The organism is Bacillus sp. NEAU-Y102 (assembly GCF_054788175.1).
Genome location: NZ_JBTWFK010000017.1, coordinates 1 through 57,671 on the forward strand (window position 1 = coordinate 1; position 57,671 = coordinate 57,671).

Annotated in this window: 60 protein-coding genes and 3 pseudogenes (1 of these 63 running past the window's edge); 13 read left to right on the top strand and 50 right to left on the bottom strand. The window is 33.6% G+C overall.

Features of this window, described 5'->3' with window-relative positions:
- The 5 genes and pseudogenes from ACYFX0_RS28745 to ACYFX0_RS28765 form a co-directional block, all read right to left on the bottom strand.
- A pseudogene (locus ACYFX0_RS28745) lies at positions 1 to 706 on the bottom strand (transposase); the annotation flags it as partial.
- A 52-nt stretch (positions 707 to 758) separates the two neighbouring features.
- On the bottom strand, positions 759 to 914 hold the full coding sequence (locus ACYFX0_RS28750; protein WP_000503008.1) for a hypothetical protein: 156 nt from the start codon (positions 912 to 914) through the stop codon (positions 759 to 761).
- Positions 915 to 1,130: 216 nt separating this feature from the next.
- Positions 1,131 to 1,961 carry a GH25 family lysozyme gene (locus ACYFX0_RS28755; protein ID WP_000540542.1) on the bottom strand — a complete coding sequence of 277 codons (831 nt, stop codon included), beginning with the start codon at positions 1,959 to 1,961 and terminating at the stop codon, positions 1,131 to 1,133.
- Between the two features lie 428 nt (positions 1,962 to 2,389).
- The gene (locus tag ACYFX0_RS28760; RefSeq protein WP_106081992.1) at positions 2,390 to 3,124 is read right to left on the bottom strand and encodes an N-acetylmuramoyl-L-alanine amidase; all 735 of its coding nucleotides are present in this window, start codon (positions 3,122 to 3,124) and stop codon (positions 2,390 to 2,392) included.
- A gap of 289 nt (positions 3,125 to 3,413) precedes the next feature.
- Complete coding sequence (locus ACYFX0_RS28765; RefSeq protein ID WP_000824872.1) at positions 3,414 to 3,863, bottom strand: DUF6884 domain-containing protein; 450 nt, start codon at positions 3,861 to 3,863, stop codon at positions 3,414 to 3,416.
- Between the two features lie 241 nt (positions 3,864 to 4,104).
- Between ACYFX0_RS28765 and ACYFX0_RS28770 the strand changes: the two genes are divergently transcribed.
- Positions 4,105 to 4,293 carry a DUF4017 family protein gene (locus tag ACYFX0_RS28770; RefSeq protein ID WP_000789486.1) on the top strand — a complete coding sequence of 63 codons (189 nt, stop codon included), beginning with the start codon at positions 4,105 to 4,107 and terminating at the stop codon, positions 4,291 to 4,293.
- Positions 4,294 to 4,611: 318 nt separating this feature from the next.
- On the opposite strand, the gene ppaC is transcribed toward ACYFX0_RS28770, so the two are convergent.
- The 3 genes from ppaC to ACYFX0_RS28785 all read right to left on the bottom strand — a co-directional run bounded on the left by ppaC (position 4,612) and on the right by ACYFX0_RS28785 (position 7,117).
- Positions 4,612 to 5,541, bottom strand: coding sequence for a manganese-dependent inorganic pyrophosphatase (gene ppaC / locus ACYFX0_RS28775; protein ID WP_000416865.1), 930 nt, complete (start codon positions 5,539 to 5,541; stop codon positions 4,612 to 4,614).
- A gap of 160 nt (positions 5,542 to 5,701) precedes the next feature.
- A complete protein-coding gene (locus ACYFX0_RS28780; RefSeq protein ID WP_000742279.1) occupies positions 5,702 to 6,367 on the bottom strand; it encodes a lytic polysaccharide monooxygenase in 666 nt (221 codons plus the stop codon).
- A 246-nt stretch (positions 6,368 to 6,613) separates the two neighbouring features.
- Entirely contained in the window at positions 6,614 to 7,117 is a 504-nt protein-coding gene (locus ACYFX0_RS28785; RefSeq protein WP_460272031.1) for a GNAT family N-acetyltransferase, read from the bottom strand.
- 105 nt (positions 7,118 to 7,222) lie between these two features.
- On the opposite strand from ACYFX0_RS28785, the gene ACYFX0_RS28790 reads away from it, so the two are divergent.
- Positions 7,223 to 7,864, top strand: coding sequence for an HD domain-containing protein (locus ACYFX0_RS28790; protein ID WP_106081991.1), 642 nt, complete (start codon positions 7,223 to 7,225; stop codon positions 7,862 to 7,864).
- Between the two features lie 66 nt (positions 7,865 to 7,930).
- Here the strand turns inward: ACYFX0_RS28790 and ACYFX0_RS28795 are convergent, their stop codons facing one another.
- From ACYFX0_RS28795 to ACYFX0_RS28825, 7 genes are all read right to left on the bottom strand, one after another.
- On the bottom strand, positions 7,931 to 8,323 hold the full coding sequence (locus ACYFX0_RS28795; RefSeq protein ID WP_001999958.1) for a carboxymuconolactone decarboxylase family protein: 393 nt from the start codon (positions 8,321 to 8,323) through the stop codon (positions 7,931 to 7,933).
- Positions 8,324 to 8,395: 72 nt separating this feature from the next.
- Positions 8,396 to 9,886 (bottom strand): alanine/glycine:cation symporter family protein, encoded by a 1,491-nt coding sequence (locus ACYFX0_RS28800; protein WP_000429519.1) that lies wholly within the window; start codon positions 9,884 to 9,886, stop codon positions 8,396 to 8,398.
- A 130-nt stretch (positions 9,887 to 10,016) separates the two neighbouring features.
- A complete protein-coding gene (locus tag ACYFX0_RS28805) occupies positions 10,017 to 11,501 on the bottom strand; it encodes an aldehyde dehydrogenase family protein (RefSeq protein WP_242314621.1) in 1,485 nt (494 codons plus the stop codon).
- 17 nt (positions 11,502 to 11,518) lie between these two features.
- Positions 11,519 to 12,415, bottom strand: a complete 897-nt coding sequence (gene dapA, locus ACYFX0_RS28810; protein WP_460272032.1) for a 4-hydroxy-tetrahydrodipicolinate synthase — start codon at positions 12,413 to 12,415, stop codon at positions 11,519 to 11,521.
- A 22-nt stretch (positions 12,416 to 12,437) separates the two neighbouring features.
- The gene (locus ACYFX0_RS28815; RefSeq protein WP_016098628.1) at positions 12,438 to 13,379 is read right to left on the bottom strand and encodes a proline racemase family protein; all 942 of its coding nucleotides are present in this window, start codon (positions 13,377 to 13,379) and stop codon (positions 12,438 to 12,440) included.
- On the bottom strand, positions 13,376 to 14,413 hold the full coding sequence (locus tag ACYFX0_RS28820) for a proline racemase family protein (RefSeq protein ID WP_001257539.1): 1,038 nt from the start codon (positions 14,411 to 14,413) through the stop codon (positions 13,376 to 13,378). The genes ACYFX0_RS28815 and ACYFX0_RS28820 overlap by 4 nt, the downstream gene beginning before the upstream one ends.
- Complete coding sequence (locus ACYFX0_RS28825; RefSeq protein ID WP_001215272.1) at positions 14,410 to 15,585, bottom strand: NAD(P)/FAD-dependent oxidoreductase; 1,176 nt, start codon at positions 15,583 to 15,585, stop codon at positions 14,410 to 14,412. The genes ACYFX0_RS28820 and ACYFX0_RS28825 overlap by 4 nt, the downstream gene beginning before the upstream one ends.
- A 180-nt stretch (positions 15,586 to 15,765) precedes the next feature.
- Between ACYFX0_RS28825 and ACYFX0_RS28830 the strand changes: the two genes are divergently transcribed.
- The 4 genes from ACYFX0_RS28830 (at position 15,766) to ACYFX0_RS28845 (ending at position 19,381) form a co-directional block, all read left to right on the top strand.
- Positions 15,766 to 17,427 (top strand): sigma-54 interaction domain-containing protein, encoded by a 1,662-nt coding sequence (locus tag ACYFX0_RS28830; protein ID WP_106103512.1) that lies wholly within the window; start codon positions 15,766 to 15,768, stop codon positions 17,425 to 17,427.
- A 111-nt stretch (positions 17,428 to 17,538) separates the two neighbouring features.
- Entirely contained in the window at positions 17,539 to 17,811 is a 273-nt protein-coding gene (locus tag ACYFX0_RS28835; protein WP_106081988.1) for a (2Fe-2S)-binding protein, read from the top strand.
- The gene (locus tag ACYFX0_RS28840; protein ID WP_098390923.1) at positions 17,808 to 18,140 is read left to right on the top strand and encodes a (2Fe-2S)-binding protein; all 333 of its coding nucleotides are present in this window, start codon (positions 17,808 to 17,810) and stop codon (positions 18,138 to 18,140) included. The genes ACYFX0_RS28835 and ACYFX0_RS28840 overlap by 4 nt, the downstream gene beginning before the upstream one ends.
- Positions 18,137 to 19,381 (top strand): NAD(P)/FAD-dependent oxidoreductase, encoded by a 1,245-nt coding sequence (locus ACYFX0_RS28845; protein ID WP_106103513.1) that lies wholly within the window; start codon positions 18,137 to 18,139, stop codon positions 19,379 to 19,381. The genes ACYFX0_RS28840 and ACYFX0_RS28845 overlap by 4 nt, the downstream gene beginning before the upstream one ends.
- 57 nt (positions 19,382 to 19,438) lie before the next feature.
- Here ACYFX0_RS28845 and ACYFX0_RS28850 read toward each other — a convergent pair whose 3' ends face one another.
- The 3 genes from ACYFX0_RS28850 to ACYFX0_RS28860 all read right to left on the bottom strand — a co-directional run bounded on the left by ACYFX0_RS28850 (position 19,439) and on the right by ACYFX0_RS28860 (position 21,064).
- Positions 19,439 to 20,161 carry a hypothetical protein gene (locus ACYFX0_RS28850; RefSeq protein ID WP_000727978.1) on the bottom strand — a complete coding sequence of 241 codons (723 nt, stop codon included), beginning with the start codon at positions 20,159 to 20,161 and terminating at the stop codon, positions 19,439 to 19,441.
- 157 nt (positions 20,162 to 20,318) lie between these two features.
- A complete protein-coding gene (locus ACYFX0_RS28855) occupies positions 20,319 to 20,627 on the bottom strand; it encodes a YxcD family protein (RefSeq protein WP_000447761.1) in 309 nt (102 codons plus the stop codon).
- Positions 20,615 to 21,064 carry a hypothetical protein gene (locus ACYFX0_RS28860; protein ID WP_000914478.1) on the bottom strand — a complete coding sequence of 150 codons (450 nt, stop codon included), beginning with the start codon at positions 21,062 to 21,064 and terminating at the stop codon, positions 20,615 to 20,617. Before ACYFX0_RS28860 ends, ACYFX0_RS28855 begins: the two co-directional genes overlap by 13 nt.
- A 258-nt stretch (positions 21,065 to 21,322) precedes the next feature.
- Here ACYFX0_RS28860 and ACYFX0_RS28865 point away from each other — a divergent pair, with 258 nt between their 5' ends.
- The 3 genes from ACYFX0_RS28865 to ACYFX0_RS28875 all read left to right on the top strand — a co-directional run bounded on the left by ACYFX0_RS28865 (position 21,323) and on the right by ACYFX0_RS28875 (position 23,319).
- On the top strand, positions 21,323 to 22,087 hold the full coding sequence (locus tag ACYFX0_RS28865; protein ID WP_000447231.1) for a DUF1836 domain-containing protein: 765 nt from the start codon (positions 21,323 to 21,325) through the stop codon (positions 22,085 to 22,087).
- Between the two features lie 233 nt (positions 22,088 to 22,320).
- Positions 22,321 to 22,926: an undecaprenyl phosphate transporter UptA gene (gene uptA / locus ACYFX0_RS28870; RefSeq protein WP_000952913.1), complete on the top strand. Its 606-nt coding sequence runs from the start codon at positions 22,321 to 22,323 to the stop codon at positions 22,924 to 22,926.
- A gap of 168 nt (positions 22,927 to 23,094) precedes the next feature.
- Positions 23,095 to 23,319 (top strand): hypothetical protein, encoded by a 225-nt coding sequence (locus ACYFX0_RS28875; RefSeq protein ID WP_000558692.1) that lies wholly within the window; start codon positions 23,095 to 23,097, stop codon positions 23,317 to 23,319.
- A 40-nt stretch (positions 23,320 to 23,359) separates the two neighbouring features.
- Here the strand turns inward: ACYFX0_RS28875 and dltD are convergent, their stop codons facing one another.
- The 6 genes from dltD to ACYFX0_RS28905 all read right to left on the bottom strand — a co-directional run bounded on the left by dltD (position 23,360) and on the right by ACYFX0_RS28905 (position 29,752).
- Positions 23,360 to 24,541 carry a D-alanyl-lipoteichoic acid biosynthesis protein DltD gene (gene dltD, locus ACYFX0_RS28880; RefSeq protein ID WP_000782293.1) on the bottom strand — a complete coding sequence of 394 codons (1,182 nt, stop codon included), beginning with the start codon at positions 24,539 to 24,541 and terminating at the stop codon, positions 23,360 to 23,362.
- A gap of 336 nt (positions 24,542 to 24,877) precedes the next feature.
- Complete coding sequence (locus tag ACYFX0_RS28885; protein WP_000758265.1) at positions 24,878 to 26,500, bottom strand: peptide ABC transporter substrate-binding protein; 1,623 nt, start codon at positions 26,498 to 26,500, stop codon at positions 24,878 to 24,880.
- A gap of 19 nt (positions 26,501 to 26,519) precedes the next feature.
- A complete protein-coding gene (locus tag ACYFX0_RS28890; RefSeq protein WP_106081986.1) occupies positions 26,520 to 27,521 on the bottom strand; it encodes a C40 family peptidase in 1,002 nt (333 codons plus the stop codon).
- 40 nt (positions 27,522 to 27,561) lie between these two features.
- Entirely contained in the window at positions 27,562 to 28,623 is a 1,062-nt protein-coding gene (locus ACYFX0_RS28895; protein WP_001038454.1) for a dipeptide epimerase, read from the bottom strand.
- Between the two features lie 186 nt (positions 28,624 to 28,809).
- Positions 28,810 to 29,136 (bottom strand): DUF3870 domain-containing protein, encoded by a 327-nt coding sequence (locus tag ACYFX0_RS28900; protein WP_000271314.1) that lies wholly within the window; start codon positions 29,134 to 29,136, stop codon positions 28,810 to 28,812.
- Between the two features lie 259 nt (positions 29,137 to 29,395).
- Complete coding sequence (locus ACYFX0_RS28905; RefSeq protein WP_001228728.1) at positions 29,396 to 29,752, bottom strand: FtsB family cell division protein; 357 nt, start codon at positions 29,750 to 29,752, stop codon at positions 29,396 to 29,398.
- Positions 29,753 to 30,036: 284 nt separating this feature from the next.
- Between ACYFX0_RS28905 and ACYFX0_RS28910 the strand changes: the two genes are divergently transcribed.
- Positions 30,037 to 30,963: an aldo/keto reductase gene (locus tag ACYFX0_RS28910; RefSeq protein WP_000559370.1), complete on the top strand. Its 927-nt coding sequence runs from the start codon at positions 30,037 to 30,039 to the stop codon at positions 30,961 to 30,963.
- Between the two features lie 19 nt (positions 30,964 to 30,982).
- Here the strand turns inward: ACYFX0_RS28910 and ACYFX0_RS28915 are convergent, their stop codons facing one another.
- The 10 genes and pseudogenes from ACYFX0_RS28915 to ACYFX0_RS28960 form a co-directional block, all read right to left on the bottom strand.
- Positions 30,983 to 31,579, bottom strand: coding sequence for a DJ-1/PfpI family protein (locus ACYFX0_RS28915; protein ID WP_106081985.1), 597 nt, complete (start codon positions 31,577 to 31,579; stop codon positions 30,983 to 30,985).
- Positions 31,576 to 32,067: an ankyrin repeat domain-containing protein gene (locus ACYFX0_RS28920; protein WP_106081984.1), complete on the bottom strand. Its 492-nt coding sequence runs from the start codon at positions 32,065 to 32,067 to the stop codon at positions 31,576 to 31,578. The genes ACYFX0_RS28915 and ACYFX0_RS28920 overlap by 4 nt, the downstream gene beginning before the upstream one ends.
- 532 nt (positions 32,068 to 32,599) lie before the next feature.
- Positions 32,600 to 32,830: a hypothetical protein gene (locus tag ACYFX0_RS28925; protein ID WP_000789031.1), complete on the bottom strand. Its 231-nt coding sequence runs from the start codon at positions 32,828 to 32,830 to the stop codon at positions 32,600 to 32,602.
- Between the two features lie 269 nt (positions 32,831 to 33,099).
- The gene (locus ACYFX0_RS28930; protein WP_000432422.1) at positions 33,100 to 33,363 is read right to left on the bottom strand and encodes a hypothetical protein; all 264 of its coding nucleotides are present in this window, start codon (positions 33,361 to 33,363) and stop codon (positions 33,100 to 33,102) included.
- 125 nt (positions 33,364 to 33,488) lie between these two features.
- Complete coding sequence (locus ACYFX0_RS28935; RefSeq protein WP_098829565.1) at positions 33,489 to 34,049, bottom strand: AAA family ATPase; 561 nt, start codon at positions 34,047 to 34,049, stop codon at positions 33,489 to 33,491.
- Positions 34,050 to 34,151: 102 nt separating this feature from the next.
- The gene (locus ACYFX0_RS28940; RefSeq protein WP_000490920.1) at positions 34,152 to 34,913 is read right to left on the bottom strand and encodes a class I SAM-dependent methyltransferase; all 762 of its coding nucleotides are present in this window, start codon (positions 34,911 to 34,913) and stop codon (positions 34,152 to 34,154) included.
- 227 nt (positions 34,914 to 35,140) lie between these two features.
- Positions 35,141 to 36,879, bottom strand: a pseudogene (locus ACYFX0_RS28945) (Xaa-Pro dipeptidyl-peptidase).
- Between the two features lie 330 nt (positions 36,880 to 37,209).
- A complete protein-coding gene (locus ACYFX0_RS28950; RefSeq protein WP_016098636.1) occupies positions 37,210 to 38,052 on the bottom strand; it encodes a peptidylprolyl isomerase PrsA in 843 nt (280 codons plus the stop codon).
- Between the two features lie 189 nt (positions 38,053 to 38,241).
- The gene (locus tag ACYFX0_RS28955) at positions 38,242 to 39,618 is read right to left on the bottom strand and encodes a sensor histidine kinase (protein ID WP_106081983.1); all 1,377 of its coding nucleotides are present in this window, start codon (positions 39,616 to 39,618) and stop codon (positions 38,242 to 38,244) included.
- Positions 39,611 to 40,258: a response regulator transcription factor gene (locus tag ACYFX0_RS28960; RefSeq protein WP_000865984.1), complete on the bottom strand. Its 648-nt coding sequence runs from the start codon at positions 40,256 to 40,258 to the stop codon at positions 39,611 to 39,613. The genes ACYFX0_RS28955 and ACYFX0_RS28960 overlap by 8 nt, the downstream gene beginning before the upstream one ends.
- Before the next feature lie 121 nt (positions 40,259 to 40,379).
- On the opposite strand from ACYFX0_RS28960, the gene ACYFX0_RS28965 reads away from it, so the two are divergent.
- Positions 40,380 to 40,796, top strand: a complete 417-nt coding sequence (locus tag ACYFX0_RS28965) for a hypothetical protein (protein WP_000591759.1) — start codon at positions 40,380 to 40,382, stop codon at positions 40,794 to 40,796.
- A gap of 198 nt (positions 40,797 to 40,994) precedes the next feature.
- Here ACYFX0_RS28965 and ACYFX0_RS28970 read toward each other — a convergent pair.
- The 9 genes and pseudogenes from ACYFX0_RS28970 to ACYFX0_RS29010 form a co-directional block, all read right to left on the bottom strand.
- Positions 40,995 to 41,489, bottom strand: a pseudogene (locus ACYFX0_RS28970) (GNAT family N-acetyltransferase).
- A 288-nt stretch (positions 41,490 to 41,777) separates the two neighbouring features.
- A complete protein-coding gene (locus ACYFX0_RS28975; RefSeq protein WP_000594617.1) occupies positions 41,778 to 42,482 on the bottom strand; it encodes an alpha/beta hydrolase in 705 nt (234 codons plus the stop codon).
- Between the two features lie 55 nt (positions 42,483 to 42,537).
- Positions 42,538 to 43,914: a 5'-methylthioadenosine/adenosylhomocysteine nucleosidase gene (locus ACYFX0_RS28980; protein WP_086390593.1), complete on the bottom strand. Its 1,377-nt coding sequence runs from the start codon at positions 43,912 to 43,914 to the stop codon at positions 42,538 to 42,540.
- A 17-nt stretch (positions 43,915 to 43,931) separates the two neighbouring features.
- On the bottom strand, positions 43,932 to 44,681 hold the full coding sequence (locus ACYFX0_RS28985) for a WecB/TagA/CpsF family glycosyltransferase (RefSeq protein ID WP_000372659.1): 750 nt from the start codon (positions 44,679 to 44,681) through the stop codon (positions 43,932 to 43,934).
- Between the two features lie 12 nt (positions 44,682 to 44,693).
- Positions 44,694 to 46,283, bottom strand: coding sequence for a M3 family metallopeptidase (locus ACYFX0_RS28990; RefSeq protein ID WP_063675457.1), 1,590 nt, complete (start codon positions 46,281 to 46,283; stop codon positions 44,694 to 44,696).
- A gap of 289 nt (positions 46,284 to 46,572) precedes the next feature.
- Entirely contained in the window at positions 46,573 to 47,433 is an 861-nt protein-coding gene (locus ACYFX0_RS28995) for a DegV family protein (protein ID WP_000538299.1), read from the bottom strand.
- A 460-nt stretch (positions 47,434 to 47,893) separates the two neighbouring features.
- A complete protein-coding gene (locus ACYFX0_RS29000) occupies positions 47,894 to 48,346 on the bottom strand; it encodes a spore coat protein (protein ID WP_000361676.1) in 453 nt (150 codons plus the stop codon).
- A gap of 14 nt (positions 48,347 to 48,360) precedes the next feature.
- A complete protein-coding gene (locus tag ACYFX0_RS29005; protein ID WP_000342253.1) occupies positions 48,361 to 48,561 on the bottom strand; it encodes a spore coat protein W in 201 nt (66 codons plus the stop codon).
- Between the two features lie 366 nt (positions 48,562 to 48,927).
- Positions 48,928 to 49,476 carry a spore coat protein gene (locus tag ACYFX0_RS29010; protein WP_000332789.1) on the bottom strand — a complete coding sequence of 183 codons (549 nt, stop codon included), beginning with the start codon at positions 49,474 to 49,476 and terminating at the stop codon, positions 48,928 to 48,930.
- Between the two features lie 654 nt (positions 49,477 to 50,130).
- Between ACYFX0_RS29010 and ACYFX0_RS29015 the strand changes: the two genes are divergently transcribed.
- Positions 50,131 to 50,562 (top strand): GNAT family N-acetyltransferase, encoded by a 432-nt coding sequence (locus ACYFX0_RS29015; protein WP_000027167.1) that lies wholly within the window; start codon positions 50,131 to 50,133, stop codon positions 50,560 to 50,562.
- Positions 50,563 to 50,914: 352 nt separating this feature from the next.
- On the opposite strand, the gene ACYFX0_RS29020 is transcribed toward ACYFX0_RS29015, so the two are convergent.
- Complete coding sequence (locus ACYFX0_RS29020; protein ID WP_000581062.1) at positions 50,915 to 51,685, bottom strand: GNAT family N-acetyltransferase; 771 nt, start codon at positions 51,683 to 51,685, stop codon at positions 50,915 to 50,917.
- A gap of 256 nt (positions 51,686 to 51,941) precedes the next feature.
- The gene (locus ACYFX0_RS29025) at positions 51,942 to 52,721 is read right to left on the bottom strand and encodes a BC_2878 family exosporium-associated protein (RefSeq protein ID WP_000340383.1); all 780 of its coding nucleotides are present in this window, start codon (positions 52,719 to 52,721) and stop codon (positions 51,942 to 51,944) included.
- Positions 52,722 to 52,973: 252 nt separating this feature from the next.
- Here ACYFX0_RS29025 and ACYFX0_RS29030 point away from each other — a divergent pair, with 252 nt between their 5' ends.
- Positions 52,974 to 53,294, top strand: a complete 321-nt coding sequence (locus tag ACYFX0_RS29030) for a hypothetical protein (RefSeq protein WP_001062742.1) — start codon at positions 52,974 to 52,976, stop codon at positions 53,292 to 53,294.
- 54 nt (positions 53,295 to 53,348) lie between these two features.
- Here the strand turns inward: ACYFX0_RS29030 and ACYFX0_RS29035 are convergent, their stop codons facing one another.
- The 5 genes from ACYFX0_RS29035 to ACYFX0_RS29055 all read right to left on the bottom strand — a co-directional run.
- Positions 53,349 to 54,884 carry an MDR family MFS transporter gene (locus ACYFX0_RS29035; protein WP_063675459.1) on the bottom strand — a complete coding sequence of 512 codons (1,536 nt, stop codon included), beginning with the start codon at positions 54,882 to 54,884 and terminating at the stop codon, positions 53,349 to 53,351.
- 23 nt (positions 54,885 to 54,907) lie between these two features.
- Positions 54,908 to 55,615 (bottom strand): polymer-forming cytoskeletal protein, encoded by a 708-nt coding sequence (locus ACYFX0_RS29040; RefSeq protein WP_106081981.1) that lies wholly within the window; start codon positions 55,613 to 55,615, stop codon positions 54,908 to 54,910.
- Positions 55,616 to 55,633: 18 nt separating this feature from the next.
- Positions 55,634 to 56,344: a bactofilin family protein gene (locus ACYFX0_RS29045; RefSeq protein WP_001258382.1), complete on the bottom strand. Its 711-nt coding sequence runs from the start codon at positions 56,342 to 56,344 to the stop codon at positions 55,634 to 55,636.
- Between the two features lie 13 nt (positions 56,345 to 56,357).
- Positions 56,358 to 56,981, bottom strand: a complete 624-nt coding sequence (locus tag ACYFX0_RS29050; protein WP_000102242.1) for a YhbD family protein — start codon at positions 56,979 to 56,981, stop codon at positions 56,358 to 56,360.
- A gap of 160 nt (positions 56,982 to 57,141) precedes the next feature.
- A protein-coding gene (locus tag ACYFX0_RS29055; RefSeq protein WP_000470189.1) for an ABC transporter substrate-binding protein crosses the window boundary here: on the bottom strand, positions 57,142 to 57,671 show its final stretch. The gene runs 1,207 nt beyond the window's last position; the window shows 530 of its 1,737 coding nt (coding positions 1,208–1,737); the start codon falls outside the window, past its right edge; its stop codon occupies positions 57,142 to 57,144.

Below are 57,671 nucleotides of genomic sequence, written 5' to 3' on the forward strand. Positions count from 1 at the left end.
TCATCACGAATGCGACGGTAACCATAACGACCTTCATTTTCCTCATAAATCGCTTTAATCTCAGCTTTCAAATCGGCATCTACATCTGGACGATTCATTTTCTTTACTAAATCATAATACGTGCTTCGAGGAATAGTAGCTAGCTCCACGAGTGCCTTCACCGAATATTTATGCCTTAATTCATAGACTACTTGCGCTTTGTCTTGTTTTGTGATTTTTCCTTGTTTTGAACTAAGGCATTTAACTTTTTTAAGTACTCATTTTCCATCTCAAGCTGTTTAATGCGTGCTTCAAGTGCTTCGACTGACCCTTCAGCTAAATGTTGTTTTAATTGTTTATTTGAATCTTTTTTCATGGATGGACGCCCCTTTTTCTTAGATTGAAGGGCATCAATTCCTTGTGTTTCGAGCTGTTTTTTCCAAACAGAAATCGTTGAAGGGGCAGGAATATTAAAGATAGCTGCCGTCTCAAATAAGGACATACCGTTTTCAATCATAAAGTTTAGTACGTCTAGTTTAAATTGTTGTGTGTAATTTGTACATCGTTTTAGAAAAGCTTCCAGACCATTCTGTTTATATTGGTTTACCCAATTCAAAATGATTGTGTCACTTATACCGAGCGATCTACCCATTTCTCGATAACTTTCATTTCCGTTCAAATAACGTAGAACGATTTGTATTTTTTCATCAGCTGTAAATTTAGCCATAGAAAAACTGCACCTCCAATTGTTAGACTGTGTCTAACAATTGGGGTGCAGTTCAATCGTACTCTTTTTTATTATTAATACCCTTCCTCTTCATGCCTACAATGGCATTTCGCTTTTGTTTTACAATGACATTTTTCACACTCACACTTCGGTTTCTCTTTGCAACAACACTCGTGAAAATCATTGCGCTTACATCTACATCTCCCAAACATTAAATCATCCCAAAATTTATTACAATCTTGAAAATGTCCACAATGACAAGTATTTCTCATAAATATGCTTCCTCCTTAATAGAATTCATCATATTCTATGTTTGAAAGTATACAAAGGCTTATTTATTAGTCTATTTTCTCCATATTATAAGTAGAGTTAAAAGATTAAATAAAAATAAAAACCGTCACATGACGGCTCTTTATTTAGCACACTACTCTTTTGTATAAAAATATTTAATTCCTTTCGTATCTAACCAAACAGTTGCTTTGTCCAGTTCGTTCCCTTGACGATAATCTGTTTCGAAATACACAAGCCCTTGGTTATCTCCACGAGATATTATTTTAGAAGTATATCCAAGCTTATCCATCATTTGAATCATGTCAGAAATTAAATTTACACCAAATTCATAAGTAACTACTTTGTTATATTTATTCACTATAATTCCAACCCCTTCTTGTTTTTTTATCGGCTCAACAATTTGATTTGTAAACCAAGCTAACGGCTTATTTCCAATCAGCTTATTTAAATCACATTTGCCGATACCAGCCACATTGCCTGTCTCTGTGTATTGCCAAATATCACATGGATACGCCGGTTTGTTACCACCATAACGAGGAATCCATACAAAATCACAATTGACATTTGCCATTCCAAATGGAGCATACATATGATGAGCAATATATAAACCGACTTTCTTAGCTCCTAATCTGCGTAATTCATCAATAAAAGCTTGTGCACCCGCTCTCATATCTTTCATTGTTCTTACTTCTACGTCAGCTACCCAAACTGTTGCATTTTTATCACCACGGTTCCAAAAGTCTCTCGCTTCTATCCGTGCATCCTCTACTGAAACGAAACGACAGAACGCATAATTACCAAACGGAATATTCCTTGCTTTCATTGCTTGTACATAATTTTTATATAAAGGATCTACATAGTTTGAACCATCTTGCACACGTGCAATTACGAAATCTAATTGTGGTGCTGCGATATCCCAGTTAATGTCGCCATTCCATTTAGAAATATCTATAATATAACCCATTATTTAACATATCCTTTTTCATTATTATATTCAAAGCTTGTTTTTTTGTTATTATCAACTAATAAATAGTATGAGAGGTATTATATTATTGGGTAATAATTTAAAATTCGGCTTATGTATTGAGAAAACAAAATATTATTACGGGTTTAATAAGTAAAGATTTACAAAACTCTAAACTATATAAAGTGAAACGATAATTAGTAGGAGACTACGAGCAGTGTAATTCCCACCTAATTTCTTAGCTTCATCCGAATTTTGAGGTGAGAATTTTACTTCCCGCAAATAGCTTGATAAATAAAACCACCTTTCTGACAGGTGGTTTTGTGTACTAATTTACATATAAATTGTCCATATTTTTATAGTTACTTAATATACTTGTTAACTAAAAATAAGACAATTTTTAGTTTTTAATCAAACCAATTTTCGTTTTATCTCACGTACTCATAGTACCATTTACGTGCATCTAACCAAGCTGTAAATTTATCGATATTTCCGGACGGATAGCCATTCGTTATAGCATAACCAATGCCATCTTTTTGAACGACAATTTGTCCATCCATACCCGCATCAACCATAGCTTGAGCCAAATCTTGTAAATTACTAAATGCTACACCACCAGTTTTTACTTTGAGCAAATCCGTTGCACCTCCTCCAGTTTGTCCTGTAAGAGCAAATACAATAGAATTAGCGATTTTATCAACATTCCATTTTGCCATGTCGGATTCATTATCAATAAACCCTAATTCAATAAGAATAGCCGGTGCCTTCGTTCCATTTAATACTGCTAAATCTGTACGTTGTTTCGCACCTCGATCACGCCATCCAATATCTTTTGCTAGTTGAGCTGAGATTTTAGCCGCCAAATCTTTCTGATCATAATATAAAACCTCAACACCCTGTCCATTTCCATCACTTGCATTAAGATGAAAAGAAATAACTAAATCCACAGCATGGGAATTGCTATTCCGAATGATATTATTTAAATTTTGTGATTGAGTTGCCCCTACCTCGTCCGTATCGTCATAAACCGTGTGTCCTAGGGCTCTTAACTTAGCCGCCACGGCATCTTTAACTTGCCTATCTAGAACGTGTTCTTTCCGATTCCCGAAATTAGCACCTTGAACAATACTATTGTGTCCTCCGTGCAAACTATATCTAGCCATTATTCATCAACATCTCCTTTCTTAATATCTTATTCAAAACTTGTCTTATTGCTATTCCCACTTACAATCTTAACTGTGCCCATACGTCCTATATTTTCTAAAAGTGACGCAATTTGTTTTCGATATAAAAAAGCTATCGCTTCATAAATCGAATGATTTATTCTCTAAATTACTTTTACATGAATGACGACACGAACAAAAAAGCATCACCCTTTCGGCGATGCCTAAAAACTCTATTTTACTTTTCAGCTCCCTAAATAAATAGAGTTTAAAATCACTGAAACTACACCTATATTTCCTCCCCTTCCTTCACAGCTTCTTTCAACCTCTGCAACATATACCCAATTCCTTTACACCCCTCTAGCGGATATGTAATCATTTCTTCTGGATATAACTTTGTCACTACTTTTTTATGCTTCTTCCCTGCTAATAAGACGATTTCGTCAAACTGTAGTAAACTTTTATCTACCATCTGTTTTTGTAATTGCTCTATACTTATTACCTCATCGCTTTTTGAATCAAATGCAAGATCATAGTTTTCTAATACAATATCACTTGGTCTTAAAAATCCATGTTTCGCTGATAATATAACCCAGTTTTCGAAAAACATAGTTGCGTACGCCTGACATGCTTTTCCGAACGGACTAATATATACATCTTTTGCTTCCATCGGTCCGTAGTCTGAATGTTTATCCCAAATTTTCTTTTTTCCGCATGGAATTATACATAGCCTTTTCATATATATTTCTACTCCCTTTACTTTGGTAAATAAAATTCGTTATTTTGTACATTTTTTTCTCGAAATACTATATAATAATTCTGAAAGTTAAAATTACACATTTTACCATATGCGTACTATAGATTACTCTCATTGCAAATATTATAATACCATAAAAAATTTTTCATTTTTTCTTCAAAATAATGAAACTAAATTATAATACAAGTATGTATTAATAAAACAATAAAGGAGGTTCATAAAAATGAAAAATATTATCCCTGCACTATTAGTCTATTTTATCGTTTGCGTTATTTCCGTTATCATCCCAGCATCTGAAGGCTATAATTATGTCGGCTGGAAGTTATTTGTTGGGCAAGTGTATGCGATACCTATTTTCTTCATTACTACGATAATCACATTTTATATAAACAAGAAAAAATCTTACGAATAAACGATTATAAGGATAGCTAACGCTATCCTTATTTTAATTCGTTAATCAAAACTTTATATCCTTTCTTCTAAAAAGTTAAACGCAACATCTGTATTTCAGCGTTTAAACGCAGTTCCTCCGAAATCCAGCTCTCTAATTTTGAAACAGATGCAATATTTTTTCAAAAAGCCCCTGTAATTTACTTTTCAATACTTCCATATCATTAAGCATACACAATGCGACTGTTTAAAAGTTAAAAATTTCTGCTTATTATAAATAAAAAAGGACAAGTAGCCAATCTGACTACTTGTCCTTACTGTTCATCTGTACGCAATACGATTAAGCTTGGAATGCTTCTGTTAATACTGGTACGATTTGTTTTTTACGAGATACAACACCTTTTAAAGTAGCTGTATTGTTTTCTAGTGATACGTTGTATGCTTTCTCAACAACGTTTGCTGCTTTACCGATCGCAAGACCGACAGAATCGTTAGTTAAGATATCAGTTACAACGAATAAGAATAGATCTAAACCTTTTTCTTCTACTACTGCAGAAATTACTTTTTCAAGTTCCGCTTGGTGTACAAGAACGTCGTTTGTATCAACAGCGTTTACTTGTGCGATTTCAACTTTCGCATTACCCATTTGGAATTCTTTAGCATCAAGAGAGATTAATTGCTCCATTGTTTTTCCGCTTAAGTCAGCACCAGCTTTTAACATTTCTAAGCCGTAGTTATCTGCATCTACACCAGCGATTTCCGCTAATTCACGAGCAGCTGCTACATCTTGTTCTGTGCAAGTTGGAGATTTGAATAGTAAAGAATCTGAAATAATTGCAGATAACATTAAACCTGCAACTTCTTTACGAATTGTTACGCCATTTTCTTTGTACATTTTGTTTAAGATTGTAGCTGTACAGCCAACTGGCTCACAACGATAGTATATAGGATCGCTTGTTTCAAAGTTAGCAATACGGTGATGGTCAATAACTTCTAACACACGAACTGATTCGATATCGTTAGCACTTTGTTGACGCTCGTTATGGTCAACTAAAATAACGTTGTCCACTTCGCTTGCTACTGTCTCAACAAAACGCGGTCCTTCTACTTTAAAATAGTCTAACGCAAATTGAGTTTCACCGCTGATTTCGCCTAAACGTACAGGCTCAGCATTCATTCCTAATTCTTTTTTCAATTCTGCATAAGCAATTGCAGAACAAATTGCATCTGTATCTGGGTTTTTATGCCCGAAAACTAGTACTTTTTCCATGTTTTCCACCTCTTCATGAAAAGGATATCTTAAAGAAGCAAATATGACAATATTTAAAGCATATTTTTTTATAAATAATTGCACTTTCTTCTATATTTTTCATCATTTTCATAAAAAAAATCATCTAAAATGAATTAGATGATCGAAATGTATGTTTCAATTAAAATAGTGTAGGAGCTTGCACTACATTGTTAAAAGCGAAATTTGAGGATAAGCCATTATTCAAAAGGTTTACATCTATAACTTGATAAAACGCATTTCCAGTGTCTGCAATTTCCCAAACAGCTAAAATAAGATGGTATCCACTACGGTCAGTTGGTACATTCGCTTCGTGCGTTACTGTTGTCCCTGGTCTAGCTCCACCGTCATTTTTCACATAGAATGGCACTAAATCTAAATCTGATCGCGTCAAAGGTTTATTGGGATTCCAACCTTTTTTCGTAATATAGTATTTCCACTCTTTCGTACTATGAGGAGCCGTTAGTTTCCACTTGAATGTATTCGTCCCGCCATTTAACGTAACTTTCTTCCACCTATCTACAGTTTGAACATCTAAAGCGGGAAAATGACCAGCCCCTGCAATTTGTCCATCAGAAGGTCCGAGTTGCGGAAATCCACCTATTCCTTCTACGCTTTGAGGTTCATATTGAATCGGTCCACAATTTACATTTACCCCTTGCTTACATAAATAAGATCGGCTCGCTGGTGATTCTACATATCCATGAGCTGAAGCCTTTTCTGAAAATCCAAATGTTAATAATCCCGTAAGTAATACGCCACCACTTAAAATAACTTTCTTCATCTTTTGTAAACTATTCTTTTTCATTCTTTCATCCCCTTCCCATAATAAAGCGAAAATAACTATAGTTGGCTAGTCATCTTCTCTACATTTATTATAAGACGAGAATCATTACTAAAAGAACCCTCTAAAAACTTTCTCAAATTCATTTAGTGCGTTAATTAGATTATAATTAACTATTTTAACACCGCCAGAAAAATATAGACGGTGTTAAAAATAGTCGCTTATTATTCACTTACTAATAATTAAGCACTCTCCCCGTTTGATTATAACTTAAATGTTTTTATAATAAATAACCGTAGCATCTAACTTTCCATTCGGAGAAATTGCATACCCTGGTATTGTTCCAACTTCTTGGTAGTCTAGTGATTTGTACAATTTATTGGATGGATCTCCTTCTCTAGTATCTAATACTAAAAGAGACCTGTTTTCTTGCTTCGCTCGTTCCTCTGCTTTTTGCATAAGCAATCGTCCAATACCGTTACGTCTAAAGTTTGGATGAGTCATTAATTTGCAAATCTCGGCTCTATGAATTCCGTTAGGCTTTGTAACTAATTGTAATTGAATACTCCCTGCTACTTCGTTGTTTATTTTAGCTACATACAATATCACTTCTGGCGCTATGACTGTTTGCCAATACTTTGTTGCGTCTTTTTGTTCCCGTGGAGGCAAAAAACCAATTGACGCTCCATCATTTACAACCGTTTTCAAAAGTTTCGAAAGTTCTTCCATATCATTTTCTAGTTGCTTAATTTCTTCAATTACTAAATTTCGCATTACTTTTCCCCCTTTTGTTTCATTGTAACAATTTTTAAAGAAGGAATAATGAAATAATAAGATGAATTTATATTAAGATATGATTTTTTGTGAAAGGATAACGATATGAAATATATATTAGATAGAACGTACGCAAAAGAACTACTCGAATGGGCATATGAACAAAACCCGGGCCCTTGGTTTGAACATTCACTACATGTTGCTCATGCAACTGAAAACATAATTATAGAACTTATAAAAAAAGGGTATGACCTAGATGCTGACATAGCATATAACGCTGCCCTTTTGCATGATATCGGAAGATACAAAGGTTTTACCAAATCGGTCATTCATTCCTATGATGGTTATATGTATATGAATGATTTAGGATATACAGGAAACGCCATTATTTGTGTGACACACTCATTTCCCTGTAAAAATGAACATATAGATATCGCAGCGGAATGGCATCTCGTTCCTGACCATATGAAAAACCGGTTGGTTGCAATATTGAATGAACATAGTAACTACGACTTATACAATAAAGTAATTACTCTTTGTGACGCTCTTGCTGACGCGGATGGCTTTACTACGCTGGAAAGAAGATTAATTTCCGTTGGTTTGCGTCATGGTACAACATCTCATACATCTTTACATTGGAAAGGGTTTTATGCAATTAAGAAAGAATTAGAAGCTTTAATCGGTAAGAGTATATACACAGTTCTTCCTGATGTAGAGAATTCGATTTATGAAGATATAGAATACTAAAGTGAATACAAATTTAATTTCACATAAAAAAACGTTTTAAACATAAAGTTTAAAACGTTTTTTTATTCAATGCTTTTGATTTTTCAGTTCTGTTAAACACTCTTGCACTAAAGTTACCGCTTGACTCATCGCAGCTCCGCCAGCAAATGCTGCTGAAACACCACATGCTTCCAGAATCTCTTTATCCGAACAACCTTGATCAAGACAACCTTTGGTATGATAAATTGTACAATACTCATCTTGCGTTGCTAAACTAATTCCTAATGCAATAAGTTGTTTTTCTCTTTTTGTTAAAGCACCCTCTTGAAAACAAGCTTGCGTAAACGCATTATATGTCTCAGCGATTTCAGGAATTTGATTTGTAAAACTACCTATACCTTCTTTATAATGATGTAGAATATCATTTATCGAACTATGTTGCTCATGTTCCATCTTATTCCCTCCAGTCATATTATCCATACCTATTGTAGTATGCGATGAAATGGAGGCAATATACCTTCTTTTAAATTAAGAATTTTCAGTTAATTTACGTTATAATTTTAAATTATCATCTACAATAACTTTTTCTCTAGAACTTTTTCTTTCAACCTCTTTACTTCTTTCTTCCCAAAATGTTAATCCTTCAATCCCCACATTTTTAGGATTAAATACTGGATCTTTCCCTTCTTTTTTCTGCGTTTCATAGTCTTTTAACACTTTTAATGCGATTTTACTTAATAATAGAATCGCGATTAAGTTTAACCATGCCATACTACCGATTCCTAAATCTCCGAGATTCCATAAAAGCGACGCTGATTCAACACTACCGATGTAAACCATAATTAAAAATCCAAATTTTAAAACTGGTTTTAACCAGCCATACTTCAATTGACGATCTAAATAAGTAAGCGTCGTTTCAGCGATATAGTAATAAGCGAGTAACGTTGTAAATGCAAAAAAGAAAATTGCAATTGAAATAAATATTGGACCAAACCCTGTCATCACAGTTTCAACTGCTTGTTGCGTATAAATTGGACCTGCTTCCACATTTCCTATGTTTTTTACAATAGCGCGTTTCCCTTCAGGTATAACATTATACATACCTGTAATTAATATCATAAGAGCTGTCGCTGTACATACGACAATTGTATCGATATATACGGAAAACGCTTGAACTAATCCTTGTTTTGCAGGATGCGATACTTCAGCAGCAGCCGAACTATACGTCGCTTCTCCGACACCAGCAACGTTTGAAAATACAGCGCGTTTTACGCCCCATGCAATAGCTGCACCAACAATTCCACCAAACATTTCATTTACACCAAATGCGCTAGAGAAAATTAAAGCAAACATACTTGGAATCTCCGTTACATTCGCAATTAATATGATACATGTAACAATTACATAACCAATTGCCATAAATGGAACAAGCATTTGAGAAACGCCAGCAATTCTCTTTACACCACCAAAAATAATTGCTGCTAGTAACACGACTAAAAATATACCAGTTATATATTTGTTAATACCATTAGAGTTTTCAAATCCAACTGCGATACTACTAGATTGAATACCTGGTAATAACACGCCATATGAAAGTGTTACAACTACCGCTACAATGACTGCAAACCATTTCATTTTTAAACCTTTCTCAATGAAATATGGAGTACCGCCGCGATATTCATTCCCTACTTTACTTTTGTATACTTGAGATAATGTTGATTCAACAAACGCGCTCGCTGCCCCTAACAAAGCCATTACCCACATCCAAAATACAGCTCCAGGCCCGCCGAAAGCGATTGCTGTCGCTACCCCTGCGATATTACCAATTCCAACTCTTCCTGATAAGGCTAAACAAAATGCCTGAAAAGATGATATTCCCGTCTCTGAACTCTTTCCTTCAAATAATAGTTTAATCATCTCTTTAAAATAACGAATTTGCAAAAAGCGTGTTGCAATCGTGAAATATACGCCTGCCCCTAATGCAAAAACAACTAAACCGATACTCCACACTTGCCCTACTAACCATTCTACTAAATTCTCCATCCAAATCCCCCTTATCATTCTTTTGAAAAACAATTTTGTATATAAGAAAACGGACAACTATTATCAAACTTTCTAGTTGTCCGCATCTTTCATTATTTCATCCCTCAATTTTTGTCAGTAAAACGCCCTATTACTTTATATTTACCCAAACACTTTTCACTTCTGTATAATTATCAAGCGCATATGAACCTAATTCGCGGCCAATACCAGATTGTTTGTATCCACCAAATGGTGCAGCTGCATTTTCTAAGTTATAATCATTAATCCACACTGTTCCTGCTTTTAATTTATTTGCCACTTGATGACCCGTTTTGATATTTTGCGTCCATACACCCGCAGCAAGGCCATAAGATGAGTTGTTCGCTCGTTCAATTACTTCTTCTGTCGAATCAAATGGAAGTACAACAACAACTGGTCCAAATATTTCTTCCTTAACGATTGTCATATCGTCTGTAACGTCTGTGAATACCGTTGGCTTAACGAAATAACCTTTTTCAAGCGCACGTTCACCACCAGCCGCAACTGTAGCACCTTCTTTCTTCCCTTGCTCAATGTAATTTAACACACGCTCTTGTTGTTTCTTAGATACGAGTGGACCCATCTCCGTTCCTTTCTCCATACCTGCTCCAAGTTTTACGTTGTTCGCCATTTTCACAAGTGCATCTACTACAGTTTCATAATGTTTACGATGAACAAATACACGTGATCCTGCGCTACAATTTTGACCGTGATTATACATAATACCTTGGAATGCACCATTAATTGCTTCTTCCAAGTCCGCATCTTCTAAAATGATATTTGGTGATTTGCCGCCAAGCTCTAACGTTACATGCTTAATCATTTCTGCAGACTGACGCATAATATACTTTCCTGTAACAGTAGATCCTGTAAAAGCAACTTTATCAATGTCATGATGATTTACAATTGCTGCTCCTGCTTCAGGACCAAAGCCTGGTACAAAGTTTACAACACCGTTTGGAAATCCAGCCTCTTTAAAGAGTTTTGCTGTATATAGTAAGGATAAAGGTGTTTGCTCTGCTGGTTTTAATACGATCGTACAACCTGTCGCCAGTGCAGCTCCCATTTTCCAAGAAGACATAACGAGCGGAAAGTTCCACGGAATAATCTGACCTACAACACCTACAGGTTCATGTCTCGTATAGTTTAAGTAATCTTTTGAAATCGGGATTGTTTGCCCAATAATTTTTGTAGCCCATCCTGCGTAATAACGATAATTTTCTACAGTCGCTGAAATATCATCCTCAAGTGCTACTTGATACGGCTTCCCATTATCTAAAGCTTCTAATTGCGCTAACTCTTCTCTATGTTCTTCAATTAAATCTGCTAATTTATAAATAAGATGCGCTCTTTCAGCAGTAGTCATTTCTGCCCACGGACCAGATTTAAATGCAGATCTTGCTGCTTTTACTGCAGCATCAATATCCTCTTCTTGCGCTTCACATACGACTGCTAGAACATCTTCTGTTGCTGGATTGTACGTTTCAAACGTCTTTCCGCCAATAGCAGAAACAAATTCGCCATTAATAAACATTTTAATTTCTTCATTTAAAAACGCTTCCACTTTTGGTTTCAGCTCAATATTTGTCTTTAACATTATGTTCTCCTCCTTATTTAAACAGCTGCATGAGCTGCAATATTTGATAAAATCGTTTGAAGCTTTTGATCTTCGTCAGCAGTTAACCCTAGTCTTGGATAGCGAGAAGGTCCTCCCGCTTGCCCATATAATTCCATGGAACGTTTAACGATTTGAACATATTTCCCTGATCCTTCAAGAAACTCGCAAAGTGGTAAAATAGCATCGTTTATTTCCCACGCCTTTTCTAATTCACCATTTTGAAAATGTTCATACATTTTTGTAACGAGACTGGGAACGATATTTCCTGCTACTGAAACCCATCCCGAAGCACCAACTAAATATGATTCCATAACTAAATCTTCAGAACCACAGAAGACTTGGAAAGCCCCTTCACTTTGTCTTACTAAATCTCTCGCTTTTCGAATATCTCCGCTAGATTCTTTAATATGTGTAACATTTTCACACTCTTTTCCAATACGGAGCATTAGCTCTGTACTCATATCAACACCAGAAGTAAATGGATTATTGTATAACATAATTGGTATATTTACAGAGTTTGAGATTTCTTTAAAATGAAAATAGATCTCCTCTTCCTTCGGTTTACAATAGTAAGAGTTTATAATTAATGCACAATCCGCTCCGTGCGCTTCTGCATATTTCGTATATTCAATTGTTTCTTTCGTCGTTTCCGCAGCAGTTCCAACAATGACTGGAATACGACCATCAATTTCTTTCAAAACGGTTTCTACCATTTTAAATCGCTCTTCTTTTGATAAACTTACAAACTCTCCTGTACTTCCATTAATGATGATGCCTGCAACCTTTTGTTCGATAAAGTAATTTACATTTTGTTTTACCCCATCCCAATTAATTTCCTGAAATTCATCCATCGGTGTTATTAATACTGGAAATGCCCCTTTAATTTTTTGCATATTTATCTCTCCTTATCACATTTTATTTTAATAAGAACCCTGCCGGAAATGGATCCGTAGGGTCTAATAGAAACGTCTGCATTCCTGTAATAAATCCTCTACTTTCAAAACGGAAAATGTATCCTAGCTCCTCCTTCTTCACTTTTTCCACAGTTATAAAACTATTAAATATACTTTCATTTTTAAAAGGTTTATCCGCCATATAATCATTTTTAAATAACGCATGAACATAGGAAACGATAGTAGAAACAAAACCTGGCGAACGTACGATAAAGTTATCTTCATGAAATGTAATCGACTTTATATGGTTCTTTTCTTTTTGCGAAGGATCTACTAAAATAAGCCTTTTTATTAGCGACTGTTTTTGTATAGCCTGCAGTTTAGCTTCTCCCCATCTTTTCAATTCTGGAATGTTTTCAACACGAATTTCTGGCGAATACGCACCTTTTTCTACAACTGCATATACTTTATCTGCTTGTATGAGAGAATAACTTACATTACCAACCTGTAAATTTTCCTCAATCAAATAGCAAAGTTTGCTTTCAAACGAAACAGATACAACTTCATCATTCTCTACATACGCATGAACTAAAAATATTCCAGATAACGTTTCAATTTTGTATTGATTGGACTCTCTCTTTTTTAAATACCCACTTTCGAGTAACATCGTTATTACCGCAACAATGCCCCCATAATGAAGCGGAATCGAACCTTCATGATTAAAAAATAATACAGCTGCATCCACTTCATTATGGATAGATGGAACGACAATACACCCATTCAAACCGATAAAACCACGTGGTTCATTTAATAAAAGCTTCCTCTCTTCTGCTAATTCACCTGAAAATTGTTCATTTAATTGCTCCAAACTGTAGTAGTATTTGCATGGTACGTCTTTCATTACACGAAATGCCTCGCCATTTACATGTACGTCTACTGCTGTATACATTTTTTGAATGTTCATTTTATATCCTCCGTTTCATGTTCCATCGGCGGAATTAGCAAAAATCCTTCTTTGAGTGGATCCATTTCATTGTAAAAAAATTTATGCATACCCATAAGCCAAGCTGATCCCGTAATTTTCGTTATGACAGCTTCAATATTTTCAACATGTGTCGTATTCACGACATATCCTTTAAATAAAGAACCAACGATACTCTCATGAATGAACTCTTCACCAATTTTGATTTCTTTTTGAGCGTATAATACAGCTAGCTTCGCAGATGTTCCTGTACCGCATGGGGATCGATCTATTCCGCCTGGTGGTACAACAACTGTATTTTTCACATTCGCACATTCATGAGTAGCATCTGTATAAAATTCAACATGTGTTAATCCTCTAATAAACGAATACTCTGGATGAATGATTTCAAACTTCTCATTAATTGTGTTTCTTATATGAATCGCCTTATCGATGATTGTAGATGCATTTTCTGGTACTAATTCTAGGCCTACTGAATTCGCATCAATAATGGCATAAAAATTCCCTCCATACGCAATATCAGCCTCTACAGTTCCAATGTCTTTGACGTGTACAGTAATATTTTTCAATAAAAAAGCTGGTATGTTACAGAAAGATACCTCTTTTGCTTTTCCATCTTGAACAGCAATATCTACTTCCACTAAGCCAGCCGGGGTATCTAGTTTTAAAGAAGTAATCGGTTCAACTACTGGAATTAAACCTGATTCAACTAACGCTGTACATACACCGATTGTATCGTGACCGCACATCGGTAAGTATCCACCTGTCTCTATGTATATAACACCTATATCAGCCTCAGGATGACACGGGTCTGTTAATAATGCCCCTGACATTACATCATGACCACGCGGTTCATTCATTAACAATTTTCGAATCCAATCATATTCCTTTTTCATATGTAACATCTTCTCTGCCATCGTCTCTCCAATCAACTTTGGAAGTCCGCTAATTAATGTCCTCGTTGGATTCCCGCCCGTATGTGTATCAATAGTCGTAAAGACTCTTTGTGACCTCATCCGTTTAACACCCTTTCTGTAAAACGACTCAAACGAAGTGGTTCAATAGGAATAATTGTCTCTTTTTCATTTAATAACTCTTCAATTACTTTCCCAGTAACTGCTGCAAGACTAATCCCATCCCCTTCATGTCCAGCGGCAATGAAATAATTCGGAATATGTTCCACTCGTGAAATAATCGGCAAATGATCTTCTGTCCACGGACGTAAACCAGCGTAAGAACGAATTACCATCATATCTGCCATTTTCGGATAAAAGCGAATCGCTCTATTTGCGATACATTTAATGACTTCATTGTTTATTCTCGTATGAAACCCTACAAATTCACGACTACTTCCAATTAAGAAATTTTGACTTTCAGTAGGCTCAAATACGAGCGCAACCCCGTATTTTTCAGTTAAAGCATCTACTTTTCTTTTTCCGCCAAATTTAGAAATTAAATAACCGAATTCCATTACTTTACGGCATCCTACATGTTGTTGCCTTGATGCTACTATAATATGCCCTTTTCTCGGTTCAATTGGTATATTTACATTTAACATCTGACCAATCTTAGGAGCCCACACACCGGCTGCATTTACAACTTGTTTTGCTGTAAAAGTACCATTCGTAGTTTCTACAACAAATGAACCATTCGTCTCTATTTTCATACTCTTTACTTCGGTCTGCTTAAAGGCTTTTGCGCCAAACTTTTGTGCCTCTGACAGAAGCGAGAAAGCAAGGAGATATGGATTCACAGTTGAATCCGTCGCACATTCTAAACCGCCTAATAAATCATCAGCAAAAAAAGGCGACTCTTCTCTTATATCTTGCCTATCAAGCATTCGAAACGGTAATCCAGCTTCTTTTTGCCGATCTACCCATTGCTGCGCAGCTTCCATCTCTTCGTCTGACTCACATACGAGAATACTTCCTGGTGCCCTATATTCAAATGAATGCTCTAATTTTTCACTTAAATCAGTTACTAATTTTTGACTTACTAAAGACATTTGACTATCAAACCCTGGGTCTTTATCAATGGCCAAAATATTCCCATCACACCGTGAAGACGTCCCGCTGACAAATTCTCCTTTTTCAATGATTGTTACGTCTCTTCCGTATTTTGAAGTGTAATAAGCGATAGAACACCCTATTATTCCACCACCTATAATTAAAACGTCGCAGTGCCTCACAATATACTCCTCCTTTCCCTAAACCTCTCACTTTCTTTTATGCAATTGACATGCCAATTCTGCACATATACAATTTCCATAAACAATATTTTTATTTGTAAAAATAATTCAAATTTATAGTAAATAGGTGTATTATTTTTTTATCACTGTCAAAATTTTTATACATAACGGGAGGATATTATGGCATTTTCATTTCCGACTATACAAGAGTTTTTGGAAAGTATTTTAATCGATCATACATGTAGCCTTAATCACATTAAGCAAGTAAACGGAAGGTTTTATTATCTCCCTTCTACTACAGAAGAATATAATTGCGCCATTATTTATGTAGATGACTCATTCACTGCATTAATTGACGCTTTTTCTTATGAATTAGCTGTTATCATCCTTAACGAAAACGATGAGCCGATATTCTGTATAACTTCTCAGCAAATGATTCCATTTCTTTATAAGTCCTACAATGAACTACAGTCATTTTATAACACCGTAATACAAACAACTGACTCTTCTGTTACAGTCATTGATAGTAAAGAATGCGTTCGAACTTGGACAGATGGTGCTGAAAAAATATTTTCAGTCAACCATAATGAGATTATTGGGCAACCGATTACTCGTTTTTTTGATTATAAAGACTTGGAAATTTTACAATCTTTACATGATGGAAAAAGCATAGTCGCTCAGTTCCATCAGCCTCGTCCCGATTTATTCGTATTAATTAATTCAAATCCAGTTTATTGTAATGATGAAATTATAGGAGCAGTCGTTTCAGAAACAGATGTTACAAATCAAGTCGCTTTAAATGAAAAACTATTTAATATGTCACATGAAATGCACCGTTTAGAACAAGAAGTGGCAAAGTATAAAGATGAATCCGATCCATTCCTTGCGATGAATGGAAAAAGTCCTGTTATACAAAGAACGATACAATTAGCTAGAAAAGTTTGTTCGGTGAAATCAACTGTTTTAATACTTGGGGAAAGCGGAGTTGGAAAAGAAGTATTTGCGAAAGCAATTCATGAAGCAAGTGAAGCAGCGAAGACGCCTTTCATTTCGATTAACTGCGGGGCAATTCCAGAAGCTTTATTTGAAAGTGAATTATTCGGTTACGAGCGTGGGGCCTTTTCTGGAGCGAATAGTAAAGGGAAAAAAGGTAAAATCGAACTCGCACAAGGCGGTACTTTATTCCTCGATGAGATTGGCGAAATGCCGCTCGATATGCAAGTAAAACTGTTACGTGTACTACAAGAACGAAAGTATTACCGAGTTGGCGGAGAAAAAGAAATTAATATTGATTTCCGCATTATCGCTGCTACAAATCGGGATTTACAAGAAGAAATGAGAAAAGGAACTTTCCGAGAAGATTTATATTATCGTTTAAATGTAGTTAGCCTGCATATTCCACCGCTGCGTGAAAGACGAGAGGATATTATCGAACTCACATACTCATTCTTAAACGATTTTTCAATCAACTATAACAGACCAATTCGTGACTTACCTTCAAGCATTATGCATGAACTGCTTCATTACAATTGGCCAGGTAATATTCGCGAACTTCGAAACGTTGTTGAACGACTTGTGGTATTTGCGACAGACGGAATTATAAAACAAGAATATTTACCATTTCATACAACCGAAAATTTAGACAATCATACAGCTCATCCCCTATTACTCAGCAACAATAATACAATCCTTTCTTTACAAGAAGAGATGGATGAGCATGAGAAAAAAGTTATTGAAAGGGCTTTACGAATTTTAAATGGGAATAAATTAGAATGTGCAAAACAACTTGGCGTAACAAGGGCTACTTTATATAACCGTTTAAAAAAACTTGGACTTCAATAAAGAAGCAGTATGCACCAATTAGTCGTTTACAGGTAGCCCTCCCTCCTCCTCTATATTGGCATGATTTTTGCATATATAATTTGTGCAAACCGAACTAGAGGAGGAATACACATGACCAATAAAAACAACTTAATCGTTTGTCGTTGTGAAGAGGTTACATACGGACAACTTCAATCGACAATTGCTGAATATAACTGCTCGGCAAGAGAATTAAAACTAAGAACACGTGCTGGCATGGGATTTTGTGGTGGTCGCACATGCAGAATAATGATAGATCGAATGATTGAAAATGTGAATCCTGACGTAACTCTTAATGAAATACCGTTGAAATATCAACCACCAATACGTGCAGTTACTTTTGGATCGGTAGGTGAAAGTAAATGAGTAGAATTACACATCACCCTATTTTAGGTACTTTACAAAGTAGTGAGCGTACTACCTTTCAATTTGACGGTTATCAATACGAAGCATATGAACATGAAACGATTGCTGCTGCCCTGTTAGCAAATGAAATACGGACATTAAGAGTTCATGAAGATAGCGGGACACCGCGAGGTATTTATTGTAATATCGGGCATTGTTCCGAATGCCGCGTGACAGTAAATAATCAAACAAATGTACGCGCATGCTTAACTGTTGTAGAAGAAAACATGGTTGTTGAAAGCGGGAAACAGCATCCGAATATCGTGAGAGAGATGGTGAAAAAACGATGAGTGATGTAATTATCATTGGTGCAGGACCAGCGGGATTATCTGCTTCTATCTCTTGTGCTCGTTTCGGACTAAAAGTGCTCGTTATTGATGAATTTATGAAGCCGGGCGGGAGATTGTTAGGACAGTTGCATCAAGAGCCTACTGGAGAATGGTGGAACGGAATAGAAGAATCGAAGCGACTTCATGAAGAAGCAGAATCACTTTCAGTACATATCAGGTGCGGTGTTTCGGTATATAATTTAGATAAAGATGAAAACAATTGGTTTATACATACTAATATCGGTACCTTAGAAGCACCGTTCGTACTACTTGCTACTGGTGCTGCGGAATATTCTATTCCCCTTCCAGGCTGGACACTTCCAGGAGTGATGTCAATTGGAGCAGCTCAAGTTATGACAAATGTTCATCGCGTGCAAGTTGGAAAAAAAGGAATCATTATTGGTGCTAACATTTTGTCTTTCGCCATTTTAAGTGAATTGCAATTAGCGGGAATTAAAGTAGATCATATTGTACTCCCTGAAAAAAGCGAGTTAAGTCAAAAAGCTGGTGAACCTGAAGAAGTTTTAAACTCCCTTTTAAATGCAGCACATCTCGCTCCATCTGCTATTTTACGAATAGGTAGCCACTTTATGAAATATGATTGGATTCGAAAAGCTGGATTAACATTCTATCCAAACAGCGGAATGAAAATAAACGGAACGCCACTTCACCTTCGGAAAGCAGCTCTTGAAATTATCGGAACAGATCAAGTTGAAGGTGTACGTATTGCTAATATTGACTCTAAAGGAAATGTTATTAATGGATCAGAGAAAATATATGAAGCAGATTTTGTTTGTATTGCCGGGGGATTATACCCACTTGCCGAACTTGCAGCTGTAGCTGGTTGTCCCTTCCATTACATTTCAGAATTAGGCGGACACGTTCCTCTCCATTCCGAAACAATGGAAACCCCTCTTCCAGGTTTATTTGTAGCTGGCAATATTACAGGCATTGAAAGCGGAAAAATTGCGATGGCGCAAGGAACTGTTGCAGGTCTATCAATTGCTAAATATGCAAGTAAAAAACGTGATATAGTCGACCAACAATTATATCACGCCATTCAAAACGTTCACTTTGTTCGTCAGAAAGCTGCAATTCAGTTTAATCCGATGGTAGATATCGGTAGACGAAAGATGAATAATTTATGGCATAAATTCCAAACAAATTATAAAGATTTCTATAAACAACAAGAAATTATTTAATAAGACTTATTTGTCAAAAAGCTCCCCTTATCAAAAACATAAGGAGAGCTTTTCAAATTATTTCACTTCGATTGTCCAATCACCATCAGCTTGAATAGTGAATATATGTATACCATTTTCTTTTACAGGTACTTTTTTCGTAGTATCGGCAGCACCAATTTCATTAAATATCATGCTATCGTTTAAATCAACTACAAAATTACTTTCACCATTCTTATGTACACCATGCAATTCTTTCAAACCTTTTTCAAGCTTCACAAAAACAACATCAGATCCGTGACCACTAATTGTTCCTGGAGCTGTTACTACTTTATCTATTGGAATAGACTGAGACATATTCACTTTCCAGTGACCATCTGCCATTGGATTAATAAAATATTTTCCACTCTTGTTTAATAAAACTACACGTTTTTCTTTTCCATTACCAATAAAATTCGAAAGTGAACCAGAGTCATTACCTTGTTCATCTTTTAACTCTAGAATTGCATTACTTTCTCCTGTATGTTCTACTTCCGCAATAACAAATCCGGATTTTAACTCAAAAAAATCAGAAGAATTCGCGCCATCACCTTCTAACGAAACACTATGATCTTGTGATAATCTCTCCACTGCACTTTTTTCTTTTATCTCTTTAGCTTTCGGGCTAGTTTTTGCTGTTTGCTGTTCAGTATTGTTATCTTTTTTTTCGTTCGCTTGTACATCTTTTGTTTGCTCCGTTGAATTACAAGCAGTTAAAGATAAACATACCGCAGCTATTGTTGCTAATAATTTCTTTTTCATAATATCCTCCTATTAATATAAAACATTCTTAATAAGAATAACATATTTTTACCAATTCATTCATTTATTAATAATTGAATTTTATCCCAAAATAGGAAACATACTAATAATAGAAATTAAAATAAAAAAACTGCTAGAGCATAAAGCCCTAACAGTCTTATTGTTCGTCACTATTAATTTTCGCTAATGCGTAAATACCTTCTTCATCATCTAATTCAAGTTGTAATCTCGCTGCGAATGAATTGACATTATATTCTCTGTCAAGCAATAAGCGTAATGCTTCGATTAAGTTTGCTTGAATTAAAATTTGCTGGCGACCATTTACCTCTACTTCCGCAGAGAAACCGTAGTCATCGTCATACATGAGTTCAACTAACACTTCTTCTGGACCCACTTGTCTTTTTTCAGCTATATATACGCAAAGCGCATTTATTAATTCTTGTTCAGAAATTTTTATTGTTTCCATGCTACTTCATCTGCCTTCTTTTTACGTTGGTCTTTGAAGTATTTAAATGCACGAACTGCTAACATTACGATACCAGCCATTACTAACATATTTACCATAAACGCTAATACAGAACCAAGAGCTCCCATATTTGCAAATAAGCTACCCATTAGTAAACCACCAAGACCACCTAGTAATAAACCTTTCATAAAGCTTCCTTTATTACTTTTTGGTGCTGTGTTTGTTGCTTTCGTTTTTGAATCTGGAGTCGTTTTTTGAGAATTTACATTTGAGTCTTTTTTGTTTAAATCAACTTTTGACTTTTGACCTGAACTTGGTGTAAATGATTTTTTACCAGATTTGTAACTTTTCGCTGCCGCATGATCTACGAACATAAAGCTGCTAGCCCCAAAGATAACCATAAATGCTGTCATTACTGCTACAAGTTTTTTCAACATATTATATCCATTCTCCTTTTATATAGATATATGTGAAATCTATCTTTCTAGTAAATTCAGAATGATAGATTTGTTTTTAAGAACATTTTAAAGGTTCTTATGAACTTATTATATGAACTTTTGTCGAAATATGCAAGTATTATTTACTTCCGACAGTTTGGTGACAAAGGAAAAATTAAGCAAAACAGAATTGACTTTAAATGAAACAAAACATATTATAAGTTCATAAGAACTTTTTATTATTTTGGAGGTGAAAAGATGGAAACATTTCATCTCACACGAAACGAAATGGCTACCCTTCTTCTATCACTAAGAGGATGGAATACGAAAAAGCCTCTCGGTATTTTACAAGAAGCTTGGGCAAAGTCACATAAAAAAGATATTGAAAGCGGACAAAGCGTTACAGCTTTTATTACTACCGCACTTTCACCTATTTTTGAAAAGCTGATTAAAATTGACGATACTGATGTCGGTTTTTCTTTAAATGAAATAGTTGCGCTTGGCAATCAGATTGAAAACACAAGTTTCTCTGTAACTGCTATGCAAAACTGGGTGAAACGAGATATAAAAGAAATGATTGGCTCTCCTCAAAAAGGGAAAAAATATTCGATTGAACAAGCAGCCTTACTGTTCATTGTCGAAGATTTAAAAACAGCACTTGATTTTGAATCAATTCGTAAGCTATTACGCCTTATCGTTAATGACCCAGCCGATCGAAGTGATGATTTAATCAATCCTGTTCATTTATATGTAGCATACTCTTCTCTATTTGAAGAACTCAATCAAGGGAATTGCTTACAACTAAATGCAACAGATACAGTTCATACAATTGAAAACATCGTAAAAGAAAAAGCTGATAAAATCGCAAGCAAGTTCGATCAAATTAATAACGAACAACGCGAAGCAATTCGTAACGCTATTATTATTGCGACCCTTTCTGTACATACCGCTTATGTACAAATGTTAGCAAAACGTTACGTAACAGCAACGTTATTTTTACAGAACTTAGATGTGAAGCCTTAAAAAATAGGAGCAGAAATGCTTCTATTTTTTTATGAGAAATTTTTAATAATCTTTTCATTAACCCTTCATGAAAACGTGGCTTATATCCTTTACTATAATACTTATGAGAGACATAAAAGAATTGAAATAGCAATCCCCTATATGAATAAGGTATAATATACACATAGTGAACCTTTTATGTTATTAAGTAAAGGGGCATATATTCAAAAATCCATAAATTAGAAGGTGCAACAATGTTAAGTAGTTTTATTCATTCAGTATTAACGTTTTTTGAAGGATTAGGTTATTGGGGCATTATGCTTGGACTTATGATTGAGATTATCCCAAGTGAAATTGTCCTTGCTTATGCAGGATACTTAGTATTCAATGGTAGTATCTCATTTATAGGCGCAGTTGTATTCGGTACAATTGGCGGTGTTATTGCCCAAATCTTTATTTATTGGCTTGGACGATACGGCGGACGCCCTATATTAGAACGTTATGGAAAATATATTTTCATACATAAAAAACAAATAGATGCTGCAGAAGATTGGTTTAATCGTTACGGAACTGGCGTCATTTTTACAGCACGCTTCATTCCAGTAGTGCGTCATGCGATTTCAATTCCTGCTGGTATTACAAAAATGCCTTTACTACGTTTCACTACATTAACAGCACTTGCGATTATCCCTTGGTCTATTATTTTCATTTATTTAGGTGAAAAACTAGGTGAAAATTGGGAGAATATAAACGATATTGCTGGTCCGTATGTGAAATCATTTGCAATTGGTGGCGTCGTACTTATACTTTTATACTTCGTTATAAAAAAATGGACAAAAAAGCGCAAAAATCTTGCTTAAGAATATAATAAAAACCGCTATAAATTCATTCGAAGTTATAGCGGTTTTTTATTTATATATGAATTAATCTTCAGGAATTATATAACACCTTTCCATCTACATTTACATGGATAAGCAACCATTCGATCATTCTTTTCGTATATTATCTCAAAAAGGAGTGATTCCCCTATGCATTGGCAGCAAAAAATACCATACTTAATCGGACGCCCTATCGGTATTTCCTTCATAAATGGGCAAGGAACTTCCGGCGTATTATGTTCAGCGCATGATGGTCAATTATATGTGTATGAATACCTTTATCAAGCTCAGTTCGCAATGAAACATTATGATTATAGACAGGTTCAAGATATACATGCATTCCCAAATTGTCCTCACCAAAATCCTCTATACTAAAAAAATCGGAACGGCTCATAGCCATTCCGATTTCTATACTTTATTTCTCAGAATAAAATTTCTGCACTGCTTCATCAAAATAAATCCAACCTTTCCAGCCCAAATGAATCGTATCTTTTAAGAAATACTTATCATATTCATGGCCAGAGAAATCAACTACTGGATATCCTGCTTTCTCAACCTGTTCTCGAACTTTTTTATAATACACTTCACGGCGTTCTTTAGGGAATCCAGTATAATCATACCAAGGCCCATTTACAGGTACAGAAATAAAGAGCGGTTTGACATTTTTCTCTTTAAATAAATCTAAAATAATTTGTAAATCATTATATTCTGGTGATTCATCATATGTTTCATTTGCTCTAAAGTTTTTTAAACCTTTAAGTTTTTTCTTCAGATTATTCTTATGATAATACGGATTTTCAATTCCAAATGTATTTGTAGTAGACTCAGCTTTCCCTTCTTGTTCTGCGTGTTTACGTGCGTCTTCCCAAGAAATTGAACGAAGTCCGCTATTTGTTTTCTCTTTCATCGGTTCGATTTTAAATAAAGAGTTAAATAAATCTCTATGATCTAAAATATTTCGATGCATATAAGCAAGTGGTTTAACTAAACCTGCTTTTATGTTATGTTTCGTATCATTATATACAATACCTTCTAATGAATTTTTTAATATATCATCTTCTTGAACAACTTTATAATCTAATAGCCGTTTCGCGATTTGCTTCTTCATTTCTGGATTTATCTCATCATTAAAAATAAAATGATATGCTTGTTGTTTGGAGAAATTATTAGTGAAATCCCCTTGTGATACACCAGTCTTTGTAAACCATTGTGGTGAAAGAACAAAGACTACTTTTTTACCTTCTAATTCATCCATAGTAGATGTCATATTTAAAATATGAGCTAAACTTTGTGTACCGCCAGTTCCAATTAAAAACGGTGTAAAACCAGCTGGATTTACTTTGAAATAATTAGACGGATGATATGCATCCATTCGTAAAAATTCTGATGAACCGTACATCGGTAAATACTGTGAATTATCTAACATTTTTTGCTGTAAGAAAACACTTTGTAATTTCTCTTTTTGTAAAGAAGTAGCCGCATCTTCTACCTTCTTATCACTAATAAGCGATACTAAACTTTTCGATGGGATTAGAATGATAATGAAAAAAAGCACACACGCTAAAATTATAGGACCAAAAGCATGCTTCATTTTCATCTTCTGTCCCTCTTTCTATCGTTATTAACTTGTAACCCTTGTCTTTGACACGCCATCTTTTCTCTCCTTTTTCTCTATACATGTTCCATTCTATTTGTCTATTATATACATGTATGTATTTCCTTCCTTGTTCTATTAAATCCTATAGAAATAGCGCAAGAAAATGTTTCCATAGAAACACGTTAATTATACAAGATTCTACATAAATTTCACACTGGAATTTTAGTAATAATTTTATTTTTAAGTCGTAAAAAAACATATGAAATGTCTATATTTCATTCGGAACTGTACAAAAAAACAGACTATCACATACGTGAAGTCTGTTTCCCCATTCTTTTATTTTTGTACATCTGCCCATTTTAAACTTGTAGCTGGACCAAATTGATGTACATATAAATCTTTCACATATGGTTTTTGTAAGTAAGATAATCCGCGCTGGAATACCGGTGCAATTACTGCATCATCAAGTAGCATTTTTTCAGCATCCTGCATTGCTTTCCAGCGAGCCTTTTCATCATTACCTAATTCTGTTTTAATCTTCTTAATTAACGCATCATATTCTGGGTTTGCATATTCTGTATTATTAACACTACTTCCAGAAAGGAATACTTCTAAGTAAGTCATTGGATCTGGATAATCCGGTAACCAGCGTGATAACGACATTTCATATTCTTTCTTCTTCTCTAGTGCTAATTTTTGCGTATGTGGTTGCAATTTCACATTCACTTTTAAACCTGGTAAATTTTTCTCAAGCTGCTCTTTAATGTACTCTCCAACTTTTTTAAAGTTTTCTAAGTCATAATTTAATAGTTCTAACGTCACTTCATCTGTACCTGTTTCTTGCTTTGCCTTTTCCCAATATTCTTTCGCTTTTTTTACATCAGTTTTATTAAACTCACCTGCCGTACTTCTAAAATCTTTTTTATCTGGTCCCTTTAAAAATCCTTTTGGTACGTAATAGTTTGCAGCAACCGAACCATCATTTAAAAATGAATCCGCAAGTCCTTTCTTATCAAAAACTGTACTTAGCGCAAGACGTGCATTTTTATTTTTAAGAATCGGTACATTTTCATTAAATCGGAAGAAGTACATAACTGGATCTGTATATTGTTTTAGCTCTTTATTATTTTTATATTTATCCACGAATTCTGTAGAAATAACAGCTCTATCAACTTTATCTGTTTCATATAAATTTACCGCAGTTGAAATTTCTTTTACAATTTGATAGTTTACTTCATCTAACTTCACTTCTTTTTTATCCCAATACTTATCGTTTTTCTTCATTGTAAAGCTAGCTTCATGCTTCCACTCTGATAATGTAAATGGTCCATTATATACCGCTTTATTTGCTTCTAATCCGTATTTATCACCTTGCTCTTTCGCATATTTTTCGTTAATTGGATAGAAGGATGGTAAAATTAATAATTTCGTAAAATACGGTACAGGATGTTCTAGCTCTACGACGAACGTTTTATCATCCTTCGCTTTTACTCCTAATTCATCTAGACCTAGTTGTTTTTTATTTATCTTCTCAGCGTTTTTCACATCGTACGCAATGTATGCATATTGAGAAGCGGTATCTGGATTAATCAATTGCTTCCAAGCGTATACGTAATCATGAGCGGTTACTGGATCTCCGTTTGACCATTTCGCATCACGCAAATGAAATGTATATGTCTTTCCATCTTTACTCACTTCATATTTTTGTGCGCCTGCCTCAATTACTTCATCATTTTTCGATAGACGGAATAGTCCTTCCATTACGTTATTCAAAACGTTAAACGAGATTGCATCTGTGACTTTCACTGAGTTTAACGACGGAATTTCACCCGTTTCTAGTAACTGTAATACTTTCTTTTCATCTTTCGGCTTTGTTGTAGTTTTTTCTTTTGCGCAGCCAACTAAAAATGAAGAAACTAATAGAGTACTAACTAATGAGTAACGAACAACTTTTTTCATTTAAAAACCCCCTCTATTTTTAAGGTAAGTAACGACGAGCACCAGCGTATTCTTCTATATATCCTGGTGTATTTAGTGGTATAATCTCTACCGACCTTTCAGCTCTTGGTGAGTGAATCATATTGCCATCACCAATATACATTGCAACGTGATGGACACTACCTTTCCCTTGATCATGTGCAAAGAAAATTAAATCTCCCTTTTGTAAGTTTTCTTTATCAACTGCAACCCCTGCTCTTGATTGCGGTCCAGAATCTCGCGGAATTGTAATGCCGTGCGATTTATAGATCGTATGCGTGAAGCCAGAGCAATCAAATCCAAAACCACTTGTACCAGCCCATATATACGGTAAACCTAAAAACATTTTCCCTGTGTTAATTAAATCATCAGCGGTCGGTTTTGGAATATCAGTTTGAGAGCGGTAAACTGTTCCATCATTTTTTCGTAGCCATGCTTTCTGACCATTTGGCAACAATACACGGTATGAAATTGTGTCTTCACTTAATAGCGGCAGTCTTGTATTATAACTGACTTCAAGTGATTTATGTTTTTCAGAAGGATTTATATATAAAATCGCTGTTGGCTTTGTTATTAACACAAAAGGTTCATTTGTTTTATCTGCAAATTCTTGATTATATGTTAATTGCTTTTCAGGCATCCAGCCCGGATAACCTTCTTCATTTCGTGGCGTTGGCTGTCCATGCACTAATACCTTCACCCACTCGCCTTTCTTATCAATAACAGTTACTTCTTGACCGAGTAACGCTTGTGTTTCTAATTTATTTGCATTTGTTAACCATAGTTTCTCGTCAAGTGTCATTGATTTCGTCCATTTCCATAGATCCACTGGATTTGTTGTACTCGGTGTATCGATTGGCCTTAATGCATCAGGTGCTGTCCATAACGTTGCAGCAGATACATCTATAAATGCTTTATTATCCTTCTTTTCTTCAGCATTTGCCGATGTAAACGATGAAAATATAAATAAAGTTGTTAAAAATGCAGTTCCTACTTTTTTCATATATATCCCCCTTAAAAAAATAGTTTACTAGTCTCTTCTCCTAAGACTTACTATTCACTGTCGATTGAAGGTTTACCTTTGATCCAGAATAAGTCATTCCTTCCGGCTCTTCCATTAACCAAAGCGGTGCATCAAGATCAAAATAATGAATATTAGGATGCGCTGCCGCTAAATGCGCAACAGCACTAACGGAAAGTGAAGATTCCATCATGCTTCCCACCATACACTTCACACCAGCTGTTTCTGCGATATCTGCAATACGCCATGCTTCACGTATGCCACCACATTTCATTAATTTAATATTAATTAAGTCTGCATATCTTCCTTGAACGAGCTTTAATGCATCACTTGCTGAAAATATACTTTCATCGGCCATAATTGGCGTTTGCACACGATCTTTGACGTACTTTAACCCATCCCAATCTTTCGCGTGTACTGGTTGTTCAATAAATTCTATATTTAAATTACGATTTTCCATCCCTTGAATGATAGAGACCGCTTCTTTTGGACTCCAACCTTGATTCGCATCTAAACGTAATGTCGTATTTCTTGGTACCACATTTCGAATTGCCTCAATACGTTCCAAATCTAAATGCGCCTCTTTACCCACTTTAATCTTTAATGTTTGAAATCCTTTTTCTATATGTTTCTTCGCTTCTTTTGCCATTAATACAGGCTCATCCACACTCACTGTAATATCCGTATAAATTTCTTTCTTCCCGCCTAACAATGCATATAACGGCACCTTTTGATATTGGCAATATACATCATATAAAGCGATATCTACCGCTGCTTTCGCACTTGAATTTCTAATACAACTCATTTGAATGCGCTGTAGTAACTGCTGAAACTGAATGATATCTTGACCAATTAAACATGAACGCATCGGTCCTAAAATCGCTTCTTCTATTCCACTGGTGAAATCACCCGTAATAACTGGCGTTGCGGCTGCAGCTCCCTTACCAATCACTCCTTCATCTGTATGAATATAAACATCTATACTTTCAATTTCTGTTACAGTACGAAGCGCGGTTTTAAACGGTGTATGAAGTTTTACACGTCTACGATTTACTTTTACATCTGTAATTTTCATTTTGTTCATCCTTTCGTTCTCCAATGAAGTGAAATTTTAATCCACCGGAGATTTATACCCACAGATTATTAAGTAAACCTATTGGGCATTTACTCTCCTATCTCTCTACTTTGTTTCCGTTTACTTTTGATGTAGGATGATAATGTGAAATAAAAAAATCCAGCCATAAGAATGATTCTTACGGCTGGATTTTGTCTATGATTGAGTAGACAAAGCAGCAATCTGATTATATTTTTTCTGTGCATCTTTTAGCGCTACAAGTAACGCTTTTTGAGAAGAGCCGAAATATCGGTTCTTTACTTCCATTACTAACGCCGGGTCATTTATATTTTTATGTAGAAATAAATATTTAACAAATTGAGATGTTAATGCAATTGTCGCTGAGCAGTCTGCATCTACAATTTCCCCTGTATCCTTAACAAGTACAAATGCTACGAAATAGCTTTTAAACTTTTCAGTAATGGGATTATTTTGAGGTGCTTTCGCATCCCCTACGATATAAATTGTATTTGAAGCGTACACAGCTATCTTCCTTTCGTATACGAGGATAACGGGTTTCTTAATAGTCGTATGAGCGAGGAACTCAACGTTGATTAAAAAATGTATCCGCTTACCTTGTATTATAATATAATTGACAGAATTTTAACAACATTTATTTTAGTGCATATTCCATATCTATGAAAATAGCTTAAACTCTTCATTTTTACAATATGTGATTATTCTTTGTACCATTACATTCATACATAAAAAAACAGTTAGCGACGGCTAACTATTTTTTTCATTACTTGGGCATCACAAATATAGTTTCATTTGACTTAGAAAATTGATACTCTTTTCTCGCAAACTTCAAAATTTCTTCCTCATCGTCTGTTAAATTTTCTATGTTAGTCTTTAAAGAATCTTTATCTTTCTTTAAAGATACTAATTGTTCCTTTTGATCCGTAATCGTACCTTTCTTCTTATCAATTACTTCTTGTTGTTTCGTTAAAATATATTGAACGTACAGAGTAGTTGCTGCAATAAAAAGGACCATTAAAATAAGTCGCCTTAACTTCTTTTTATTTATCCTACGCTTGTCACTAGGTTGTGATAACTGCTCTGGTATATTAGGAACATTTACTCGTTTGAGTTTCCTCATTCAAATCCCCCTAACCCATATTTTTCACTACCATCGGCACGTTTTCTTACTAAACTAAATTCTATTCTTATAAAATAAACTCCTTCACAAAAATATCCCATAAATTAACCAATTAAAGATAGCATTCGACGACATTTCCATATTTACACCGATTTTTTTTATACATGCTGCTATAAAATAGTAGTTTCTGTAATTCTTTTTCTACTATTGTAGAAGAGTTTTTTCACACACAAAATTCCTTCCCTACATATCCATGTTATAACATGCTTACAAGGAGGGAAAATATGCATTACCGCACATTAGGTAACACTGGAATAACTGTTTCTGAAATAGGTTTTGGGGCATGGGCAATCGGTGGTGATGAATGGGGACCTGTTAACGATAAACAATCTATAACTGCTATAAAAAAAGCCATTGAGTGTGGTGTGAATTTTATTGATACTGCGGATGTGTATGGTTTAGGACATAGTGAAAAGTTGGTGGCTACCGCGATTAAAGGACATCGTAATGATATTATACTATCAACGAAAGGTGGTTTAATCGGACATCACTACGACCCTAATGGCGTTCCTGTATATGATACTCCTGAAAAAATCATCGCCGTATTTGAAACAAGTTTACAACGTCTTCAAACAGATTATATTGATCTTTATTTTTGTCATATTTGGTGGCATAATCGTAGAGAAACAGAAGCATTTCTACGTGCATTTGACATATTAAAACGTGATGGCAAAGTAAGAGCAGTCGGTGTTTCGACTCATGATTTACAATACATTCATCATTTCAATAACAACAACGAAATTGATATCGTACAACTTGATTACAATATATTAAATCGAAAACCAGAAAAAGATATATTACCATTCTTACAAGAGAAAAATCTAGGGGCTGTTATTCGTGGTCCATTAAAAATGGGCATTTTAACTGGAAAATTTACAAATAAAACAATTTTTCCAGATGGAGATTTACGCAAAGATTGGCCAAATGAAACTTGGTTTCAAGAAGACTTACAAACCGTAGAGAAACTTCGGTTGCTCTCAAAAAAAAATCAGACCCTAGGGCAACTTGCACTTCGCTATGTACTCTCTCATCCGGCAGTAAGTGTTGTAATTCCTGGTGCGAAGTCAGGAACGCAAGCACAAGAAAATGCAAATGCATCTGTTCGCCCTATTTTGAGTGATGAAGAGCTTAACTATATTCATTCAATATAAAAAGCCCAATCCGGGCTTTTTAATTTGGCAAACTAATATCATACTCCATTCGCTTCGCTGTGTCCTCCGCAACATGCACACCTAACAAGTTTTTCACAATATGAAATGCCATATTAATTCCAGCTGAAATTCCGGCAGATGTTATAATATGTCCTTCATCTACAAACTTTACATTTTCTATAACTTCAACATTTTGAAACTCATTTTTAAACTTTTCAATACTAGCCCAATGTGTTGTTGCTTTTAACCCTTCCAGTAAACCTGCTTTCGCCAGTAATAACGCTCCTGTACAAACTGAAGTCATCAGCTTTACTTCTTTCATTTGTTGGCGAATCCATTTTATTACTATTTCATTTTTTATTTCATATTTTCTAGCACCTAGCCCACCCGGAATTATTAAAATATCCACTGGTGGTAAATTTTCAATACTATAATCTGGCTGTACCTTCAATCTATTCCTTGCTGTAATCATTTCTCCATTCTCGCTAACTGTATAAACAGTAAATGGTTTTTCTTCATTCACCTCAGTTACAGAAAAAACTTCAAATGGTCCTGCAAAATCTAACACTTCTACTTCATTAAATAAAAATATACCAACACTCCATTTATTCATCATAAGTTCACTTCCTGTTTCAAATGATGTAAAAGGTGATCATATCCTTTTTCTAATGCAATATCATACGCTGTTTTCCCATCATTTTTCTTTATCATCTTATTAGCTCCATTTTTAAGGAGTAGCATAATTATTTCTTCATTTCCTAATAATGCCGCTTCGTGAAGTCCTGTCCAGCCACCACTTTGCATAATATTTACATTTGATCCTTTTTCAATTAAGAAAGCAACAAGTTCACTTTGCTTGTTCGCGATTGCTGCTTGCAAAGGCGTATTTTCATTTTCGTTTTTCGCTCTACTATGTATATCTGCACCGCTTTCTAAAAGAAAACTCGCTATTTCTTTTTGTCCAAAATAAGCTGCTAAATGAAGTGGTGTCCAGCCATCTTCACTACATTCGTTAACAATACTTGGACTCACCTTTATAAACTTCACTACTTTTTCCTTATGACCACTTATAACAGCTTGTGCTATTGATTGTAAATGCTCCATAATAATCTCCCATCCTTCAAACTATTTAAGCATCTCCTTCTACATGTTCTATTAATTATTACATTTTCCTTTTAAAACCTTAAGTTTACATAACAATATTATATATCCCTTTTTGTGCTTAATGCTGAATAGCAATAATGTTAAAAATACTGCCTTTAAACAATGAAGACCATGATTTCATTAGAGTTACTGAAAAAGCAAGCAAAAAACTATACACATAGTTTTCATCATATTTGTTCAGTTGCATGAAATAAAACAGGTAATGTTTATTCTGCTATTCATGCTTTCAACATATCAAATAATATTATTCCAATAAAAAAACAATCCATTTTAAAAATGGATTGTTTTTTTATTTCTGTTTTATGCGGTTTATTTTTTTTGTATTTTCAATGACGAAATAATTACGTTTACAAAAATGAAACGCCACTATCTTCGTCCCTCTTATAGTGAGTTTTTCGTTTGAAAACAAAAAACTTTTTTCACCTTACGTTTGAAAAAAACATATGTAAAATTCTCTAAAACAGCTGCCTTATCATACTAATCTATAGCAATTCTGTCTTCTTCCCTTACCTGTTTCCTTTAACACATACGATTTTAAAACAAGCGCCGTTAATGAATCTGTTAATGTTTTATATGATAAATTTGATAATGCCAATAGATCGTTCGTATATAACATTCTATGCTTCTCTAATAATAATAGCACTAATCGTTCAGACGGTTTTAATGCCTCATCACTTTCTAGTATAAAGTCTATATTTTTCATTTCTCTAATTATTACTCCTTATATAAAAAAATACTTTAGGTGCTAATTTAATATAAAAATAATACACAACAAAATTTGAAATATATTAAAATAACATTACTTTAGGACACTATTATACTATAACATATAAAAAGCATTTGCCGAAATAGGAAATGCTTTTTATATTGCTTATATAATTCTTCAAAAACCACATTTAAAAACGGTTAGTCATTCTCTAAATATGAATGACTAACCGTTTTCCAGCTTCTTCTCAATTAACATGTTTTACCTTAAATATTTATTGCAATATGCGGCTTACTGTAATGACTTGTTCCACCGCCACCTACTACTACTTTACCGCCTTTTTCAAAAATTAATAATTTACTTGAACCATCTGCAAGAAGCACTATTACTTCAGCATTATTACTTGTTGCTACATAAATTACATAACCACTCTTTGATATACAAGTTTCCCAATTCGCATCAAATTCTGATCTTACTACACGATTTGAATACACTTGATTTTCAATTCTATCTTGTTCTACGTTTTCCAAATTTATTCTCTCCTCTTCCCTGTATAGTTATATATATTAAAATAGCGACCGATTTTAACATAAATAGTATATGTAATTAGTAGGAGAATGCTTAGACAATGGAAACGAAATAGACTTCAAAAATTTTACAATTGAAACTTCTCTTTAATCATTTCCGCTACTTCTTTTGCACTCAAATACGTGTTATTAATTTTTATATACTCTTCTTTTTCAATTTCACCATGAAGAGAGTTTAATCTATGCTTTTTCATCGTCTCTTTCAAATTATTTTGAGACCACTCAATATCTCTTTTTTTCGGTTTATGTTCTAATCTATTCGGACTTTTATTCCGTTCTAATCTTTCATCTAATTCCGCTTCCAGCTCTATAAAATACACTGTCCCACCTTTTGATTCAAAAATACTTTCTACATAATGTATATAATCCCAATCCGATTGGAGGTCAAATGCCCATACATACGTAAAAATCATTCCAGATAAATCACTTTTAGATACTTCTTCAAATATTTCATTACGAAATAAACTTACTAGCCTTTTTGCTTCTGTCGTACTGTAATCAAAAATTGGACTTACTAAATCAATTGTCATGTGGTTATGAAAAAGTTTTAAACCGGTTAATGTTGCTAATTCTTGACCCACTGTCATTTTCCCAACTGCTTGTGGGCCAAATATTAATATAAGTTTCATTTATTTCCCTCCGATCTTTCTCTATAAACAATTACATAAAATTAAAAATAAGGCAGCCGATTTTTAATCGATTGCCTTATTTTTTTATTCATAGTATTAGTTCTATTCTTTTCGCACAGCTTCAAAAGTAAACATTTGATTTGCATTTGACGGTTCGTTTTTATAAGCATATTCAGCAGAGCAAGTAATATTAGAGAAACCTATACTTTCTAACAGAAGTTTAAACTCTTCTATTCCATACCAACGTACCGCAAAGCGTTGTAGTTCTGTTTGTACTAACTGTCCTTTACTCCACTTTTCATATTTCAAATATGATACAGTAACTTGGTTCAGCCAATCTATTTCAATTGATTTATTTTCTAATGTGATTCCGTCTCCGCTCGGCAAAGAAAAAGTCGATGTATGAATTTCCCCAGTCTTCCAGTCATACGGAAGCATAATATCTACGATTAATCGTCCGCCTGGATTAAGATGTTCATAAAAATATTTCAATGCGTTTATAGAATCGACACGATTTTCAATTAAACAAAAAGATCCAGTAGGAATGATAATTGCCTCATATTTATGCGGAAGTGATAATTGTTGCAAGCTTCCTTCATATAAATTAGGATGTAAGCCTCTCTCTTTACAGCGCTTACGGCAAGAATCTAGCATTTCAGGTGAATAATCTATCCCATCTACTGTAAAACCAGCCTCTAGAAGTGGAATGATGACACGCCCTGAACCTACTGCAGCTTCGAGGATTCTTCCTCTACAATCTTTTAAACGTTCTTTGTAATACTCAATATCACCATTTAAAGAATAACCGACTGGTTTTGTGTAATCATACAGTTCCGTACAAAGTGTACTATAAAAACTAAACATTTATTTTCTCCTCCGTTTTTACGTACGGAAGATTTCAATTCAACTAATCTTCCTGTACCTCGAATTTTAATGAGATTTTGAAAGAGCTGACTGTCATAATATATCACTCACTTTCCATAGAATATAATGATATTGTATTACATAACCTTCCAATTTGAAATATAAAAATTAAAAATTCAGACTGTAAATTAAAGAGCTTACTTTAGTAAGCTCTTTAGAAAAAATATTTATTTCACAATCGGCAATGTCACTTCACTTAATTTCACTGTAAGTTTCGTTCCAGCTTTCGGTCTAATTGTATAATCATAATCACTTGCAATTAAAACAACTCCGATTTGATGCCCCACTTTAAATACATAATCATCTGGCTGCATGTCCCATGTAAATGTATAATCTTTGCCCGGTTGAATCGCCGTTGAATTTTCTATACTCTTTAAGTTTTGTGGATCCATCCAGCCTCTCGTTACGATTTCCGGCTTCGCTCCTCCATAGTCAACAAGTAATGCTGTTAAATTTAATACAGATCGATCAATATTTCCTGTAATTGAAATCTTTGGTATACCACTTATACGCTTATCTTTTTGCAGTACAGGCATTGTATATACTAATCGATTGGCTACTTCTAATTCTGGGTTTGCTACTAATTGATTTGATTTTATTTGTGCATCATCTACGAATGAGAAAACTTTATTAACCGATCCCATACTTAGTCGCAAATTGACTGATTTATTACTTAAATACATACGGATTTTTGAAGGTACAGCCGCTGGATCTGGCCAATTTTTTATCTTTTGCCACGATTTATTTTCTCTTTGCACATCAACCATTGGTTCATCCATAATTCCATTTTCAATTCCGTACAACCAATAATCTAACCATTTATTTTGTGTTTGCTGCCAGTTATTACTTGATGTCCCACCGTGTCCACCTTAATATAGCCACATTTTACGAGGTACATCATTTTCTCCAAGAGCATCCCACCATTGTGCGAACTGTTTCGTTTTAACATTCCAATCGTTTAAACCATGAACAACAAATACACTCGCTTTTACATTTTTAGCATCTTTTACATAATTTCTTTTATCCCAAAAATCGTTATAATTACCCGTTTTCCGATCTTGTCCAGCAGTAAGTTCTGTCATTATCGGACCACAAACTTCTGGATTCTTTCTTGTCAGTACTGCTTCTGCCATATTATCTGTATCTTCTCCTTGATATCCGCCTGGAGCAATGACTGCACCATTTGCACGATAATAATCATACCAACTACTAATTGCTGCGATTGGAATAATTGTTTTTAAACCTTCAACTCCAGTAGTCGCAACAGCATTTGGTAATGTACCATTATAAGAAACTCCAGTCATACCTACATTTCCTGTAGACCAATTTGCCTGAACTTCCTCACCCTGTTCTGTAAATGCTTTCGCGCGACCGTTTACCCAATCAATAACAGACTTTGTACCGAGTATTTCTTGTTCATCTCCAGTTGTAGGGCATCCATCTGATTTTCCAGTACCGATACTTTCGCCTAGAATAACTGCATAACCTCTTGGCACGTAATAGTTCCCATACGAACCAAGATTAACTGCTCCATACGGTTTTCCTTCATACGCATACAATTCTTCATCTACATTATATACAGGAACATCTTTTAATCCAGATCGATATGGACTCATTTCATAAATAACAGGAACCTTCACATTCGGATCTGTCTTTGGACGCATAACTTTTATCGATACTCTGTCTTTCTTACCGTCGCGATCACTATCAACTTCTGTCTCTACATATAAATTTTCGATAATAGCTTCATCGAGAGAATAAATCGGCTTTGTCATCCATTTTCTAATTCAATTTTCGTATTTTTAGTCTCTTCCTTCTTCTCTGCATGCACATCCATAGTAAAGCTAGGTATAATTGTTGCAGATAGCATTGCTGACAGTGTAATTGCCATTTTCTTTTTACTCAAAATGTTCCCTCCCCTTATTCGTTCTCTTTTACTATATAAAAAATAACTGGAAATTCAGTTTTATTTTTATATAAAAGTTGAGAAACTCAAAGATTTCTTATTAAGTAAAATTTAATGCAGGTGTGAAAGTATTTTCCCACTCCCCCCTTCTTTATAAAGTGAAACTTTAATCAGCACTCACCAATCGGGCGTTTACGAGCAGCAGGGCCCCCGCCTAACTTCTTTGCTTCCACTGAATTTTGAAGTGGGGGTCTTACTGCCCGGCAAATAGCGGGATAAATAGAGAAAAAGACAACCGATATTTCTATCGATTGTCTTACATTCCATTTATTATTTTTCTAACTCTTTAAAGGTATCTTTCAAGTCTTTATCAGATACCTTTATATCTGCATTTTTAAGCAGATCTCTAGTAACTTGTTGATGGAATTGAGGATCTTGTATACGTTGCTGTTCTAATTCTTTACGAATATTCTCTTTCTCTTCCTCATACGGTTTAAGCTCTTTTTTATCCGTTAACTTAATAATATGATATCCGAAGGAAGATTTAACAGGTTCACTCAATTGACCAACTTCTAACTTATATGCAGCATCCTCAAATTCTTTCACCATCATACCTGGTCCAAATTCAGATAGTTCTCCACCTTTCTCTTTAGAACCTGGATCCTCTGAATATTGTTTAGCCAATGCCGCGAAATCTTCGCCACTATTTAATTTTTCTTTAATTTCTTTTGCTGTCTTTTCATCTTTCACTAAAATATGGCTAACTTGAAGCTTTGGCTTATAGTGATCTTTAATATCTTTTTCCGTTACGGTTGCTTTAATAGCTTTTTCAAAAGCGAAAGTAAGCTTTAATTTCTCTTTCAACTGATCTTCATTTTTCACACCATTAGATTCCATATATGTATTAAAATTATCGCCCATCTTGTCTTTTAATTCTTTTAGTTGTTTCGTTACCTCTTCATCCGTAACTTTATATTTATCATCTAATACTTTCTCTACTACCATTTCAGATAAATTCTGTTTACCGTAGTTTTCTTTTAATTTTTTGTTAAAATCACTTTCTGAAATGCTTCCTGATTTTGTAGTTACAATATTATCTGATGAACCACATGCGGATAAAGATAACGTCATCCCCATTAAAATGCTACCTATTACTAATTTCTTTCTTTTCAAATCCGAATACCTCACTTCATTAAATTCAAATGTAACTATGTAAATGTAACGTTTCCCTGTGAACTTCACGTGAATTTAATGAAAGTAGAACATTTGCTAATTCTCCATTTAATACATCAATTTTGAAAATTATGGTGATTCATCCTGTATCGCTAACCTCTAAAGCTGCAAAAAGGACTAATATTTTCATTAATCCTTTTTCACACTTATATAAAATTGAATTTCTCCATCTATAGAGGAAACTCCATATTCAAAACCATGTCTTTCTAAAATACTTTTCACTATCGCTAGTCCTAATCCTGTACCTGATTTTTCTTTACTACGAGAAAATTCTAGTACGTAAAAAGGCTCCCAAATTTTATCGATATCTTTAATTTTTTCCGTATGAATGCCATTTTTTATTTGAAAATATATACTTTTATTTCTATCTTCTAAAGTAATTATTATGTTTTGATTTGCTGAATATTTTATTGCATTAGAAATTAAATTTTGAAACACCATTCTCATTTTATTTAAATCTGCATAAACGATTGTATCGCTCGTATTACAGTTTACTTGCAAGTTAATTTCTTTCGAATCCAGTTCAATCTGATGCTTATCTAATATACTCTGGACCAGCGGTTCAATAGGGAATTCTTCTTTTTGTAAAATATCTCTTTCTAGTTTAGAAAATCGTAATAGTTCTTCAATTAAGTTTGATATTTGATCTGTTTGTTTAATAATTGTATCTACGTAAGTCCCATCATCTAGTCCATCTTTAATCCCCATAGAGTATGCTTTTACTAATGCGATCGGTGTCTTTAATTCATGCGTCACATCACCCATAAATCGTTTTAAATGTTCATTACGATCAGTTAAATCTTGATGTGCTTCATGTAGTTTTTCGCTCATGATATTAATACTATTGGCCAACTCTCCTATTTCATCATTCGTTTTCACTTTCGTTCTTTTAAACTGCAAATGTGAAATATCCTGAGCTACATCACTCAGCTCTTTCAGTGGCGTCGTTATTATTTTTGAAAGTATCCACACAAGTAAAATAATAAGAAGCAGCGAGAAACATACGATGTATAAGTAAAATGTATTTAACGTACTTATAATTTCATTTGAATTCGCAATAGAAGTCCCAATTAAAATTATCGTATCATCTTTCGCAATATATTTAGCAAAAAAACTCGCTTTTACCTTTCCTTGATCGTACAGTTTATTCGATTGCCCTTCCGTCTTCACTTTCATGACTTCGTCTTTCGTAATCCAAAGCTTATTTAACGTTACTTTCTTTTTCGTAAGTTGCATGCGTAATGCTTCGTTCATAGCATCTTCTGACTGATTAATTGGCGTATACGCAATTGTAACGTTGTTTTCACTTTCAATTGTATGAATAACATCCTCTATATTTTCCACTGTTGTATTTTGTATTTGTGTTGTAAATTTATTTAAGTTTTCACGTGTTTTATAAATATTATAGTTCGGTAAGAGATTGTTAATGCATAATAACGAAATCATAAAGATGAGAATAACAGTTGCAGAAATACTGAAAAATAACTTTTTTCCAAGTTTATTCACTTTGTTCCTCCAAACTATAGCCCAGCCCGCGATGCGTCTTAATAATATTTTCTCCAATTTTTTTACGCAGCCTTCTTACATGTGTATCAACAGTTCTCTCTTCTCCAAAATAGTCAAATCCCCATACAATATCTAGCAATTTTTTACGAGTTAAAATCGTTCCTTTATGATTTAAAAAGCATTTTATTAATTCGAGCTCTGTTTTTGTAATTTCTAACTCTATATCATTTTTATATACTTTATTTTTGGCGAAATTTATCTTTACATCTTGTACTTGAATAATATCATCATGCTGAATAAGCTTTTTCGCTCGTGTAATTAGTACTCCTGGATGAAATGGTTTTTTTACGTACTCATCTGCCCCACTTTGAAGCGCTGCTAATTCATCTTCGCTTTCACTTTTCGCCGTAAGCATTAACACTTTTACGCTTGAATTCTTTTTTATTTCCTGACAGACAGTAATACCACTATGTTTCGGCATCATCCAATCCAAAATTGCTAAATCAATTTTTTCATCATAAAACATTTGAAGTGCTTCCTCTCCGTCTTTCGCTAATAAAACTTCGAAGCCTTCTTTTTCAAAATAAGCTTTTAAAATTCTTAACATATCTTGTTCGTCATCTGCAATTAAAACTTTCATATTTTTTCCTCCATTGCTTTTAAACAAAAACCAATTGTATCATACAACATCTTTGTTACATGAATGTGACAGAAAAATATTTAAAGCTTTTGAGGGGATAGTAATGGTGAGGTGTTGTATTATGATAAAAAAAATCGGGGTCATTTCTCTTCTTTTATTTCTATTATCAACAAATGCGTTCGCAAAAACCAATCAACAAATGGAAGTATTTGATTGTCAAAAAGAAATGGTCATTCAAAAACAATCTTTAGATCCAGTAATCCAAAAAGAAGCAGTTCAATACGCTAAAGCAATAACCGGTCCATTTAAAAACTTAAATATCGTTCCAAAAGATGGCTATATGATAAAAATCCCATTATCTAAGCCGGTTTCTATTACTAATCAATGGTTACACACTACAATAGACGAAGTACTTATACTGCTCCCACTAAATGAAAAGCCTTATATTATGCTTTATGATGATGAAAATAATCCGCATTTTTATTATGTAAAAGGTAAACCAGGATTATTATTGAAACAAATGAACGTTAAAACGTAATTGACTGAAAAGGAGTCACCTTATAAGCTAAATTTTAAAAGCTAAGGTGCTCTTTTTTATAATAACAATTTAGTAAATGAAATTATAAAAGTTGTTTTTTAATATAAGGGTCGCAACTTCATATATATCAGCGATTTTTAAGATATATCGATTTACCAACAAAAACCCTGTCCGTAGCTATTCTTTGGATAGCAATCTCTATAATAGTTTGTAGTGACTCGATCCCTTATATAATCCCCCTTTTACAAATCCATTTGCAGTATAAAACACATCCCCTTGCTTCGTGTCAGCATGTAAAACAATCACTTCAAAATACTTTTCCGCATGACATAATAGTTGGTTTAATAATAAGTTCCCTAACCCTATACGCCGATAATCCCTTGAAATATAAAATCTCCTTAACCGCCCAATCTTATTGTCTTTTGTGTACGGATCCTCATTTAAACCTCCAACTCCAATTAACATATCACCTTGGAAAACACCATATAAACATTCTCCAGTTTTATTGAATACATTTATTTTGTTTTTATATTCATTTATTAGTCTTATAAGGAAATTAAAACCTTCTTATTCACTGTCTTGAACGAGATGACTGAATTCATATTCCATTAAATTTTCTATTTGTTGAATATGTATATCTTTCAAGTCCATTCCCCCTAAGTACGAAAATACATAAAAATGCTCGAGAATCATTTATTCTGTGCATTTTTATGGTTGTTACTTTATGTAATTCATAGCGTGCGTATTCTTCACTTCATATCTAAACCGATAATACAGTTGATTAATTTTATTATGAAAATATAAGAGCCTTGCTACAATCTAATGTGTGATAAGGCTCTTTAAAGTTGTTTAATTCTTATCGAATTAAAGCATGTGTTTGTTTAAGTGTATACATTCACCATTTATAAATTCTCTCAAATATACTATAAGTTTATATATTTCTCATTCTTCTCTAACAGGTTCAAAATAAATTGTAATTTGTTAATCGATATGTTTGTGTAACCACTGTTCAAATATCTTTAACTGTTCTTCAGTATGAAAGTAATGTTCACCCGTCTCCATAACTTCTAATTCACAACGATGTTTTTTTGTAAAATAGTTAATAGTTTCAAATTCGCACAGTTCATCCTTGGCTCCGTACATAATATATGTATCAATATTCCATATATTAATAGGATGTTCTTTTACATAGCATAAATAATCCCAATATAACTTTTGACCAATAGGTGTCTCTATAGTCATTTCTTTTTGCAAAAGCTCTGGTGTTACATTAAACCATTTCATCATATTTTCGATAATTCGTTCCATATTAACTACTGGTGATAAAAATAATGCCTTTTCTACCACATCATTTTGATAAGCTAAAAGGCTAAAATACGCTCCCATACTACATGCAAACACGTTTATTTCTTTCCAATGTTCTTTTGCATAATTCATAATTATAGATAATTCACTAACACAAATCTGTACTTTGCAAGGAGTATTATCATCTTTTCTTTCTCCATGCTCAGGTAAATCAAAGCTTAATACTTGATAACCTTTTTGTTTGGCTTCTTCAGCTAATATTTGAATAATTGTATCTTCCTTATTTGACATATTTCCATGTACTGCAATAAAAATTTTATCACTCTTATCTCCCCATAAAACCGCAGGAATATTACTAATTTTAAAATTATTTTTAATCATATTCCCTCCATTAACTAAGACATATAGGACTTGGCAAAAAACGCACACACTTTATTTACCTCTGTACAGCAGGTAATATCCCCTTCAACTCCATTAAATCATCTATTACTACATCAGCCTGAGCAAGTTCATCTTCTTGCGCAAAATCAAAATTGCACCCAATTGCAAGTAAACCGTTGTCTTTCGCTGCATTTATATCAGATAGCCGGTCACCAACTACCGCTGCCTCTTTTATATCATATTTGTTCATAATACTTTTAACTAAGTCACCTTTATTTAGCGATTGTATTTGTTCAATACTAAACGTTTCAGTCACCCACTTGTCTAAAGCATAATAAGTTACGATTGCTCGTAAATATTCAGTTAAACCATTACTAGCAATGTAAATTGAACAATTATTTTCTTTTATATATGTAAATATTTCTTTTACATTTGAATATAAAGCGCCTTTTCCGCTTTTTATGTTTTCAATTAGTCTATCTAAAAAATATGCATCTGTTTGTTCTCTTACTTCAATAGAATGGTCCGGTAATAAAGCTTCCCAAACTTGCGGTAACGGCACACCCATAATTTCTCTATATTTATTAATTGGTGTTACTGTATCCCATAGTTGTAGTGATCTTAAGTGATTGAAAGTATCATCTAACGATAATTCTAAAATTTTATCTGTTTGAAATAACGTTCCGTCCATATCAAAAATTAACGCTTGTAACATGTCATTCTCCCCTTTTGAACTATAAGTATTACTCGATATATTTTTCAGCATCTCAACGATAATTTCTGAACAATAATTTGCGGCAGTTTTCGCGAAATCATCATAAGAAACTTGAGCTTCATCATCTGCACTGTCAGAAATACATCTTATAACAAGAAACGGTATATCATTTATGTAGGCGACATGTCCAATTGCTGCTCCTTCCATTTCTGTACAATGAGGTGCGTATTCGTCTATTAATTTCGCCTTTAACTTTGAATCTTCAACAAAACATTCACCGCTGACGATTCTTCCTTCATGAACCCTAGTACGTAAACTACTACTATTACATGCTTTACGTGCTAACTCTACCAATTCCTTACTTGCGATAAATTCTTCCTTGAACGGAAATAAGTTTTTCATTTGATTTTTACTTACATCATGATGGGTTACGTTAGTTGAAATAACTAAATCGCCAACTTTTACATCTGGATGTAACCCACCAGCAACGCCTGTATTAATGATAGAGTCTACATCAAATTTATGAATTAATGTTTGCGCGCATGCAGCTGCATTTACTTTCCCTACACCAGAACGTGTAATAATTACTTCTATTCCCATGAATTCTCCAATATAAAAAGGCATTCCCGCTATTGTCTGTTCCTCTTGTATAACTAGTTTTTCTAAAAGTAAATCTATTTCAATTTGCATTGCTCCAATAATGCCGATTCTGTTCATGTATGTAGTCTCCTTTATTAATTAATCCCTTTAATCCTCTCAGACATAACCGACAATAAAAATTTCGGAAGTACAAGTTGTCTCTTTAACCTTTTCGGCTGTGAGAGTAACCTATACAGCCATTCAGTTCCGGTATCCCTCATCATTTTCGGTGCTCTTTTTACAGTACCAGATATTATATCAATCATGCCTCCGATACCAATAGATAGCGGAACGTTTAATGTTTGTATGTTTTCATAGATGAACTCTTCTTGTTTTGGTGAACCTAGTCCTACTAGTAGTAAATGCGGCTTGAATTGCTTAATTTTCATTTTTATTTCTTCTATTTCTTCACCATTTACAAATCCATGCTGTCCTTTAAACTGCGCTCCTGGGAACTGCTCATTTAATTTTTCTAATGCCTTTTTATTACTTTCTGGAGCGGCTCCAAAAAGAAAGACACGATATTCATTGTCGTTACAATATTTTATTAAATCGTGAGTTAAATCCGCTCCAGTAACACGTTCTTTCAAAGTTCCTTTTAATATTTTCGAGCCAATTATGACACCAATCCCATCCGCTGTTATTAAATCCGCAGATAGTAACATCTTTTTAAACTGCTTTGATTTTTCCGTATTTTCCTTTGCAGACATAACAATTTCAGGATTTGCAGTTACTACAAACCTTGGTTTCTCTTGTTGTTCATGTAGCCAACCTTTTAATAAACTTATAGCTTTTGCATATTCTAAAGTTGAAAAAGGTATACCTTTTATAAACTGCTGATCCACTATACTCTCCCCTTACATAAGCTGCAAATATTCATCAATATCTTTAGAAATTTGAATAAAAGCCTTATTCCAAAATTCATAATTTCTTATATCTATTTCAAAATATTTTTTCATAAGCTCCTCTACTGGAACCTTTCCTGTTTCTCGTAAAAACTCTTTATATTTCGAATGAAAAGTACCTTTACTTTCTTGAGCGATTTCTAATAAACTAAAACTTACTAAATATCCAAATGTGTATGGATAATTGTAAAAAGGAACATCTGCTATATAAAATTGAATATATTTCATCCATACAAACGGTTGGTATTCACTTAAAGCATTTCCATAAGCTTCTTTCTGTGCCATTATAGATAATTTCTCAATTTCATCAGCACTTAAAGGACCCTCTTTACATTTTTCATAAAATGTTTTTTCAAACTGATACGATGCTCGTATTGCCATTACATAATTAAAACTATTTCTTATTTTCCAGCTAAGTAATGACTTTTTCATATCTTTACTATCCGTTGTTTCAATTAGATAATTTAAGAGTACCGTTTCAAAGAAAATAGATGCTGATTCAGCCGTACTCATTGGCAAATTATCATCTAAAAAAGATATAGATTGTTCGAAACTCATATTATAAAAATGCCAAGCGTGTCCTAATTCATGAGCGAGCACTCTTACACTATCTATACTCCCATCATAGCGCATTGAAATTCGTGATTCTTTCTCACTGAAAAATGGAGCACAAAACCCACCTGGTGGTTTATTCTCTCTCGGTTCAGCATCTACCCATCCACTTTCTATCGCATTACGTGCAAATTCTGCTAATTCTTCATCAATATTCTTACATGCATCATAAACGTTTTGTACTGCTACTGAAAAAGGAATTATAACCTCATTACTTTCCTTTACTGTCATAAGTTCATGCCATGTAATTGACTCTTTTCCCTTCTTATACACGTTTAAAGCACTTACTAATTTATCAAGGTTTTCTTCTGTCGCATTCCACATTTGGAATAATACAGCTTCTGAAATGCCATTCGCATGAAAAGATTGTGTTAAAATCTCTCTATCTTCTATTTCATTACTCTTTGCATTACGCAATCTCCCTATTTGATTTAATACAGTAGCAAAGATTTCTTTTTCCTTATGTAAAGTACTTGTAAGTAACTCGAATACTTCTAATCTTTCCTTTTCATTTTCACTATTCATTGCAATATTATTTGCTTGTCCAAAGGATAATTGTTTATTATTGTGCTCTATTTCTATCCTATCCCGTAATTGTATGTACATATCTTCCCACGCACTAAGTTCATTTTTTATAAACTTAATATTAATATTATCGGAAGTTTCTACTTCACTATGTTTTATTATTTGCTGTACTTCACTTTTTAGTTCCTTCACTTTCACATTCAATTTAGTAAGGTCAGATGAAACACTTTCTTCAACCCATTGACAATACAAATAGTATTCTGCTTTTTCAATAGCTTGTATAAGCTTTGAAAGAACCTCTACATCTTTTGTTACAAAATATTGCTCTTTCAACTCTAAAATCGGAAATAGAATATCCTCATTCAAATACAATCGATTTAAATCCCATCTAGCAATTTCTTGCATTTTTATAGCCGCCTCCTATTTTTACAAATAGTTACAGATATTTCTTCCTACACAATTATATATGAAATAAAAAAATTTCGATATCCTTAAATATTCAGATTCCTATAAATGCATTCTTATTTATATCTTTTCTTCTACCATAAAGTATCATTTCACATATAAAAAATAATCCCTCTACAGGATTGCATTTGATATAGGCTAACTTCAAAGGTTTCATCTTCATCCATACCATATCGACCGATTATCACAGATTAAAAAATAAAAAAGGATTGATCAAAAGATCAATCCTTTACTCTACTTCATTTAAGAAAAATAACGTTATAACGCCAGGACCTGTATGTGCACCGATTGCTGCACCAATTGTATTTACGATAAATACTTCACAGCCAAATCTTTCCGTAATTAATGCTTTTAATGCTTCAGCTGTTTCTAAATCGTCACCGTGAGTCATACCGATTGTTTGACCTTTAAGGTCTTTACCACGCTCTTCCATAATATCAACAATACGGCTTAATACTTTCTTTTTCCCTCGTACCTTTTCAAGTGGGACAAGTTTTCCTTCTTCCACGTTCAAAATCGGCTTAATGTTTAATAAACCACCGATAAATCCTGCTACTTTACTTAAGCGCCCGCCTCTAACAAGGTACTGTAAGTCAGCTACAGTGAAGATATGTTCCATATGGTTCATTAGAAAAGCGACACGGTTTAATATGTCTTCTTTTGATGCGCCGTTTTTTGCCATTTTAGCAGCTTCTAATACGACAAGCCCTTGACCAAGCGAAGCACATTTCGTATCAATAATTTCTAAATCTAAATCTGCATATGTTTCTTTTACTTCCTCTTTAATGACAACTGATGATTGATATGTACCAGACAGTTCAGATGAAAAAGCTAAATATATACAAGGATTACCTTCTTTTGCATAAGAAACAAATTTTTCTTGGAAAGTTTCAAGTGAAGGCAATGACGTTTTATAAACAGCGCCTTCTCTCATTTTTTGCAGTAATGTAACTGACTCTAATGTTACTCCATCTAAATACTCTGTTTCTACTTCATCATATACACGGAGTGGAATTAAATCAATATCATATGCTTGCAGCAATTCTACTGGTAAATCCGCCGCACTATCCGTAATGATTTTAACACCCATTTTTAAACCTCTATTCTGTTATAAATATAAAATAATAAAATAAAAATAGTACTTTTAAATTATATACGTAAAACTTAAATGAAGAAAGGAAAACACTTTATATTGTATGCACTATTCTTCAAAACTTGAACTATTAATGAAAATGGTTCTATTTTAAACACCTTTTTCTTATCATTTTTCAATAACACGAATAATTTTATAAGTATTTTGTATCATCATATTTTAATTCTTTATCTTAATATAATCTTTTCAAATTTATACTGTTTAAAATTTATACTGTTTAAAATTTAAAAGCCACATCCAATAAAGGAAATGGCTTTTAAATTTCCATAAAACAACCAAACTTTATTTCCCATCACATTGTTCTCATTATTATTTTGGCGATGTTAATGATTAATATTTATAGCCTGTACTATATTCACCTGTAAGAATCACTATATAAAAAAACAGGTTAAACATTTTATAAAATATTTAATTTTACTAGTAAAGCTAATAAAATTTGGAGAAGAATTTGAACATTTACTGCTATGTCTGTATCCGTAGTCGTAACTGTAACATTTCTAGAATTTCTAATAACAGTTTCTTGTTTATTAATTTGTTTAATAGATGATTTTTGAAACAATTCTTGTGCTACACGGTCAGCTTTTTCACTATCTGCTATAGAAATACTTATTATAACCACGATAGCTGCTTGTAATGCTGCTTGAATAGATAAAGCAGCTTTTGTATCTGTAGTAGTAACTTCTACATCTGCTGAATCTACAATTGTAATAGATTCTTCAGAAATTTGATACGTTTTACTTTCTTGCGCAGCTGCTTCTGAAACGCTAGCATTTTTAAAAGATGGATGAGGATTTGAGGAATCTAATGCACTCCACTTTTTATTTTCATCTGAATGACATGTTTTGTCCATGCGTTCACCCCCTTTCAATCTAAATAATTATTAACTTGTGATTGTATTTCAGAAACAATACTTTTAATTTGCTGCTTTTTTTCTGGTGATAAATTTTTTAGTTTTTCTTCATTTATCCCATGCCTATTAAAAATATCTGAGAGTAAAAGGTCTATAATTATATTCTTTTGATCCTTATCAAACTTAAAGGAAGAAAATTTATTTAAATCATCCATTTACAATGTTCACTCCTATCAGTTTTCTATAAAAATTTCAAATAACTACCAGCATTATATGTATTTAAATAAAAATTGCTTGGACAAGTAACTTAATCTTTTATTTTTACTTTTTTTTACTAATAAAATCAAAAAGCTGTCTTCTAATACGAAGACAGCCCTCCTTTACTTCACATATATAAGTTTTATTCACTGTTAAATAATAAGTTCACCTTTGTTATTGTGTAGTTTTCCACACTTAATTTCCCATAAATCTTGAATATTAATTCGGTCATAATGAGAAGTCCAAGCTTGTACCACATATTACAACAAAAAATATTTACTTAGAGTGAACCCTTGTGGCTAAATATAAATGGGATAGACACTTTATAAAATGTTTAGTTTAACTAGTAACGCTAATAAAATTTGAAGGAGAATTTGAATATTCACTGCAATATCTGTATCAGTAGTTGTTACGGTTACGTTTCTGGAATTTTTAATAAATGTTTTTTGTCTATTAATTTGTTTAATAGATGATTTTTGAAATAATTCTTGTGTTATTTTATCTGCCTTTTCACTATCTGCTATAGAAATACTTACTACAACTACGATAGCTGCTTGTAATGCCGCTTGGATAGATAGCGCAGCTTTTGTATCTGTAGTAGTAACTTGTACATCTGCTGAATCTACTATTTCAATATATTCCTCAGAAACTTGATCGATTTCATCTGTTTGTATAGCTTCTTCTAAAAAATTTGCATTTTTACTATATGAATAAGAATTTACTGATTCGGAATCCTGATTTATTGGCTCAGAAACCTGTTTTTTTGGTTCACAATCCTTTTTTATTGGCTCAGAATCCACTTTTTTTCGTTCAGAATCCCGATTTAATGGATCCCGGTTTTTCTTTCGTCTACAAACTTCACAATCACACATAAAATCACCCCTTTTAAACTAAAAAATTAGCAATATTAAAATATTGGCTAACTACTAGCATTTTATGTATTTTTTAATAATTTGTTTGGACAAGTAACTTGAATTTATATTTTACTTCTAATTTTTTTTTGTAATAACAAAAAATAGCCTTCTAACAAGAAGACAACCATCTTTTATTTCACATTTATATAAAAGACCCATACTTAAATACACTTAACTTCATATGATATTTTTAGAATGAGTAGTCGTTACTGAAGGGCACTTTTCGAAGTGCTCTTATATTTAATCCCCCCTTTTTCAGGAGGATTTTTTTACTAAACTCTAATACAATTTGCATCAACTAGGCTGGCGATTATCACATTTCCTTAAGAGATTCAATTAATACAGTAACTACTAATTAAAATAACGCTATGATCCCTATACACTTAAACAATATTGCGTTACCGAACATATGAACTAATTTTTATTTTGACTATGTAACACTAAATTCACAACATTATTATCCTATATTTGGTGAAGCCTACATTTCAATGCCAGCAACCCCACACTTTTAATTAATAACTTAAACAAATGTGCTATCTCAAGGTTCCTTTGATATAGTATCTTATGTTCTATATAATGAAGAGAGCGCTAGTATTCGGAAGGAGGGTGTATATGAGTATTCAACTAGCTACATCTAACGATTTAAAATGGATTAATAGTCAATATGAATCAATAGGATTTGTACGAAGTGATTTAAAGAGAGATAAAGTTGCAATTATTACATATAACAACGAGTATGCAGGTGTTGGACGATTAGTCCAAATAGATGCAGATACTATAGAAATGGGCGGGATTTTTATTCTCCCTAAATTTAGAGGGCTACAATTAGCTGGTGAGCTTGTTTCATTTTTAGTAGAAACTGTAAAAAAATCACAAATACAAGATGTATATTGTCTTCCTTTTGAGGAATTAGAAAACTTTTATAAGAAATATGGCTATACTGAAGTCGATACTACGAAAGAAGCAGTCCATCCAATTATTCTAAAAAAATATAATTGGTGTTTGGAGAACTACGATAAACACGTTCTACTATTTAAATTGTAAATATAATAAAAAGTATATTCTCAATCGTTTTTCTATCAGTACTCCTAATCGGAGCCTAAGGATTAATCAAAGATATTTTATCTCTCCTTTTATAAATGGCTGATTAAAACTCAATGTTCCGTCAATACTATAGGTAACATGATTGTATTTCTCCATTCTCCCTTGGAGAGGAGCAGTTAGCTTTTGCTAGCTGCTCTTTTATTTTTTCAAAAAGTCACATAAATATCTTTAATTCCAAACATTCAAAAGATAAAATGTGATAAGATTGTTATGAAGATATTTACCAACTAATAAATGCGCCCTAGACTTACGTACTAGGGCGTATTTATTTTTTAGTATGTAATTCCTTCACTCATCTATTATCCACAAAATAAGTATCATACGCTTTATCAAAAACATATCCTAACTTTTCTGCTAGGTTAGCAGATGTAGTATTCGCTGCGTCCCAGTTTGGATACTTTCCATTTTCTAAGCAATCCAATATAAGAGCTGCACTAACTACAGTTGCCAAACCTTTTCTTCTATGATTGTGATCAGTCGCAACTTCAATTTCAATTCCATCATTATAAATACTATACGAGGATGCACCACATACAACTTCTCCGTTATATAAAATGCTATAACCTATACCACGGTTTATATAATCTTCTACCGACTGAAATTGACTTATAAAATCTTCAGAGATTTTATGTAATGTAGGGCTATTTGCGATATGCTCATCTATTCTTTTTAACTCATATCCTTTTGGAAGTATTGATATAAAAGACTGTAATTTTGAACGATTAAAACCTTCTGAATTTCGTTTGAACTTATAGCGTAAAAACTTATCTATTTTTCTTTCATGGAATGTTTCTAAGCGTTGTTTCCACTCTTCACTATTTACGATAACTAAAATTCTTTCAGGAATATTACGTAATAACTCTTCTGTTTCTTGCACATTTGGGTCTCCAGCGTAAAATGTGAAAATTCCTACCGTAACTTGTGCTACTGTTGGATTTTCAAGATCATTTACCCAAGCAGTCCCCATATGCCCTTGTAAATAAGAAAGTAAAATAACGTTATTGAAATCATCAAACATAGAAACTAGTTTTTTTCTTGTATGTATATTCGCTTCATGTATCATTTACATTCCCGCCTTCTATAAAATCAATCTTATTCTAAATCTTTTAGAATAAACTTATATAATTTTTCAATCAACCATTTACCATATAAGAAAACACCTATTAAACTAAATTTTTATATAATTATAAATCATTCACAAATATAAAATTATTATAACATCTAATAAAAAAAGAGTATCTCACTTTTTAAACTTTAGAATATACATCGTGTATGTATAAACCCTCAACATAATGTATGAGGATTTATCAAAAAATGCGTTATAACTCCTTCTTAGAAATAAAAGATTCCATTTCACCATTTTTATATACTTTAGTCAATTTAACAACTGACTTGTACGTGTTAACGTCATCCTTTATCATTTTTTTCAGCTCTTCTATTTCGATATTACTAGTTCCACTCTCTACCTTTAAACAATTTGAAATGTTTAAGTATCCACTAGATGCGAAAAGAATAACGAATGTAATATCAGGAAAATTAATGAACAGCATTCCAAACTTCAAAGGGTTCGCAGCAGTATCCGATAAAACTAATCGAAAATCTAACAGTTCAGGTACTTGAACAAAATCCTTAGAAACAATCGCTTCACCTACAATTGCAACTTGCTTTACTACATTCCCAAGTTCATCTGTAAATTCAGTACATATAGGTGCATCAATTGTTTTCGCTTGTAAACATAAATTTAATTCTGGATTATGAAAATCAAAAAAGATTGTACTCCCCTCTGTTAAACATTGCGGGCACACATTTCCTAGCAAGCTAAAGTCCTCTTCAATATATTTAACTTTCGATTTGCAACTACAAACTTTTCCTATTCGGATTGCATCAATTTTTGAGCAATCTACAAAAATAACCTCACTGTCTTCTTGTACGAATGATACAATCCCTTTCATCGCATTAAATGAAAGAAAATAAGATACAACGATTTCGTTTCCTACTATTACAATACTTTCAACTTTAGTATACGGTTCTAGACTTTGTAAAAATTCACATATACTATTTTGGCAACATCCACAATCACGTTTCGGCTCACAATCCACTTACACTCCATCCCTTCTCTATATAGAATAGCTAATACATATATATGAAAGGAAAACAAAAAAGCTTGGACAATATAACTTTAACGTAGGAATATCGTTACCTATTCATAATATTAGTACGGGAATTACACCAATAATGAGTAATAACACATAATTTTTACTATAAATACATATAACAATTTCATCTTTCATGAAAAAAACGTTATAATGAAGTGTAGCCTCTACGATTACGTTATAAAGGAGATTAAAACAATGGCTAAAATTAAAGTATACCAAGTAAAAGAAGAAAATATGGAAGCAGTAAAAAACATCATTGATGTTGAGGAACAAAACCCAACTGCTGAAAACTTACAAAATCTATATGCATGTGTATTAGAAACTGAAGATATGGCATTGCCTGAATCATACATTGAAGAAGATATCTTAATCGATTCTATGGAAGTTATGGTTAACGCTTCTCAAAGCAAAGTAAGAGACTTAGGTGCATACGATGTAATTGAAGTTCAAAACAAAGGTAAGAAAACACAAATTTTATTACTTGCAGACGAAGAATACGAAATTATTGAAGGCTAATCTAACACCATACATACGAAAAAGCTCCTTTCCAATTGGAAAGGAGCTTTTTCATTACGCTTTTGATGTTTCGCTCTTTTTATTCTTTTGTTGTTTCTTAATTACCATGCGCTCATTTCCCATAAAGAAAATGAATATGAATGCTAATCCAGCTGGTACCAATGCCCACATGAATGTTTGAACAATTGAACTAGAAAGAGCCTCAATAATCTTATCTAATATTTGCGGAGGGATTTGAGATCTTGCCGATTCTGATAAAATGGCTCTTGAATCCCCTAATGTGTTTGTATTCATTCCCCCGCTCATGCCTTTAAATGCTTCTTCTAATTGATCTTGGAAACCTGTTCTTTGGATCATTCCGAAGATTGTAATACCAAGTGTCATACCTAATGAACGAATGAAATTACTCGTCGAAGTCGCAGATCCGCGCTGTTCCATACCGAAGTTGTGAATAGCTGCCATACTTAGTACAGAGAATGAGAAGCCGACTCCAAATCCGATAATAATCATATACACTGTTAATAATACACGACTTGTTTCTGGCGTTAATGTGCTTAATAAAAATAGTCCAATTAGCATAATAACCGCAGAAATAATCATAATGTTTCGGTAGCTAAGCTTTGTCGTTAAAAACCCACCTAACTGCGCTGTTACGACTGAGCCTAACATCATTGGTAAAAGTAATAATCCCGAGTTTGTTGCAGTGCCACCGTATACACCTTGAATGAATAATGGAATGTATACAGTTGCTGACATAAACGCAGCTCCGTAACATAAAGCAATAATTGTACTCATTCCGAACAAGCGTTGTTTAAACATCTCAAATGAAATGATCGGTTCTTCTACTTTACGTTCAATAAAAATGAATGCAATAATTAAAATAGCGAATCCACCAAATAAACTTAAAATAAAGTTAGAATCCCAATCATACTTTTGTCCGCCAAGTTCAAGCGCAAACATTAAAGAAACTACTGCACCAACTAAAGTAATTGCGCCAAACCAATCAATTTTTTGCTTTCTATGAACTCTTGACTCTTTATAAAAGAATGTAATAAAAATAAGTGCTAAAACGCCAAGCGGTAAGTTAATATAAAATACCCAGTGCCAGCTTATGTAATCTGTAATATACGCACCAAGCAACGGACCAAAAATACTTGATAAACCAAATACTGCTCCGAATAAACCACCCATTTTCCCACGCTTTTCAGGAGGGAAAATATCAAAAACGATAGTAAACGCGATCGGCACTAATGCCCCGCCGCCAATACCTTGAATGGCACGATAAATCCCTAACTGTGTAATATTTTCAGCAGTACCACAAAGTGCCGAACCAATCATAAAGACGATTAAACCGAAAATAAAGAACCTCTTTCTACCATACATATCTGATAGTTTTCCGAATATCGGCATACCTGCCATTTCTGCGACCATATAGGCAGAAACGACCCATACAAAGTTTTCAAGGCCTCCTAAATCACCAACGATTGTTCCCATCGCTGTAACGACAATGGTATTATCCATTGATGCCATTAAAATACCTAGCAATAAGCCCGCTACAACAAAGCCGAGCTTATTATTCTTCTCAACCATAACCTTGCTCTCCCTCATACTACTTATATTTGTTTATGTTCTTTTACGACTGCATTACTTTTTTGATTAAAACTAGTATGATATTCTACAATACTAATTTCACATCCAGGACCAATTGTAACGTTGTTTCCTCTTACAACTTCAGCAATCGTATGTTCTAAATAGATATCATCTCCTTCAATGATAGACGTTTGGAGGCTTCCAGCATGATTGGTAAATGGAATAAATCTCACTTTTTTACGAACGGTAATCTTCTGACCGCCAATTTCTCTTACTTTGCTACCTTCATAACGAAGTGAAATTTCAACATTTTCAGCATTAAGTAATCCATCACTTTCAAGGCCACCAGTTAGTGATAGTTCTTCAACTTCAATATCTCCTTTTACATTTAAAGCGCCTTTCACATCTACGAAATCACCAGTTAATTTCCCCTTAACTTCTATCATACCTCTTACTTTTATTTTTTCAATATGAGCATCACTATGCATTTGTGTATTTCCGTATACTTTTACAGATTCCGCATCTACATTTCCTTGTACTTCACTATCTCCATACACGACATAACTTTTCACTTTCATATTACCGCACACTTCACTCGTGCCGTACGTTTTAAATTCATTACAGCTCATATCATTAGAAATCGTTCCTTCACCGCGAATCTTTACTTTATTATAATCTCCGCCCGCTGAACTACCAGAACCATTAACAGTAAGACTGTGTTGATGTTCCATATCATTTTCTCCCTTCCATTAAATCTGCTTAATTTCTTTTACATTTGCGCTTTTATCAACAGTAAGAACACCCGTATATTCGATTAGTTCAATCTCACAGTTCGGTCCTACCGTAACATTATTTCCTCTTACCGTTCTTATGTGAGCATAATCAATATCGATATTGTCACCTTCTAATAGTTCAGCCTCTAATTGCATACCAAATACTGATTTAAAAAGCCTACTAAAAGTACTTAGTCTATGCTTTACTTTAATCGTTTGACCACCAATTTCTTTCGCTCGACATGTACCGTGAATATTAATATTTATTTCATCAGCGCTTAATAATCCGCCAATTGTAAATTGTCCTTCTGAAGAAAAAGTATCCACTTCACAATTACCGTCAATTGTAGCTTGACCATTGACCTTAAATTCTTCACCAGTGACATTTCCACCTATCGTACCTTTTCCTGCAATTTTCAAACTGTTTGCCTTTACATCTTGCGTAATTGTTGCTTTCCCATCAATTCGCATCGTTTCAGCATGAACTGTGCCATCGACTTTACCAGATCCGCTAATTCGTGCACTGCTACTTTTCAAATCGCCAGTAACTGCACCGTAACCGTTACATTCAAATTGCTCACATTCAACATTTCCATTCACAGTTCCTTTTCCGTTTAATTGTACTTTATGAAACTCGCCGCCATTGGATGAACCGTAACCATTTATAATCAAATTATCTGTACGCATACTTTCTCCTCCACTACAACAATTTAGTTTTTAATGCTTCGGTATATTTCATAATCGCTTCGCGTAAAACGATTTTAGTGCCTTTTTCAAAAATTAAATCGTCCACGTTTGAAACTAATAAACATGTAGAAATCCCTAATTTTCGGACAACGATTAAATCACAAGTTTTATGTTTAATTGCTTCATAATTTTCACGTAAAACTTGCAAGACCATTTTTCCTTCTTCTAAACTAATCTCTCCCGATTGTAGTAATTCTTCTAACATGTACACATAAAGAATATCTACAAATTGAAACTCTGCTGTTTTATTCGTTTGTTCTATGAAAAATTGTAAAACTGGTTCTGATGCAATCTCCTTACGTAAAATGTCTTCCTTTGTTAAAAGAATTTCTCTCACACTCGGTGAAAACATATTCGCTAGTTCATCAAGTGATAAATCCTCTTTCATCGTTTGGATCTTATCGATGCGCTCTAATATCTTTTCTTTCGGAAAAAATGTCTCTTGACCCGTGAATGTTGACTTTCGTACAAACCAATCTTCCGGTATTAAATTTTTTCTCTTCCACCTATATAACTGTCCGTATGAAATACCAGTTAGTTCTAATAAATCTTTTTTTGAAATTAAATCTGTACTCAACTGTATAACACCCCTTCCTGATAACAATGTAACATAACACTGTTACGCTGTAAATAGACTTTTATCACAAGTAGCGTAACAATGTGTAAAACAAACCTATTCCCACATACAAAAAAAGGCTCTTACACATCTTATGAAAATGCGCAAAAGCCCTTATATATCAAGATTTAAACCAAATATTATAAAAATCAATCCAACCTTGTGAATTAATCATTATATTTTGGACTTTTTCATGTGTACTTACCTCTTGTTTATTACGATATAAAGGAATAATATGAATTTGACGTAACAAAGTATCCTCAATATCGCGTAACAGTGTAACTCTTTTCTCTAATTCTTCTTGTTTAAAATAAGGAGACAACTTTTCATGAAAGTCCATGCTGCTTTGTCCATGAATAAAACTATTTTTTGTAAGAAACATATATAATAGACTATCTTCTATTCGTTCACTTATTGTGGCACTATCATGCATCATATCGGCCTTTTGTATCGTACTTACTTCCAATAGCTCTTCTATGTCAAGAAAATTATTTTCTACACGAATCCCGTACTTCACACACTCTTTTTGTATCCATTGTGCATCTTCAACATGATCTCGTCCTGTAAATGTGTAGAGTTGTAGCACTTCATTATGATAAGTACTCCTTTTAATTAAACTTTCTACATCTTCCTCAATCTCTACAATGCTTT

Bases quoted from the DNA above. Each gene is read 5' to 3' on its own strand.
- ACYFX0_RS28755 (WP_000540542.1), bottom strand. From the start codon at position 1,961: ATGGGTTATATTATAGATATTTCTAAATGGAATGGCGACATTAACTGG.
- ACYFX0_RS28760 (WP_106081992.1), bottom strand. From the start codon at position 3,124: ATGGCTAGATATAGTTTGCACGGAGGACACAATAGTATTGTTCAAGGT.
- ACYFX0_RS28765 (WP_000824872.1), bottom strand. From the start codon at position 3,863: ATGAAAAGGCTATGTATAATTCCATGCGGAAAAAAGAAAATTTGGGAT.
- ACYFX0_RS28770 (WP_000789486.1), top strand. From the start codon at position 4,105: ATGAAAAATATTATCCCTGCACTATTAGTCTATTTTATCGTTTGCGTT.
- ppaC (WP_000416865.1), bottom strand. From the start codon at position 5,541: ATGGAAAAAGTACTAGTTTTCGGGCATAAAAACCCAGATACAGATGCA.
- ACYFX0_RS28780 (WP_000742279.1), bottom strand. From the start codon at position 6,367: ATGAAAAAGAATAGTTTACAAAAGATGAAGAAAGTTATTTTAAGTGGT.
- ACYFX0_RS28785 (WP_460272031.1), bottom strand. From the start codon at position 7,117: ATGCGAAATTTAGTAATTGAAGAAATTAAGCAACTAGAAAATGATATG.
- ACYFX0_RS28790 (WP_106081991.1), top strand. From the start codon at position 7,223: ATGAAATATATATTAGATAGAACGTACGCAAAAGAACTACTCGAATGG.
- ACYFX0_RS28795 (WP_001999958.1), bottom strand. From the start codon at position 8,323: ATGGATAATATGACTGGAGGGAATAAGATGGAACATGAGCAACATAGT.
- ACYFX0_RS28800 (WP_000429519.1), bottom strand. From the start codon at position 9,886: ATGGAGAATTTAGTAGAATGGTTAGTAGGGCAAGTGTGGAGTATCGGT.
- ACYFX0_RS28805 (WP_242314621.1), bottom strand. From the start codon at position 11,501: ATGTTAAAGACAAATATTGAGCTGAAACCAAAAGTGGAAGCGTTTTTA.
- dapA (WP_460272032.1), bottom strand. From the start codon at position 12,415: ATGCAAAAAATTAAAGGGGCATTTCCAGTATTAATAACACCGATGGAT.
- ACYFX0_RS28815 (WP_016098628.1), bottom strand. From the start codon at position 13,379: ATGAACATTCAAAAAATGTATACAGCAGTAGACGTACATGTAAATGGC.
- ACYFX0_RS28820 (WP_001257539.1), bottom strand. From the start codon at position 14,413: ATGAGGTCACAAAGAGTCTTTACGACTATTGATACACATACGGGCGGG.
- ACYFX0_RS28830 (WP_106103512.1), top strand. From the start codon at position 15,766: ATGGCATTTTCATTTCCGACTATACAAGAGTTTTTGGAAAGTATTTTA.
- ACYFX0_RS28835 (WP_106081988.1), top strand. From the start codon at position 17,539: ATGACCAATAAAAACAACTTAATCGTTTGTCGTTGTGAAGAGGTTACA.
- ACYFX0_RS28840 (WP_098390923.1), top strand. From the start codon at position 17,808: ATGAGTAGAATTACACATCACCCTATTTTAGGTACTTTACAAAGTAGT.
- ACYFX0_RS28845 (WP_106103513.1), top strand. From the start codon at position 18,137: ATGAGTGATGTAATTATCATTGGTGCAGGACCAGCGGGATTATCTGCT.
- ACYFX0_RS28850 (WP_000727978.1), bottom strand. From the start codon at position 20,161: ATGAAAAAGAAATTATTAGCAACAATAGCTGCGGTATGTTTATCTTTA.
- ACYFX0_RS28855 (WP_000447761.1), bottom strand. From the start codon at position 20,627: ATGGAAACAATAAAAATTTCTGAACAAGAATTAATAAATGCGCTTTGC.
- ACYFX0_RS28860 (WP_000914478.1), bottom strand. From the start codon at position 21,064: ATGTTGAAAAAACTTGTAGCAGTAATGACAGCATTTATGGTTATCTTT.
- ACYFX0_RS28865 (WP_000447231.1), top strand. From the start codon at position 21,323: ATGGAAACATTTCATCTCACACGAAACGAAATGGCTACCCTTCTTCTA.
- uptA (WP_000952913.1), top strand. From the start codon at position 22,321: ATGTTAAGTAGTTTTATTCATTCAGTATTAACGTTTTTTGAAGGATTA.
- ACYFX0_RS28875 (WP_000558692.1), top strand. From the start codon at position 23,095: ATGCATTGGCAGCAAAAAATACCATACTTAATCGGACGCCCTATCGGT.
- dltD (WP_000782293.1), bottom strand. From the start codon at position 24,541: ATGAAAATGAAGCATGCTTTTGGTCCTATAATTTTAGCGTGTGTGCTT.
- ACYFX0_RS28885 (WP_000758265.1), bottom strand. From the start codon at position 26,500: ATGAAAAAAGTTGTTCGTTACTCATTAGTTAGTACTCTATTAGTTTCT.
- ACYFX0_RS28890 (WP_106081986.1), bottom strand. From the start codon at position 27,521: ATGAAAAAAGTAGGAACTGCATTTTTAACAACTTTATTTATATTTTCA.
- ACYFX0_RS28895 (WP_001038454.1), bottom strand. From the start codon at position 28,623: ATGAACAAAATGAAAATTACAGATGTAAAAGTAAATCGTAGACGTGTA.
- ACYFX0_RS28905 (WP_001228728.1), bottom strand. From the start codon at position 29,752: ATGAGGAAACTCAAACGAGTAAATGTTCCTAATATACCAGAGCAGTTA.
- ACYFX0_RS28910 (WP_000559370.1), top strand. From the start codon at position 30,037: ATGCATTACCGCACATTAGGTAACACTGGAATAACTGTTTCTGAAATA.
- ACYFX0_RS28915 (WP_106081985.1), bottom strand. From the start codon at position 31,579: ATGATGAATAAATGGAGTGTTGGTATATTTTTATTTAATGAAGTAGAA.
- ACYFX0_RS28920 (WP_106081984.1), bottom strand. From the start codon at position 32,067: ATGGAGCATTTACAATCAATAGCACAAGCTGTTATAAGTGGTCATAAG.
- ACYFX0_RS28925 (WP_000789031.1), bottom strand. From the start codon at position 32,830: ATGAAAAATATAGACTTTATACTAGAAAGTGATGAGGCATTAAAACCG.
- ACYFX0_RS28935 (WP_098829565.1), bottom strand. From the start codon at position 34,049: ATGAAACTTATATTAATATTTGGCCCACAAGCAGTTGGGAAAATGACA.
- ACYFX0_RS28940 (WP_000490920.1), bottom strand. From the start codon at position 34,913: ATGTTTAGTTTTTATAGTACACTTTGTACGGAACTGTATGATTACACA.
- ACYFX0_RS28960 (WP_000865984.1), bottom strand. From the start codon at position 40,258: ATGAAAGTTTTAATTGCAGATGACGAACAAGATATGTTAAGAATTTTA.
- ACYFX0_RS28965 (WP_000591759.1), top strand. From the start codon at position 40,380: ATGATAAAAAAAATCGGGGTCATTTCTCTTCTTTTATTTCTATTATCA.
- ACYFX0_RS28975 (WP_000594617.1), bottom strand. From the start codon at position 42,482: ATGATTAAAAATAATTTTAAAATTAGTAATATTCCTGCGGTTTTATGG.
- ACYFX0_RS28980 (WP_086390593.1), bottom strand. From the start codon at position 43,914: ATGAACAGAATCGGCATTATTGGAGCAATGCAAATTGAAATAGATTTA.
- ACYFX0_RS28990 (WP_063675457.1), bottom strand. From the start codon at position 46,283: ATGCAAGAAATTGCTAGATGGGATTTAAATCGATTGTATTTGAATGAG.
- ACYFX0_RS28995 (WP_000538299.1), bottom strand. From the start codon at position 47,433: ATGGGTGTTAAAATCATTACGGATAGTGCGGCGGATTTACCAGTAGAA.
- ACYFX0_RS29000 (WP_000361676.1), bottom strand. From the start codon at position 48,346: ATGGACAAAACATGTCATTCAGATGAAAATAAAAAGTGGAGTGCATTA.
- ACYFX0_RS29005 (WP_000342253.1), bottom strand. From the start codon at position 48,561: ATGGATGATTTAAATAAATTTTCTTCCTTTAAGTTTGATAAGGATCAA.
- ACYFX0_RS29010 (WP_000332789.1), bottom strand. From the start codon at position 49,476: ATGTGTGATTGTGAAGTTTGTAGACGAAAGAAAAACCGGGATCCATTA.
- ACYFX0_RS29015 (WP_000027167.1), top strand. From the start codon at position 50,131: ATGAGTATTCAACTAGCTACATCTAACGATTTAAAATGGATTAATAGT.
- ACYFX0_RS29020 (WP_000581062.1), bottom strand. From the start codon at position 51,685: ATGATACATGAAGCGAATATACATACAAGAAAAAAACTAGTTTCTATG.
- ACYFX0_RS29030 (WP_001062742.1), top strand. From the start codon at position 52,974: ATGGCTAAAATTAAAGTATACCAAGTAAAAGAAGAAAATATGGAAGCA.
- ACYFX0_RS29035 (WP_063675459.1), bottom strand. From the start codon at position 54,884: ATGGTTGAGAAGAATAATAAGCTCGGCTTTGTTGTAGCGGGCTTATTG.
- ACYFX0_RS29040 (WP_106081981.1), bottom strand. From the start codon at position 55,615: ATGGAACATCAACACAGTCTTACTGTTAATGGTTCTGGTAGTTCAGCG.
- ACYFX0_RS29045 (WP_001258382.1), bottom strand. From the start codon at position 56,344: ATGCGTACAGATAATTTGATTATAAATGGTTACGGTTCATCCAATGGC.